This window comes from Mesorhizobium sp. W067, from assembly GCF_054719525.1.
Genome location: NZ_JBTTII010000001.1, coordinates 676,271 through 731,504 on the forward strand (window position 1 = coordinate 676,271; position 55,234 = coordinate 731,504).

A 55,234-nucleotide genomic window follows, 5' to 3' on the forward strand; every position below is an offset into this window, starting at 1 on the left:
GAGACCAGCCGCCATGTCTCGCGCGTACGCAGCGCCGGCGACACCAGCGCCAGGTCAGGCAGCCAACTGCGCCGGGCCAGTTCGCGCCCCATCAGCGGCGCCGTCTTCAGCCCGCGCGGCCCGAGCGGCCGGTCGAAATCAGCAACCGCCGGGTCGTCCCAGCTCGACTTGGCGTGGCGAAGAAGAAGCAGCTGTTTCATCTGTTAGATCTCAGGACCAGGGAATTTCGCGCTGGAAGTCCATGCCGTATCCGCCACCGTATTTAGCGCCAGTAGCGGCATCAAAGGCTGCCGACAAAGTGCCGAAGACGAAAAGGCCGACGCGCCTCTCATCATTGTCCCATTGGACGGCAATATCCGCTTCGGTGATCGCCCAGGCACCCGATCGAATATGAATTGCGCCGATGATCCGCCCAACTACCTCGTCATGCGCTTCGTATAGGTAAAAATAAGCCGTGGCGTTTGCTGGCCCTTCAGTGTCGTCATGTTCAAAGACGCCGGCGAGATCGCCTTTTCTCCGGATCGCGCTGTCAAAAATATCCAAGGGCTTTCAGGTCCTGAAGCGCCTACGGCGTGATCCGCGCCAGATGTTCGAGATCGCGCTCTTCGCGCAGCGGGTCGGGGGCCATCACCACCGAAGTTCCGTTTTCGGCATCGTCAGCGAAATGCGCCAGCACAGTGCGGCCGCCTTCCATGCGCGCCTTGCCGTCGGCGACGAGGCCGAGCGCCAGCGCGTAGAGCCGGTGCTCGGCTTTCAGAACGCGGGCGGCCAGTGTGTCTTCATTGTCGCCGACCATCACCGGCACCGCGGCTTGCGCGATGATCGGGCCGTCATCCATCTCAGGCGTAACGAAATGCACCGTGCAGCCATGGATACGCATGCCGGCGCACAATGCGCGTGCATGGGTATCCAGGCCCTTGAAGGCCGGCAGCAGGGCAGGGTGGATGTTGATCATGCGCCCCTGCCACTTCTCGACCAGGCCGCGGGACAGGATGCGCAGATAGCCGGCCAGCGCCACGATCTCGGCGTTGAATGCAATCAGCGCGGCGTCGATCGCCGCATCATGGGCTTCCTTGCTGGCATGGTCGGCGCGCACGATGACCTTGGTCGGGATACCGCGCGCGGCCGCGATGCCGAGGCCGGCGGCGTTGGCCCGGTCGGAAATGACGCCAACGATCTCGGCCGGATAGGCCGGGTCGCTGGCCGCCGCGATCAGCGCCGTCATGTTGGAGCCGCGTCCCGAGATCAAAACAACCGTGCGTTTCCTGCTCATAGGCCGATCGAGCCCCGATAAATGACGCCGGCGTCGCGGCGCGGCACGATGCGGCCGATCGGCGTCACCGTCTCGCCGGCCTCCTGCAGCACGGCTGCGACCTGTGCGGCCTGGCCGGAGGCGACGACGAGGATCATGCCGATACCGCAGTTGAAGGTGCGCATCATCTCCTCCGGCGCCACGCCGCCAGTCTTCGCCAGCCAGGAAAACACCGCCGGCACATCGATGGCATTGAGATCGAGCTCTGCGGAAAAGTCCTTGGGCAGGACGCGCGGAATGTTTTCGGGAAAGCCGCCGCCGGTGATATGGGCCAGTGCCTTGATCCCATGCGTGTTGCGGATGGCCTTGAGGACCGACTTCACATAGATGCGGGTCGGCTCGAGCAGCGCCTCGGCCAGCGTCGCTTCGTCGTTGAACGGCGCCGGATCGCTCCAGGCAAGCCCGCTGACGGCAACGATACGGCGCACCAGTGAAAAGCCATTCGAATGCAGGCCCGAGGAAGCCAGCCCAAGCAGCACGTCGCCTTCGACAATATCGTCGGTCGGCAGCAACTGGCCGCGTTCGGCCGCACCGACGGCGAAGCCGGCAAGGTCGTAATCCTTGTCGTTATACATGCCGGGCATTTCAGCGGTCTCGCCGCCGATCAGCGCGCAGCCGGCCTGTCGGCAGCCGATTGCTATGCCGCCGACGATTGCCGTCCCCTGGTCGGGGTCGAGCTTGCCGGTGGCGAAATAGTCGAGGAAGAACAGTGGCTCGGCGCCCTGCACGACGATGTCGTTGACGCACATGGCGACGAGGTCGATGCCGATCGTGTCGTGCTTGCCGGCATCGATGGCGATCTTCAGCTTGGTGCCGACGCCGTCATTGGCGGCAACCAGCACCGGATCCGTGAAACCCGCCGCCTTGAGGTCGAACAGGCCGCCAAAACCGCCGATCTCGCCATCGGCGCCCGGCCGGCGCGTCGCGCGCACCAGCGGCTTGATCTTCTCGACCATGAGGTTGCCGGCATCGATGTCGACGCCCGCCTCGGCATAGGTGAGCCCGTTCTTGCGCTTGGCCCGGTCGCCCTTGCTCATCGTCGGCGCATCCCTGTTTCCCTCGGCGGCTCTTCGCATGAATGGTTTCGGGGGGCAAGGATGACGACAGGATACCGGGCTTTTGCCCAAGATAAATACGTGGACAGTCGCCCCTTCACCGCTGGTCCTTGCAGCCACAATCCATCTCCATCATCTATCTGCAGAACAAGCATGGCGGGACATGCCTTTGACCATTCCCAACCTCATCACCATCCTGCGCTTCGTGCTGGTTCCGGCCGTCGTACTGGCGATGCTGAATATGCGCTGGGACTGGGCCTTTGCCGGCTTTCTCGTCGCCGGCATTTCCGACGGCGTTGACGGCTTCATCGCCCGCCGTTTCAACCAGCATTCGAAATTCGGCGCCTATCTCGATCCAATGGCCGACAAGGTGCTTCTGGTCTCGGTGTTCGTGGTCATGGGCTTCATCGGGCAATTGCCGCTGTGGCTGGTGGTGACCATGGTGTCACGCGATGCGCTGATCATCTGCGCCGTGCTTTTGTCCACGGTCATGGCGCATCCGGTCGAGATGAAGCCGCTCTATGTGTCGAAAGGCCAACACCGCCGCCCAGATCGTGCTGGCGCCGTGGTGCTGGGCGAACTTGCCCTTGGCCTCCACCTCGACCCGCTGAGGCCTGCGCTCATATTGCTGTCCGGGGTCTTGACCGTGGCTTCGGCCGCGGCCTATCTCGTGGCTTGGCTGAGGCATATGAGCGGCTATGGCGAAGGCTCCACCCCGGGTAGTTGACAAGGATGCCGCGACTGCAGCGCTGGCAGAGGCGGCTGCGTCCCTGGCGTTTCGCCGCCAGATTTTCTTCTGGCTGGGCACGGCAATCTTCCTGGCGCTGTTCCTCTACATTTTTTCCAGCATCCTGTTGCCGTTCGTTGCCGGCATGGTGCTGGCCTATTTCCTCGACCCGGTCGCCGACCGGCTGCAACGCCTCGGCCTCTCCCGGCTGATGGCGACGGTGGTCATCCTGATCGCCTTCATCGTCCTTTTGGTGCTGGCCTTCGTCATCCTGGTTCCGGTTCTGGCCACGCAGATGGCCGATTTCGCCAGCAAGCTGCCGGAATATCTGACCCGGCTGCAGTCGCTGATCACCAGCTTCGATCCGAAATGGCTGGAGCAGAAATTCGGCGTCAATGCCAATGGCCTGCGCGACGGGCTGAATTCGCTGCTCACTTCCGGTTTCGGCCTGCTGAGCACCGTCTTCACCTCGATCTGGAGTTCCGGCGTTGCTCTGGTGTCGGTGGTCAGCCTGTTCGTGGTCACTCCGGTTGTCGCTTTCTACATGCTGCTCGACTGGGATCGCATGGTGGCGGTCGTCGACAGCTGGGTGCCGCGCGATTATGTCGGGACGGTCAGGGCGATCTCCAGGGACATCAACACCGCGACCGCCGGCTTCGTGCGCGGCCAGGGCACGCTGTGCCTGGTGCTCGGCGGCATGTATGCCACCGGCCTGACGCTGACCGGGCTGAATTTCGCCATCCTCATCGGCCTCTTCGCCGGGCTGATCTCGTTCATCCCTTATGTCGGCTCGCTGACCGGACTGGTCCTGGCCGTCGGCGTCGCCTTCGTCCAGTTCTGGCCGGACTGGACCATGATCGTTGCTGTCGCCGTGGTGTTCTTCATCGGCCAGTTCATCGAAGGCAACATCCTGCAGCCCAGATTGGTCGGAAAAAGCGTCGGCCTGCACCCGGTCTGGCTGATGTTTGCGCTGTTCGCTTTCGGCGCCCTGTTCGGCTTCGTCGGCCTTTTGATCGCCGTTCCTGCTTCGGCGGCGGTTGCCGTGCTGGTGCGGTTTGCCATTGCCCGCTATCTCGAATCGCCGCTCTACAAGGGACACTCCAGCGAGCCCGTCCCGCCGCTGCCCGCCGCTCGCGGCGGCGGCCACCGGTCGCCGCGCGGCTGAACGTGACGGATCATAAGACCGAACCGCCGCGCCAACTGCCGCTCGACCTTGGCCACGGCACCGGCTACTCGCGCGACGAACTGGTGGTGTCGGCCACCAACCGCGAGGCGGCAGCCCTTGTCGATCGCTGGCCGGACTGGCCGTCGCCGGTGATCGTGCTCGCTGGCCCGGCCGGTTCCGGCAAGACACATCTGGGCTCGATCTGGCAGGCGCGGGCCAACGCTGTGGCGGTCGATGCCCAGCGCATCGGCAATGCCATCACCGGGCTTGGCGGCAGGCCCGCGCTGATCGACGATGTCGACAAGACAGCCATCGACGAGGCGGGCCTGTTCCATCTCATCAATGAAGTGCGCGGCGCCGGGGCCACCTTGCTGTTGACGGCGCGGCGCTTCCCCGCCGCCTGGAGGGTGACGTTGCCCGATCTTGCCTCGCGGCTGAAGGCGGCGGCAACCGTCGAGATCCATGAGCCGGACGATTTGCTTCTGGCCGGTGTCATCGCCAAACTCTTCGCCGACCGCCAGGTCGAGGTCGAGCCGCATGTCGTGCAATATCTGGTGCGCCGCATCGAGCGCTCGCTGGCCACCGCCATGCGCGTGGTCGAACGCCTCGACCGCACGGCGCTCGAGCGCAAGACGCCGATCACCAGGGCGCTCGCCGCCGAGATCGTCAGCGCCATGGATGAAGGGCAGGGCGAGTTCGAGGTTTAGGCAGTGGAAGGAGAAGACTCCGCTCCTGTCCCATTTCGAGAAGAAACCTCTGGCATCCATCTTGCAACACTGCGTTTGCCGGCTGACCCCGGTCCTGATCGCGTTCCTGATCGGGTTGTAGGCTCGCCGGGAGTGATGATTGGGGTTCTCGCCCGGCGAGCTTACCTTCAGATAGAATCGCCGCAAGGCCTACGATTGCACGCCAGCTGTCATTCAGACTTCACCAAGCCGCAAGATCTCATCGTCCTGCATTGAAATGGAGCATTAGATGGTCTACTTTTTGGATATGGACCAGAGCATGGTCCATAAAGGAGCGGTCAATGCAGGTATCCGTTACAGACGCCAAGGGGCAGCTCACCGAACTGGTGCGTCGTGCCGAGGCTGGGGATGAAATTATCCTGACCCGCCATGGTCATGCAGCCGTGCGCCTTGTTCCCGTGAAGGCTGCCCCTGACAGGAAAGGCCGCCGGGCATTGCTGGAGGCAATGCGAGCATCCGGCGCTGCCAAGGCAAAGGCCGGGTCGGATGCCGCGCGGAGCCAGGATTTCCTCTATGGCGCTGATGGCCTGCCCGAATGATCGTGGTCGATACCTCGGCCCTGATGGCGATCGTTCTTGCCGAACCTCAATCCAGTGCCTGCATTGCGGCGCTGGAAGCCGAAGACGATATTTTGATCTCGGCTGGCACAGTGGCCGAGGCGCTGATCGTGGCGGATAGGCGCAATGTCGGTGAGGAAATGGCCGGCCTGATCGACGGGCTCGGCTTCGAGGTCACGGCGGTGACACCAGCCTCTGGCCGACGCATAGCCGAGGCGTATGGGCGATGGGGCAAGGGTATTCATCCGGCCGGGCTCAATTTCGGCGATTGCTTTGCCTATGAAGTGGCAAAGGATCGAGCCTGCCGCTTACTCTATGTTGGCGACGATTTTTCGAAGACCGATATCGAGAGCGCTCTATAGAGCTACGTTTATGCCCACAACGCCGCCAGATACCGGACCAGCAGATAGACCACCGTATGCGCTGCCACGTAGCACGCGGCAACGACGACAAAGAACAGCACGCTGGCGGGCCACGAGCGGGGAGGGCCTTGCCTCTTGCTCGGCCGGTTGTTCCAGATCCACAGGGCCGCACAGATAATGGCCCAGACGACGACGAACGGAACCGTGATGCCGATGTAAGCGAAGTAGGCAGGGCCAATCAGCGAAAGCCATGCCTCGAGACCAAGCATCCAGAATCTCCCCTTGCCCGGAGTCTAATGCATGTCGCTCAAAAGTGGTCCCGGTTTTGAGAGAACGACATGCATCAAAACAAAAATCAAAGCGCGTCGCCTGGATACGTTTCAGCGCGACGCGCTTTTAGACCGGCGATAGAAGTGGAAGCGAGGGGATTATCCCTGCGTCGATTTTTAGCCAAACCCGCCGAAGGGATGCTGTTCGATGACACGGGCGCCTGATGCATGTCGCTCAAGTGGCCCCGGTTTTGAGAGAACCGCATGCATCAAACATGCATCAAACATGCATCAAACAAGACCTCAAGCGCGTCGCGTGAGTCCGTTCAAATGAGACGCGCTTTAGGTCAGATTGGTGCTCCGGTCGCCAAACTCGGCCGTAGCAGGTCTAAAGCGATCGGATCAGCCGCAGACCCTGACCTCTTCGACGACCCTGTGGTGATGGCGCCAGTGCCTGACCAGTTCGATATGGCAGCGGTGATGGCGATGGTGGCGCCGCCATTGGCCATCCTGGTTGTCGCTGTAGTCGTCGCCATAGTCGTCGCTATAGTCTTTGTGGCGCTGGTGATGGCGAAGAATCTGTATATCGCCATCGTCGGACGAATATTGATCGTCGTCATCGGACTGGATAGTCAGACTGGCGGCTTGCGCCGGTGCGATCAAAGCCGCCGTTCCGGCGAACGCGATCATGGAGGCGACGAGAAGGGTTTTCATTGTTTGCTCCTTGGGTTGAACATACACAACTCTCGGAGCGAACTGGTGTTCCAATGTAGGGTCCGATCGGCGAGCGGCTGCTGCTGGGCAATGTGTGCCGCCAGGCGCAACCGGCGAGGCAGCCATTGGCGACCTTGGGGGTGACCTGGGCAAGGATGGGCTTTGTGGGAAAAAATGGTCGGAGTGGAGAGATTCGAACTCCCGACCCTCTGGTCCCAAACCAGATGCGCTACCAGGCTGCGCTACACTCCGAGGCCCTGCGGCGTATACGGTTCCGGACCCTGTCGCGCAACCCCTAAAACATCAAACGGGGCTTGGCGGTCTGCGCTCCCGCGCAATCCTGGCTGCGATCGCCTTGGCCTGGATGCGAGCATTGGCGAAGCAGCCGCGGATGCTTGGCCGCATGCCGGTGAACCACAGGCCCGGCAGTTTCGGGTCGCTGTCGGCGCCGTTGAACAGCGGCACGCCCTTTTGGTCGAGCACGCCGAGCTTGCCCAGCATGGCCTCGAGCCCGGTGCGGTAGCCGGTCGCGGCGATGACGATATCGGGCTGGATCGTCGCGCCATCGTCGAAAACGACCGTGTCGCCGGTAAATTTCCGCACGGTTGGCAGCACGATGATCCTGCCGTCCTTGATGGCATCGACGGCGCCGTCATCGGTGGCGATGGCGGTATAATCCGACGCCAGCCGGCTTGCGCCGCCCGAAGGCGTCGGCGGCACGCCGTAGGCCGTGAGGTCGCCGAAGGCCCATCGCTGCGTCGCCGCCATCACCGCATCGGCGAGCTTGAACGGCAGCCGCGCCAGGATTGGCGAAAATCGGTGGACGGCGATCTGGCCGAGGCGCTTGGGTAGCAGTGCCGGACCGTTGCGCGCCGACAGCCAGATCTGTCCCGCGTCGGCTGCCACCAGGTGATTGAGCACGTCGAAGCCGGAATTGCCGGCGCCGACGACCAGCACTTTCTTGCCCGCATAGGCCTTGGCGTCGCCGAATGCGGCCGAATGGATGATGCGTCCGGCAAAGGCCTTCATGCCTTTCCAGGCCGGAATGAAGGGCTGCCGGTCGCGCCCGGTGGCGATGACGACATGGCGCGCCAGCCGCGGCCCGGCACTGGTCCGCACAAGCCAGTGGTCGCCCTCGAAGCCAATCTCCTCGACCGCGATGCCGAACTCGACCGGCAGCCGGTGCATGGCGTGGAATTCGTTCAAATGGCCGATGATGGTGTTTCGGTGCGGAAAGGCAGGGGTGCCGGCAGGAAAGGAAACGCCCGGCAGCGCCGAAAGGTCGCGATGCGTGTTGAGATGCAGTCGCTCGTGCCGCCCGTGCCATGGCTCGGCCAGCCGGGCTTCCTTTTCCAACACCATCACAGGCACGCCGGTCTTGAGCAGCGCATGGGCTGCGGTCAAGCCGGCTGCCCCGGCGCCGATCACGATCGCGCCGTCGAAAATCGCTTGGCTGTCGGCCTCGGCGTGCAAAATCCCTGCGTCCATGCCTCTTTGTGTCGCCATCATGACCATGACTTTTGATGCTACGCCAGTGTATCCAGCCTATGCCGCTGCCGAAGCGACCTGGTTGCAGGCCGCTTCGGCCTTGCCGTCGGCAGTGTTGCACAGTATTGACTGAAATAAGGCGGCGCTACCGCCAACGCAGCTACGAGGTGCCCATGTCCGCGCGAATTTTCAGCCCAGCCAAAACCGCGATGCAGTCCGGCAAGGCCAAGACCGGCCATTGGGTGCTGGAATTCGATCCCGCCCAACGCAAGAAGATCGACCCGCTGATGGGCTACACCACATCGGGCGACATGCTGAGCCAGATCAGGCTGACCTTCGACACCAGGGAAGAAGCGGTGACCTATGCCGAAAAGCAGGGGCTGGCCTTCCGTGTCGAGGAGCCGAAAGAGACCAAGCGCCGGCAGATTTCCTATGCGGAAAATTTCCGCTATGACCGCAGGATACCCTGGACGCATTGACCGGCGGTCAGCGCCTGGCACATAGACACCAGCCGGCCAAGATATCAAATGCCGGCCAGCGGTCCCGTAGCTCAGCTGGATAGAGCACCGGCCTTCTAAGCCGATGGTCACAGGTTCGAATCCTGTCGGGATCGCCAACAACTTCAAAGAGATAGTGTGGAGGCCTGAGTGGGAATTGAACCCACTACGTCGGTTTTGCAGACCGATGCGTCACCGTCCCGCCCTCAGACCATGGCTCCTTGTGCATTGACCGCGACAGCTAGTCAACTTGGCCGGCCTCTGCTCGCAGGTTCGGACCGCGATCCGGCTGCCACCAGTCGAGATGTTCGGAACGCGGCTCGCGTTCAGGCGTTTGTCGCAGATGGCACCGAAAACCCCGACCATTGCGCGCATCTGGCGCGGCAGGACCTCGCCCGACAGGGCCGACGCCTATGAGCGCTACAATTACGAGGCTGGTATCAAGCCGCTGATCGAGAAAGCGCTTGGCGTGCAGACTTTTCGCGAGGACACGCCGACGCATTCGGAATTCATCACCATCTCCTATTGGGAGAGCGTCGAGGCGATGGCCGCCTTTACCGGCGGCGATCCGCAAAGCATCCACCATCTCGACCGCGACAAGGAGTTCCTGATCGAATTGCCGAAGGGTGTCCAGGTGCTGCGAATCCGTTCCAGCCACGGAATGGTTGGCGGCAGCTGATGTTTGCGGGCTTTGACGCCAGGACCGTTCAAATGGAGGAGACATCGATCTTCGTCAGGGCCGGTGGCTCAGGGCCGCCGCTGCTGCTCGTGCATGGCTTTCCCGAAACGCATGTTATGTGGCGGGACATCGCCGTGGCATTGGCGCCGCACTTCAGCGTGGTTGCCGCCGATCTGAGAGGCTACGGACAAAGCGGCTGTCCGGCTTCCGGAGCCAATCATGCCGCCTATTCCAAACGAGCGATGGCGCGCGACATGGTGCAGGTTATGGACGTTCTCGGCTTCGACCGCTTCACGGTTGCCGGCCATGACCGTGGCGGCCGCGTCGCCTACCGGCTGGCGCTCGACCATCCCGAAACCGTGTCGAAAGTCGCCGTTCTCGACATCGTCCCCACGGCCTCCGCCTGGGATCGGGCCGATGCCAGGTTGGCGCTGGCCTTCTGGCCGTGGAGCCTGCTCGCCCAGCCGGAACCGCTGCCTGAGCGCCTGTTGTCCGCAGCACCCGACGCAGTTGTCGACAATGCGATCGCCGGCTGGGGCTCGGCTCCAGATGCTTTTCCCGCTGAGGTCAGGGCCGCCTATATCGAGGCGCTGCGTGATCCCGCCCATGCCCACGCCATCTGCGAGGAATATCGCGCCGCCGCAGGCATCGACCGCGAGCACGACGCGCAGGACCAGGCTGATGGCTGTCGCATCAGATGCCCGCTGCTTGCGCTCTGGAGCGGCGAGGGCGGGTTGGAGAACTGGTATGCGGAGGAGGGCGGCCCGTTGGCGATCTGGCGGCAATGGGCTGATAACGTCGGAGGCGGCTCGGTCAAGGGTGGGCATTTCTTCCCGGAAGAGCACCCCGAAGACACGGCTGCAAGGCTGTCGAGATTCTTCGCAAGCTGACTACGGGCCGATTGCTAAATCCGGCCCTGTGTAGTCCTGTGTCGACTATCTCAGATGCCCGAGGGATTGCAGGATCAAAGTGCTCGAAAGACCAAGCAGGGCGATACCGTACAACCGGTCGATCCACACGGCGTTTGGCCCAGCCAGAAGCCTTGCAGCCCGCGCGCCAAGGGCTGCGTAAAACGTCAGCACAAACACATCGGCAAGCGCGGCGATAATGGCCAGGATGCCATACTGGATCGCGATCGGCTCATCCACGCGGACAAAATGCGGCAGGATCGCGGGGAAAAGCAGCCAGGCCGCCGGATTTGTGACCGCCACCAGGAAGCAGCGCCCAATGAGTGCCTTGGCTGAATGGCGTGTTTCGGGAAGGTTAGGGTTGAACGAAGGTCGGGACGCGGTGCGCAGGGTACCGATGGCGACGAAAAGCAGATAGCCCGCGCCGAACATCCTGAGAGCCGAGAGATAGAATTCCGAAGCCAGCAGAAGAGCGCCGAAGCCCAGCGCGACGATGCTGATAAGAACGAAATCAGACAGTACGACGCCGGCCATGCCGAGAAACGCGCGTCGAAAACCGTAGCGGGAGCCGTTGGTAATGGCGAGCACGACGTCCGGTCCCGGAACCGCCATTCCGAGCACCGACACGAAGGCAAATGTCACCAGCGGCAGGTTTCCCATGACGCCGCGTAATGTACCCGGCGCTTACCGTCCGTAACGCCCTTCACACAGCGGCTGGGCTATCGCCGTTGTTGGCCACCTTGGCTCAGTGCCCGCCGCGCATCTTCACCACCACCGTCCGCACCGCCAGCACCAGCACAGTGATGATGATCAGGATCACCGAGAGCGCGGCGATCGCCGGGTCGATGTTGTCGCGCAGGCCCATCCACATCAGCCGCGGCAGCGTGATGGCGTTGACCGAGGTGATGAACAGCGTGACGCCGATCTCTTCCCAGGACAGCACGAAGGACAGCAGCGCGGCGGTGACGATGCCGAACTTGATGTTGGGCATGATGATGCGCGTGGCGCGCTCCCACACACCGGCGCCAAGGCCGCGCGCGGCAAGGTCGATGCGGCGGTCGAGCTGGCTGAGCGAGACCAGGATCAGCACCGTGGCGAAAGGCACCGTCATCACCGAATGCGCCATGGCGACGCCAAGCCAGGTGTCGTAGCCGAAGAACGAGCTCATGCCCGAGATCGACGTCAGCAGGAAGTAGAGCGTGATCGCCGAGACCACCGGCGGCACCACCATCGGCAACAGCACGAAGCCGACAAGGGTGGCCGTGAAGCGCGGCTGGAACATCCAGACGCCAAGGCTGAAGCACAGCGCCAGCACGGTGGAGATGACGCTGCTGACGATGCCGATGCGGATCGACAGCAGGATGGCGTCGAGCCAGCGCGGATCCTCGATCAGCGCGCGGTAGTGGCGCAGCGACAGCTCGCCCGTCGGCATCGCCAGCATGCGGCTTGGCGTCAGCGACACCGGGATGACCGCCAACAGCGGCAGCAGCAGGAACAGCGCCACCAGCACGGCGAGGATCAGCGAGACGGGACCGGGGCGATAGGTCGGCATCAGATCAGTTGCTTCGGTCTGACATAGCGGAACAGCAGCGCCATGAGCGCGCCGACGAACAGCACCAGCACGACGCTGATCGCCGCACCCAGTCCCCAGTCGGGACTCTGGAAGATGCGGAGATAGATCAGCTCGGCGATCATCACGCTGCGGCCGCCGCCGAGGATCGCCGGCGTGACGAAGAAGCCGAGCGAGAAGACGAACACGATCATCGCCGAACCGATGATGCCGGAGCGCGTCATCGGCACGAACACGGTCCAGAAGGTGCGCATGCGGCTGGAGCCGAGCCCGCGCGCCGCGAGCAGCACGCGCTCGTCGAGGCTGCGCATGGCGGAGGCCAGCGGGAACACCGCGAAGGGAATGAGGAAATGCGTCATGCCGACGATGACGCCGAACTCGTTGCGCACCAGCGCCAGCGGCTCGGAGATGAAGCCGATCGATTGCAGCCAGGTGTTGATCAGGCCGCGGTTGGACAAAAGCGCCACCCAGCCGAAGGCGCGGGTCAGCACCGAGATCCAGAAGGGGACGAGAATGCAGAATTCAGCGATTATGCGCTGTGCCGGGCTGCCGCGCACCCAAACCATGGTGATGGCGTATGCCGCCGCCACGGAAACCACGGTGACGATCAGCGCGATGCGCAGCGTGCGGATGAACACAGACTGCACCAGGGCATCGGTGGCGAGCGCGCCATACTGGCCGAGCCCCGGTGTCGGCAAGGTTACGCTCCACTTGACGACGCCGAGGAACGGCCAGGCGTAGGCCAGCACAAGGAACAGGAGCAGCGGCGCCATCAGCACCGCCGCGCCCATCCTGTCGGAGAGGGTGCCTCTCATCGAAGCTCGTGCCCGGCCTGGTCAGGCCGAGATGATCTTGGTGTATTCGTCGAGTGCTGCCCCGTAATTCTTGGCGTACCAGTCCATGTCGAGCGCGATCTGCTTCTTCATGTTTTCGGGATCGACCGGGTTGATGCGCTTCTTGTCGGCGGGGATCAGCGCATCGGCGGCCGGATTGGCCGGACCCTGTCCGAGCTTGTCGAACATCACCAGTTGCTTTTGCGGATCCTGGGCGCTGGCGATGAACTTCATCGCTGCGTCCTTGCCGCCGGGGTTGCCCTTGAGCACGGCCAGCGCGCCGGGCGAAATCAGGCCCTGATCCCAGATGAACTTGATCTTGCCGCCCGAGTCCTGCTCGATCAGCGAGGCGCGGGTCGACCACACGATCGCCATCGAGGCTTCGCCGTTGAGCAGCACGCTCTGGCTCTCGGCGCCGCCGCCCCAGTAAGCCACGACGTTTTCCTTGAAGGCGGCGATCTTGTCATGCGCGCGCTTCAGGTCGAGCGGGTAGAGCGAGGCCGGCGCGATGCCGTCTGCGAGAAGTGCGGCTTCCCAACTCGACACGCCCCATTTGTAGAGCGAGCGCTTGCCCGGAAACTTCTTCACGTCGAAGAAGTCGGCCATGCCGGTCGGCGCGTCCTTGCCGTATTTCTCGGAATCATAGGCGATGACATAGGAGAAGAAATAGGTCGACGCCGCGTATTCCCAGCCGAACCCCTCGCGCATCTTCTTCTTGTCGACGATGGCGTAGTCGATCGGCTCGAGCGCACCCTGCGCGCCGAGCGTGATGGCCGAGAACGGGTCGACGTCGACGAGATCCCAGGTCGGCGCGCCGCTCTTGAACTGTGCGGCAATCGCGCCTTCGGTCGGGCCCGAACCGTCCATCTTGACGGTGATGCCGGTTTCCTTGGTGAAGGCCTGGCCGTAGGCGGCGTCATAAGCGGTAAGGGCATCGCCACCCCAGTTGACCAGCACCAGCTCCTTGGCCTGCGCAAAGGCACCGGTCGAGCGCAGCAGCATCGGTGTGCCGGCCAGCACGAGGGCTGCAAGCTGGGTGAATTGCCGGCGCGAAATCTCGCCGCGCACAGCCCGGGCGGTCAGCCCGTCCATGGCTTGTTTTTTGCTTTGGTTTGTCATTTTAGTTCCCCTTTTTCGTTTTGGTTCCGGTGGTTATGGCGCGCTCCAGATTCTTTGCTGGAAGACTTCGCCGTTCTCGTCGTCATCCTCCGTCCGGAAGGAGGAAACCCTTTTCCGCCGGCCATGTCAGCCAGACGGAATTGCCTTTGCTGAGTGCAGCCGCCGCGACCTCGTTCGGCACCGAGACGGTCACCTTGGCGCCCTGGCGTGTCGTCAGATCGAGTTTGGTCGCCGCACCCAGATAGGTCGAGCCGATGGCGGTGGCGGCGATGCCATTCTCGCCGGCGGCGGCTTCGCGCGCGATCGACATATGTTCGGGCCGGATCGCCAATATGGCGTTGCCGTTCACCGCCTCGGCATTGCCGCGCAGCGTGATCGCGCGGTCTTCGCAGAGCGCGGTGGCGCCATTGTCGGCGCGCTTCACGCCCTTGAGCGGCAGCATGTTGATCTCGCCCAGGAACTCAGCGACGAAACGATTGGCCGGCCGGTCATACACCTCGTCCGGTGCACCGACCTGCAGCAATTTGCCATGGTTGAAGATGGCGACGCGCGACGACAGCGCCAGCGCCTCGCTCTGGTCGTGGGTAACGAAGACGAAGGTGGTGCCGGTCTCCTGATGCAGCCGCTTCATCTCGGCCTGCATCTGGCCGCGCAGGCTCTTGTCGAGCGCCGAGAACGGCTCGTCGAGGAGCAGCACGCCGGGTTCGAACACCAAAGCGCGGGCCAACGCCACGCGCTGCTGCTGGCCGCCGGAAAGCTGCGCCGGCAGTTTCGCCTCATGGCCCTTGAGGCCGACGCGCTCGATCATCTCGGCAACGCGGCGCTTGATCTCGAAAGCCGATTTCTTGCGTACCTTGAGCGGGAAAGCGATGTTGGCCTCGACCGACATATGGGGGAACAGCGCATAGCCCTGGAAGACCATGCCGGCGGCACGCTGTTCGGCCGGCCGCTCGGTGATGTCGATGCCGTCGCTGAAAAGCTTGCCGGCGGTCGGTTGCACGAAGCCGGCCAGAATCATCAGGAAGGTGGTCTTGCCGGAACCCGAGGGGCCGAGCAGCGTCAAAAACTCGCCGCGGCCGATATTGAGCGTCAGATCGTCCAGCGCCCGGAACGAGCCGAAGCTCTTGCCGATCCCGATTGCCTTGATCTCTGCGGCCCGGCCGGGTTGCTGCATCCTGCCTCTTCCTTGATCGTGGCTTGAGCGTAGGGCAGGGCGCCGGCTCACCGCAACCGAATAGTTTTCGCCTGACCGGCAAATTTGATTCACGGATGGGAGGCTAGTACGGGCTGATCCGGTTCTCCGAGAGCTTCGACCTCAACCACCCATTGAACGCTTCCAGCACCGGGTGGCTGGCCTTGGCATGTTCCGACACCAGGAAATACGAGCGCGGCGAGGGGATCGCGATGTCGAAGGGGCGCACCAGACGGCCTTCGCTCAGCGCCCGGCGGCTGGTCAGCTCGTCGCCCATGGCGATGCCCTGGCCGGCGATCGCCGCGGAAAAAACGAGGTTCATGTCCGAGAAGAAGATGCCGCCTTCGGTGTCGGGGTTTTCCACCTTGGACAGCGCCAGCCAGCGCGCCCAGTCCTCGGTGTCGCCGAGATGCAGGAGATTGGCGCGCAGCACGTCGGCCGGTTTTGAAAAGCCGCCGACCTTGTTGAGCAGTGTCGGGCTGCAAAGTGGCGTGAACGAGATTTCGCACAGCAACTCCACCGAGCGGTTCGGCCAGTTGCCGACGCCAAAGGCAATGAAGGCATCGGCGTCCGGATTGCTGACATCGTCCAGCCGCCTGGGCGTCAGGATCGACAGCGCCACGTCCGGATACATCTGCCGGAACTCGCCGATGTGGGTGCATAAAAACAGAGAGGCGAAGCCCGGCGTGCAGGAAACGGCGAACGAACCGCCGACGCCGGTGCCGGCCTGGCGCGTTACCGCATCGCCAAGCACGGTCAGCGCCTTCCTCACATCGGCGGCATAGCGCTGGCCGCGCGGTGTCAGCGCCACGCCCTTGCCGATGCGCTCCAGCAGGTCGAAGCCGAGGTCGCGTTCGAGGAGCCGCAACTGATGGCTGACGGCGCTGCGGGTGAGGTGCAGTTCGTCGGCGGCGCGCCAGACGCTGCCGTGACGGGCAAAACTGTCGAGGGCGCGCAGCGCCTGTGTGGAAGGTATTCGCAAGAGGCCTCAGGTGAACCGAATTTGCATGAACCGGAAAAACATATCACTTTTTGCAATGCCGCTTCACTGCTTTCTTGGGCCGCATGGAGAAACCGGTGACGACCTCGGCGCAAGCCACCGCGCTTGCCTGTCTCGATAGCATCCAGCCGTCGCTGTCGGCGTGGACGCGCACCATTTTCGATTTCGGCGAAACAGCCTGGCGCGAATACCAGTCGGCGGCCTGGTATGTCGCGCGGCTGAAGCATGAGGGCTTTTCGGTCGAGGAAGGGTCGGCCGGCATGCCGACCGCCTTTTGTGCCCACTGGACGAATGGCCCGGGGCCGACCATCGGCATGTACGGCGAATACGACGCGGTGCCCGGCAACTGCCAGGACGCGGCAACGGTGAAGCGATCGCGGCCGGGCCTCGGCAGCGAGGCCGGCGGCCACACCGATCCGCATTCCGGGCTTGGCATTGCCGGCCTCGGCGGACTTCTCGCCACCAAGGCGGCAATGCAACGCCACGGCATCGAGGGGACGTTGCGCTTCACCGGCGAGCCGGCCGAGAAGGTCAGGGGCTCGAAGCCGATCCATGCGGCCAAGGGCTACTATGACGGCCTTGCCGGCATGATCTCCTTCCACCCCTTCTATATGCTGCCGCTCTGCAACACGGCGCGCTGGGACACGCATTGCGGCGCCGCCTATGCGATGATCTACCGTTTTGTCTGCGACGAACCCGAAAACTGGGTTCGCGCAAGCGATGGCGCGCCGATCCCGCAGGCGCATTCGGCGGTGCGGGCGCCCGGCGCCAACGACGCACTGATGACGATGTACATGGCCTCCAAGGCGCTGCGCGATTCCATGCTACCCCACCAGGGCGGCTGGTCGATCAGCGAGGCGATCCTCACCGCCGGGCAGGCGACCGCCGACAATCTGCCGGCGGGGCTGGCCGAGATCCAGTACATGATCCGCGTGCCGACCATTGCCATGGCAGAGCAGGTCACCGCGGTGCTCGACCGTAATGCGGCCGCGGCCGCGGCGATCAGCGGCTGTCGCTACGAGCGCCATTGGGTGACGAAGTCGCGGCCGGGCCTCGCCAATCACGTCATGGCGGGGATTGCCTATGAGGCGCTGTCCACCGTCGGCGCGCCGAGCTGGGACGAGGCGGCGAAAGCGATCGGTCGCGAGGTCCAGGTCAATGCCGGCGGCACCGCGACCGACAACCCTTTCATCGACGAGATGGAGCGGCTGGTTGCGCCGCAAGAGGCCGAGGCAATCCTGCGCCGCGATTTGCCTCCGTCGCAGATCAACTCGACATCCGACGACTACACCGACATGTCGTGGCACACGCCGACCGCACGCTTCTATGTCGCTCGCCCGGCGCTGCGCTCGGCGAATGGCCATGCCTATCCATCCTGGGCGATGAACGCGCTGGGCGGTATCTCGGCCACCATTGACCCGATGGTCATTTGCGCCGCCAAGACGGTTGCGCTTGCAGCCCTCCGCCTGCTCGAGGACAAGTCCGCGCGTGATGCAGCCATGGACGAATTCGTCACCCGCACCGGCGGCGGCATTGGTGGCTCCAACTGGATCGCGCCGCTTTGCGACTATGACCCGCCGATCAATTTCCGCTGGCCGGAATATGTCACAACCGCGCGCGGACGCGATTGGTGGATTCCGAGTAGCCAATCCAATCAAGCTGCATAGTCAAATCGAGGAGAACCTTATGACCGTCCATGATCGCATCATCGCCGAACCGTTCTCGCTGCAGCGCCGCAATCCCGCCGGCGGCACCAAGCCGCTGACATCATGGGGCTTTGCCAACGAGACCGACGTGCTGACAGACGTGTTGCTCGGCTCGCCAAACTTCCTGCGCCACCTCTCGACCAGCTCGCTCTCGCGCAAGCATTTGCGCGAAGCGCCCTGCAACGTTCAGATCGCCCAGGCGCAGCACAAGGACCTCGTCGCCGCCTATGAGCATTTCGGCGTCAACATCCACTGGCACGAGCCGACGCCGGAACTGCCGATGCAGGTCTATTCCAGAGACTCCAGCGTCATGACGCCCTACGGCGCCTTCATCACCGCCATGGCCAATTGGTGGCGGCGCGGCGAGAACTATGCCGCCATCCGCACCTATGAAAAGCTCGGCATACCCATCTACGACATGGTCACGGCTGGCACCTTCGAAGGCGGCGACTTCAACGTCATCGAGGAGGGCGTGGTGCTGATCGGCTGCGGCGGCGCCCGCACGCAGGAAGAGGGCGCCCGCCAGGTGCAGGACTGGTTCGAAAAGGAAGGCTGGGAAACGCGCCTCGCCTTCATCGACGAATATTACGTCCATATCGACCTGATGGTGGTGCCGGTCGCCGAGAAGCTCACCGCGGTGTGCCTCGCCTGCACCGAGCCCGGCATCGTCGACTGGCTGAAGGGCAAGGGCCACGAGATCATCGACGTGCCCTTCCAGGACACGATGGCGCTCGGCTGCAACTTCATGTCGCTCGGCAAGGACAGGGTGATCGCGCCGACGTCGAGCCAGTCGCTGATCGGCCAACTCAAAGCGCGCGGCTTCGAGGTTGCTGCCGTCGACATGAGCGAGATTTCCAAGACCGGCGGCGGCATTCACTGCATGGCGCAGGCGCTGAAGCGCGAGCCGGCGTAACGGCACGAATTGCCGCCGGGACCTGTGACGGACTGCTGCCAGATTTGACAAAACAGGCCTGGCAGAGGAAATTGATGCCATTAGAGGAGGGATTCTGTGAAGAAAACTTACGAAAAGCCGAGTCTGGCCAAAGCCGGCAAACTCGGATCGCTGGTCGCTTCAAACCCGTCGAAGCCCGCCCCCTGAGCGCAACCAGCCGCTGAAGGCCGAAATTCGGTCGTCCTGGTTACCGACGACCGGATCGCGCTGTATGATTGAAGGCAGCCCGCCGGCTTTGAACGGCGGGCTTTTTGCTTTGCGCCAGGGCGCTGCCGCGTCTGCCGGCTAGGGTCCAATCTGCCCGAACCTGAATTGAACTTGCTCCGGGCGTTTTCCAGATGCGCCCGCATCGCTTGGCCGGCCGCTTCCGGGTCGCGGCGCTCGATCGCCTCGAACACCGCCTGGTGGCCGGCAAAACTCGTGCGGTTTTCCACCTCGGTGTTGGCCACGTGGATGCGCGATTGATCAGCCATTCGAGCTAGCCGATGGCTTTAAACCAAGCCAGATTTCGCGAAAGATCATGCCCAAACAAAGCCATAGCTCGAAGACCACATGCGCGCCGTTCCCGCCCGCCCGGCGATCAGGGAGTGGCTGGCGTGAGATGGCCGCGCTGACGACGGAACGAGATCGCCTCGTCTGGCCGGCCGGACTCGCGACGGCGTGGTCCGGCCGGAGTTCCATCTGCTATGCGGGTATCAATACGGCGATGCGATGCACGCCGACCTCCTTGCTTGTATTCGTCGCTTCATCGGTCTTGCCCTTGGAGCAGGTGTACATATCACCCGTCTTGAGCTTGAATTCCTTGTCCGCTTTCTTGATCGTGAATGCACCTGAGGTAATGGTGCACACCATGTCGTTGTCCATCACGGTTTGAGGAGCATGTGCTCCGGGCTGAAACACAACGTCGATAATTGCGATGCTCTTGTAGGCGGGAATGTCTGCATTGCCGGTGCCGACCTCCACCACCCTGACACCGGGCGCAATCTCCTTGCCCTCTTTCGGGCCGTATTTCTTGATTTTTGCCGATGCCGCCAAGGTGAACAAAGGCGCTACCGCGGCGGTCGTCAGACCGAGGGCAATTGCAGACCTGCGATTCATGGTTTTCATTGCATCCTCCCGATGCTCGTCATGCATGGATATGCATGACTTTGATATATTAGCACGAGCGAATTTACTTGTATGCAAGCGGCTGGGGCGCAGGCCAGCAAAGGGTATCGCTCCGGCGGGTAAGTCTATTTCACTGCAGCTTCCGCCGGAACTTCGAATGACAGCTCGAGCAATCCTGCAGGATCAGGTGCAGGAGATGCTCCGCCGGCACTTTGGTAGGATCGACTTCCACGGTGCTCGGCCGCTTGCCGAGCAGGCTGCCGCCGCCCATTGCCGGGCCGGTGCCCATGCGCATGTCATCAGTGATGACGGCCGGCGCGCTTTGGGCCTTGGCGGCCAGCGCGCGCGCCAGCGCCCCGATATGATTTGCCAGCGCCTCGAATTCCGCCCGTGACTGATCGATCTCCAGCCTGGCCTGCGAAGGCGGTCCAAGCGAGCCGCTCGGAAATTCGGCAATCAGGGCAGGGCCGGTGCGAGCGCGCAGCGTGTCCGCTGCCGCCTTGAAGGCTGCGGCGTCATAGGGTTGCCTGCGGTCGAACATGCCGGCAATGGTTTTCGCAGCCGCCGCCATCTCCTTCATCGACGCCTGGCGGGCCGCGACCATCGGTCCGCCGCCGACGGAGGCGGCCATCGTAAGGGCACAGACCAGCCACAGCAGCGCCGCTTTCACAGTCCATCTCACGGCGCCATGTCCTTGCCCCATCCATCTGTGATCAGCCAGCCGCAGCAGGGGTTCGACCTGCAGTCGGATTCTTCGGTCGTGATGCCGGTTCTCATCGGTAAATTTCCGTCGCCGGAAGTCTCCGTCTCTGAGCGGATAGACCTCCCAGCCACCGGAAGGTCAACTGATTGAGAAGGCCGATCAGCGGGCAATCAGCACAGGCTTGCAAGCAAGCTGACGCAGCGTTTCCTTGACTTGGATCGCAAAAACGGGCAGCAAGGCGGGGGTGAGGGAGAGCATTCTACCGTGGCGCAGACCATGGAGTGCTCTTTTTTTCGTATCAGGCGCCGCATAATCGGTGGCTGATGGAGGGATTGGTTAACCAACTTTGTCCATCTTTTGATTCAATCGGCAACAGACGCGAAAGGTGCAGGGGGCACCAGCGAACTGTGGATGTCACGGATGCGAGGGTCGCAAGCCTGCATGCCGATTGAGAGTGGTTGTATGGCGTTTTTGCGTTTGAAGGACCGGGGCGACACTCCTGAACGGGGTTTGACTTCGAAGAGATCCGGCCAGCGCTGGGTGGTGGTGCCGGTTGTCGGCGCGGCCTTGGCGCTGTGGTCGGTGGCAACCATGGCCGGCCTCTATTCGCTCGGTACCTCGCTCACCGCAGCCTCCAACAGCCTTCCGCACAGTCTGCTTCTGCCGAACGCAGCACTTGCCGATTCGCGCCGCAGCCTCGCCAATTCGAGGGCGCCGCGGCTTTCGGCGCAAAAATCACAGGCCTCGCTGCTCAGCCAATGCGACGCCGGCTGCGCGCATGCCGCCGCGAACTTCGCGCATGACGGCAAGATGGCGCGGCTGAAGCCGGCCACGCACGCTGTGGCCCCGAGCAGTGTCGCCTCAAACATTGCGCCAAACACCAGCGTCGCTCTCGCCACTTCGCGCGGCATGCGCTTCGACGGCGTGGTGGCCAAGGCAGAGCTGTCGCCGCAAAAGCTGGCTGCCGCCTTTGCCAAGGCCTCGAATGCGCCCTTCATGCTTGCCAGCCTTCCGGTCGCTGCCCGTTTCGCCGAAGTCCGGCTGCCCGATCAGCATGGCCCCGCCTCGGAACGCTTTGGGCCGGAAGTGGCTGAGATCGAACGCTCGTCGCGCCTGGCGCTGGCGCTGGCCAACAGCTTGCCGGAAGACGCTGACATGCTGGCCCCGCCGGCGGCCGTTGCAGCAATCGCCGGTGCGCAGGATCCTGGGCAGGCCGAGGTTCAGGTCGCTTCGCTGCCGCCGCAGGACGATCTGCCCGACAACATTGCGTTGCCGGGTTGGCGTCCACGCGCCGAAACCGCTCAGCCTGCCGAGGCGCAGCAAGCCAGCAAGCCCAGGGCAGCCAAGCCACAGACCGACAGGACGCCCGAGAGCCCCGCACCCCAGTTGCCGGGCAATTCGTCGCCGCGGTCGCCACGCAGTACTTCGGAGGTTGCCGCACTGCCTGGCGTGCCAGACAGCCAGAGCATCCGATCAAGCCGGATCAAGCCTGGCAAACGGTCGAAGACACAGGCCGGCGAGATGCTGGCCTATGCCAAGCCGGACGTCCCGGCGGGCGGTGTCGGTCGCGCCTTCAAGGATCTGTTCGCCACGCCCGGAATGGGCGGCGGCGTCGCCGTCTACGATATCTCGGCCAAGACCGTCTACATGCCGGACGGCTCGCGGCTGGAGGCCCATTCGGGGCTGGGCTCGATGGTCGACCAGCCGCGCTTCGTGCACAAGAAGAATGTCGGCCCGACGCCGCCCAACACCTATGATCTGCGGCTGCGCGAATCCCGCTTCCATGGCGTCGAGGCGCTCCGTCTCACTCCCGTCAGCGGCGGCAACAAATACGGCCGCGACGGCCTGCTCGCCCACACCTACATGCTGCGCGGCGGCCGTGCGGAATCCAATGGCTGCGTCGTCTTCAAGGACTATGCCCGCTTCCTTGCTGCCTACAAGAAGGGCAAGATCAAACGCCTCGTCGTCGTGCCGCGCCTGACCAAGCCGCTGACGCGGGTCGCTCAGGAAGGCCGGGGAGCGTAAGGCATTAGGCAGTAGGCATAGGGCCCATGAGCGTCCATCGCCTGTTCCTTGTTTTTCTGCCCCTATTGCCTATTCCCCACTGCCTATTCCCTTTTGACCCCCAGGCAGACTATGAGTGACCCCTGCGGGTCGGCTTCACCACGAGGACATCCATGACAATACGCGCTGTCGTTTGGGGCGAGAACATCCATGAGCGGACCAATGAGGTGGTCGCAGCCCTCTATCCCGAGGGCATGCACACGACCATCGCCAAGGCGCTGAATGCCGACAAGGCGATCTCCGCCTCGACCGCCACGCTCGAGCAGCCGGAGCACGGCCTGCCGGCCGACCGTCTGGCCGAGACCGACGTGCTGGTCTGGTGGGGCCACAAGGATCATGGCGCGGTGGCCGACGAGATCGTCGAGCGCGTCGCCCGCCGCGTTTGGGAGGGGATGGGGCTGATCGTTCTCCATTCCGGCCATTTCTCGAAAATCTTCAAGCGGCTGATGGGCGCGCCCTGCACGCTGAAATGGCGCGAGGCGGGCGAGCGCGAGCGGCTTTGGGTGACCAGTCCCAGCCATCCGATCGCCGAGGGCGTCGGCGAATATTTCGAGCTCGAGAATGAAGAAATGTATGGCGAGCAGTTCGCCGTGCCCGAACCTCTGGAGACCGTCTTCATCTCCTGGTTCCAGGGCGGCGAGGTGTTCCGTTCTGGGCTGACCTATCGCCGCGGCGCCGGCAATGTCTTCTACTTCCGCCCGGGCCACGAGACCTATCCGACCTATCACGACGCCAATGTGCACAAGGTGCTGCGCAATGCGGTGAAGTGGGCGCACAATCCGCAGGGCACCAAGTCGGCGATCCTCGAGGCGCCGAACGTGCCGGTCGAGAAGGCGCTGGAGCCGATCGTCGAGCGCGGCGGCAAGCTGCACGCTTCGGGCGAGGCCGGCTTCCGCTAAAGCAAAATCCAGGAAAAAAGGCGTAGCGGTTTTCCGCATGGGTTTCCTAGACCGTATCTGCGCCATATGATTGAATCGAACCAATTCGCTCGGAGTGCAGAGAATGCGGCTTTTGATACTGGGTACCGGCTGGATGGCGCAGGAGCATGCCCGCCGCTTCGGCGGTATCGACGGCGTCGAGATCGTCGGTGCTGTCGACGTCGATGAAAAGCGCGTTGGCGAATTTGCCGACGGGTTCAAGATACCGAAGCGATTCACATCCCTGGAAGACGCGCTGGCGTGGGGCGAGTTCGATGCGGTCGCCAACGTCACGCCCGACCGCATTCACCACCCGACCACCATGGCGCTGATCGCGGCCGGCAAGCCGGTGCTGTGCGAAAAGCCGCTGGCCGAAGACTTCGGCAAGGCAAGCGAGATGGCCAAAGCGGCTGAGGCCGCCGGCATCGTCAACATGGTCAATCTCACCTATCGCAATGTCGCTGCCTTGCAGAAGGCGCGGCAGATGGTGCTGGCCGGCGAGATCGGCACCGTCCGCCACGTCGAGTCCTCCTATCTACAGAGCTGGCTGGTCTCGAAATTCTGGGGCGACTGGCGCACCGACCCGAAATGGCTGTGGCGGCTGTCGCGCGACCACGGCTCCAACGGCGTGCTCGGCGATGTCGGCATCCACATCCTCGATTTCGCCAGCTATGGCGCCGCACTCGACGTCGACCACGTGTTTTGCCGGCTGCGCACCTTCGACAAGGCGCCAGGCAACCGTATCGGCGAATACGACCTCGACGCCAATGACAGCTTCGCCATGACGCTGGATTTCTCCAACGGCGCCTTTGGCGTCGTTCACGCCAGCCGCTGGGCGACCGGCCACATCAACGAATTGCGCCTGCGCATCTATGGCGACAAGGGCGGCATCGAAGTCGTGCACAATCTCGAGGGTTCGGAACTGAAGGCGTGTGTCGGCGAGGATATCGAGAACGCCAAATGGCAGGTGCTCGACGCCGGCACGGTGCCGACCAATTACCAGCGCTTCGTCGATGCGGTTCGCAGCGGCGTGCAGGCCGAGCCTTCATTCCACCATGCCGCCGAACTGCAGAAGGTGCTGGATCTGGCCATGGTTTCGGAACAGAAGCGGACGGAACTGAGGGCCAGCGCCGATACGCAGTGATGTGAAGGGGAGGAAGAAACAATGGTCACGCGCCGCGCGCAATGTCTCTGCGGCCAGCTTTCAGCCGTCTGTTCGGGCGAGCCGGTGCGCATCTCGGTCTGCCATTGCCTCGACTGCAAGCGCCGCACCGGCAGCGCCTTCAGCTACAATGTCCGGTTTGCGCAAGCTGATGTATCGATCGAGGGGCGGGCGAAGCAGTTCACGCGCGCCGGCGACGAGGGCGGCCGCGTCATCTACAATTTCTGTCCGGAGTGCGGCGCCGCCGTCCACTATCGCATCGACACGCAACCCGGCGTGATCGCCATTCCCGTCGGCGCCTTCGCCGACCCGTCGTTCCCGCCGCCATTTCAGTCTTTTTACCACGAAAGCCGGCGCTGTGAGTGGGTCGAGATCAATGCCGAGCCGCTGGCGACGTTCGACTGAAGGCCGCTTTTTGGATACCCGGAACCGTCCGCACGCTCCGCGCCTTCAAGAGGGCATCGCCCCTGATTGCCATTGCCGGGCCGTTAGCCATCGCGCTCGGCTGCCCCATGAATAGGCATAAGTCAAGACGAATCCGGCTTGCGGCCCGATTGCTGACATGCTTACCTGACGGCATGTGTTCAATGGGGGTATATGGATGGCTAAGGAATCTTCGAATTCCGCTTCTTCAGAAAAGAAGGCGGACGTAAATCTGATAGGTAACACAGAAGGAAACGGGCTGAACTTCATGGGAGTTCAGGCTCGCGAAAACGGAACCGCCGGCGACGCCGTCGGTGTCGACAAGATCCGTGACCTGCTGTTCGGCAACCAGATGCAGGACTATGACCGCCGTTTTTCCAAGCTTGAAGAACGGGTGTTGCAGCGCTTCAAGGATGTCGAGTCCGAGGCCAAGCGCAATCTCGAAATGTACGAGTCGAATGCAAAGAAGCAGATCGATTCGCTTGCAGGGCAATTACGGAGCGAAAAAGATTCACGAGCCGATGCCGACAAAGAGATCGACCGGAATCTTCGCGAGCAAAACCAGGCTCTTGAAAAGCAGGTGCGCACGTTGTCGGATCAGTTGAGCGCGCTCGAGCGCGACGTTTCGGACCGGATAAATCGAAACGATCATTTGCTGCGTGAGGAAATCAAGCAGAAGAATGAAGGCGTTCAGATGCTGATCGAGAAGATGTTTGCCGACCTCAGCAACGTCAAGACCGACCGAAATCTTTTGGCTGGCCTGTTTGTCGAGGTTGCAAAGTGTCTCAATCAGGATCCCGTCGGGAGCAAGAGCAACTCGGACCGTAGCTGGAAAGTGAGTTGATGGGACCTTGACGTCCACCGTCGACCCATTCAACCTTCCGCAAAGAACAGCCTCGAACGATACAGAGATTGATCGCGAGGCTCTGGCTCGTCTTTTGATCGAAATTGCCCGGAACGTTGATCCGGACTACCGTGCGCAGTTCGAGGCGGTTCCAACCGCCGATCCGCGCATGGAAACGCTGCGGCAGTTGCTGGTCAGCCGCGAAATCTCCGAGCTTTCACGCGTCACGCATCTGCTCGACGAACCCGAGCAGCTTGCGGCGGCCGTGGGCGACGTTCTTCCCAGTGCTGCCGGACGAGCGCCTTACGCGCAACTCGGCGAGGCGCTTGCGCCAGCTGTCGAACGGGCTGTGCAACGGTCGATCCAGAAGAGCCCGCGCACGCTGACGGACATATTGTACCCGGTGTTTCTGCCGGCAATTCGCAAGTCGATCGGCGAAAAGATCGACCAGACCTTTCAGTCGCTGAATGAAACTCTAAGGCACATATTCACCTGGCACGGGCTCAAGTGGAGACTTGAAGCCTGGAGAACAGGGGCAAGCTTCTCCGCAGTTGTTCTGAAGCATTCCCTTGTCTACCGTGTGGAACATGCCTTTCTCATTCATCGGAATTCCGGCCTTTTGATAGCGCATGTAACTGCCGACAATGCGACGAGCGAAGATCCTCAGCTCATTTCTTCGATGCTCAGTGCGATTCAGGATTTTGTAAAAGACTCATTTAACGAGAAAGAGCAGAGCGGCCTGGACACAATCCGTTTCGGCGAGCTTCGTCTCTGGTCGGAAGTTGGACCGTTTGCGACACTGGTTTCGGTGATCCGGGGAAATCCGCCGGAGGAATTGCATGAAATCGTTCGCGATGTGTTGCTTCGCATCCATGAGCAATCCTCAGAGGCTTTAGAGCAGTTCGACGGCGACGGTTCGCAGCTGGCCAGCGTAGAGGCGCAGTTGCAGACCTGCGTCGAGCTCAAGCAAGAGGAATCAAACGACGGATTTCCGTGGCTGGTGGCGGCCGTTGCCCTGTTGCTCTTGAGTCTGGCAGGCGGTTGGTACTTTCTTTCCTGGCAATCAGCGCAGCGCTGGCAGGCTTACGTGTCGCGCTGGCAGGCTTACGTGTCGCGAGTGGAGGCCCAGCCGGGCATCATCGTTGCCGAACAGCAGGTACGCGATGGCCAGTTCTATATTGCCGGCCTGAGGGACCCGCTTGCCGTCGACCCGCAGTCGCTGTTGTCAGGCACGGGAGTCGATCCGGCCGGGGTTCATTCGCAATGGCAATTCTATCAGAGCCTTGAGCCGGAGTTCGTGCTGAAGCGGCTGACGGCGTCGCTGGCTCCGCCGGATTCAGTGCGATTTTCGATCGTCGATGGTCGCGTCGTCGCCGAGGGTGAGGCTCCCGACACCTGGATCAGCCGGGCGCGCGCGGCGGCCCAGCAGCTTTCGGCAGGCGGGCCGGTCTTCGACATCTCGGGGGTTCGTGACGTAAGCCCCGAAGTGCACGCGGCGCAGCGCTGGCAGGCTTATGTGTCGCGACTGGAGACCCAGCCGGGCATCATCGTTGCAGACCAAAAGATACGCGACGGCCAATTCTATATCGCCGGCCTGCGAGACCCGCTTGGCGCCGATCCGCAATCGCTGTTGTCGGGAACAGAGGTCGATCCCGCCCGGGTTCATGCGCAGTGGCAATTCTATCAGAGTCTTGAGCCGGAGTTCGTGTTGAAGCGGCTGACGGCGTCGCTGTATCCGCCGGATACAGTACGACTTTCGATTGTCGATGATCGCATCGTTGCCGAGGGCGAGGCTCCCGACACCTGGATAGATCGGGCGCGCGCGGCGGCCCGGCAGCTTTCGGCAGGCGGACCCGAATTCGACATCTCCAAGGTTCGTGACGTGAGCCCCGAAGCGCGCGCGGCGGAGCACTGGCAGTATTATGTGTCGCGACTTGAGGCCCAACCGGGAATCATCGTCGCCCAACAAAGCGCGAGGGGCGGACATTTCTACATTTCCGGCTTGAGAGACCCGCTTGCCGCCGACCCGCAAGCCCTGCTGTCCGGAACGGACGTTGATCCTGCCCGCGTTCATGCACAGTGGCAATTCTATCAGAGCCTTGATCCGAAGTTTGTGGTGAAGCGGCTGACCGCGGCGCTGTCCCCGCCGAAAACCGTTCAGCTCTCGATCATCCAGGGTCGCATCGTGGCCGTGGGTGAGGCTCCTGCCGGCTGGATCAACCGGGCACGGGCCGCCGCTGAACAACTTTCGGCGGACGGCGTGGTTCTGGATGTCTCGCAGCTGCGTGAACTGAACCTTGCAGAACTTAATCATTTGAGGCAGGCCATCCAGACGACCGATATTTTCTTCTCTTCCGGCAAAGTTGTGCCGGGACCGGAGCAGACGCCGGTTCTCGACAGGTTGGCGGACCAAATAAAGGAATTCGCCCAGAGTGCCCGCAATTCCGGCGTAACGGCGCGGTTCATGTTGACCGGGCATTCGGACACCACAGGCCGTGAGACGGCCAACGCGTCGATCAGCGCCGCCCGCGCCGAGACAGTTCGTGCGCTTCTCAACAAGCGGGGCGTCGCTCCCGAATTGCTGCTGGTTCGGGGCGCGGGCACTTTTGAGCCGGCTGTACCTGAAAACAGTCTAACCGGTAGCTCCACCAATCGCCGGGTTTCGATTACGGTAAACCTGGACTAGCGGAGCCCAACATGTTGCAAAAAAAGATCTGCATGCTGGGCGGTTTCGCCGTCGGAAAGACGAGTCTGGTCCGCAGGTTTGTGCAGAGCATCTTCTCAGAAACCTACTTGACCACCGTCGGAGTGAAAATCGACAAGAAAAGCGTCGCGCTCCCGGACAAAACCGTGGATCTGATTTTGTGGGATTTGGCCGGCGAAGACGATATCGGCTCATTCCGCGTCAGCTATGTTCGCGGTGCAACCGGGCTCGTGCTTGTCGTCGATGGAACCCGCGCCGCTACTCTTGCCGTGGCACTCACGCTGCGCGAACGGGTCGAGGCCGAATTCGGCGCCATGCCGTTCGTATTGCTGTTCAACAAGTCCGATCTGGCCGATCGGTGGGCGATATCGGATGGTGAGATCAACGAGTTGAGGCAACGTGGATGGCAAATCTATCTAACAAGTGCGCTTTCGGGCGAGCAGGTCGATGACGCCTTTCGTCAACTTGCCTTGATGGTCACCAAATAGACCATGCATGAATTGCCAAAAGAAGTCAGAAATTGGTTTTTCAATTTCTTCTTCGACGGGCACGCTGTCGCTTATCTGAAAATCGACCCTGAGCTTTGCATAGCTGCCAAGGGCGGCAATGTTGAACATTACGGGCTGTCATCACTTCGCATCGGCAAGCCTGTTGCCGAGCAGCTTGAATTCATGGAGGGTTTGCTGCCTTGCCCGGAGCTTCCGTTTCGCATGGACATGGTTGAACTGCCCGGCGGGCGTGTCGCCGACCTCCATTTTTTTGCTGACAATGCGTTCGTGTGGCTGCTTTTTCTGGACGCCACTGCCGAACGAGACAACAGGCAGCGGCTTCAACAGAAGGCCTATGAAATGACGCTCCTGCAAGAGAGGGAGCGTCAACTCAACGAAAAATTGCAATCGACGAACGAGGCGTTGAGGAAGAGCCAGGAGGGATTGGCGCGTGAATATCAGCGCGCCGAAAACCTGCTCCTCAACATTCTCCCGGCCTCGATCGCGGAGCGATTGAAAGCGCAAAAGAAAATTGCCGACAACCACGCAGAGGTGAGTGTGCTTTTTGCCGACATCGTCGGTTTTACGGAACGAGCGCGCAGCGTCGGAGCGGTGACGACGCTCGCTATTTTAAACTACTTCTTCAAGGCGGCGGATCGGCTCTCTGAGCGATACGGCTGCGAAAAGATCAAAACAATTGGCGATTGTGTGATGGTGGTCGCCGGCCTGCCCACGGCGCGATCCGATCATGCAAAGGCCCTCACGCGCTATGCGATTGAGCTGCGCAAAGCGGTCAAGCGGGAACGCTTCGCAGGAGAGCCGATAAGGCTGAGAATTGGAATTCACTCAGGACCGATCGTCGCCGGCGTCATAGGCAAGAGGCGGTTCGCCTATGACCTGTGGGGTGAGACCGTTAATCTCGCCTCACGTATTCAAACGTCCGCGGAGCCCGATGAAATCCGTATTTCCGATGCAACTTGCCAACTGCTTGGACCGAAATTTGCTTGCGACCCACTCGAGGAAACGGAATTGCGCGGTGCGGGTCGCGTGCGAATGTGGCGGCTCCCGAGCTGATCCGTCGCCTGCGGTGCGACCGTGGAGCGCCGATAGCGGCGCCCGAAAGCCATTGGCGTGACCTGATCTTGCGATCGCAAAGCACCCTTTGCGCTTGCCCGGAAGGCCTCTATTCTGGAGCACAGTGGCCGCTGGTGGGATAGAATGTCGGTACTGCCTTTTCTGAGAATCTACGCACCGCTAAATGCGGTGCTCGCTGCGCCTGGGCTTCTGGCGGTGGCTGCGCTCACGATGCCGAACATGTCCGGACGAAGCAGACTGGCTCTGGCTGCCGTGCTTGCTGTCATTTGGGCCGCCTATCTTCTGCAGATGGCCGAGACCCTGCTCAAGCGCTGGGCGGGAGACCTCAGGGACAGGACGCCGGCAATCGCGATCGATGTGCTCGCGGTTTTGGTTCCAGTCGCCGCATTTCTGCTCGACGGCACGCCCGACCGGAGCCTCTACTGTGCTGTCTGGCTGCTGAAGCCGCTGCGCGACTCGACCTTCTTCCCGCTGCTTGGCAGGGTTCTGGCCAACGAAGCGCGCAACCTGGTCGGCGTCACCACGGTCTTCGGCCTGGTTCTGTTCGGTGTCGCACTCGCGGCCTATGTCATCGAGCGCGACGTCCAACCGGAAAAGTTCGGCAGCATCCCCGAGACAATGTGGTGGGCGGTGGTCACGCTGTCCACTACCGGCTATGGCGACGACATTCCGCAAAGCTTCGCCGGCCGCGTCCTTGCCGGGGCTGTCATGATGTGTGGCATCGGCATCTTCGGGCTCTGGGCCGGCATTCTTGCCTCCGGCTTTTATCAAGAAGTCCGTCGCGAGGATTTCGTCCGCAATTGGCAATTGATTGCCGGCGTTCCGTTGTTTCAGAAGCTTGGCCCGGCCACGCTGGTCGAGATCGTGCGCGCGTTAAGGCCTCGCACGGTGCCGGCGGGCGCCGTGATCTGCCGCAGTGGCGAGACCGGTGATCGGATGTTCTTCGTCGTGGAGGGCCGCGTCAGCGTCGCGACGCCCAACCCGGTGGAGCTTGGCCCTGGCGCCTTCTTCGGCGAGATGGCGCTGATCAGCGGCGAACCGCGTATGGCGACCGTCACTGCCGCGACTTCTGTCTCACTCCTGTCGCTGCACGCGGCGGATTTCCAGATGCTGTGCAGCAGTAGCCCGGAAATCGCGGAAATCATCCGCAGGACCGCGCTCGAGCGGCGCGGCGCGGCGCCGGTGGCTTGACCGTACAGCCGATGGTGGCCCGGCTGGAACTGGATGGTACGGCTCTATCGACCACGCGCTGAGGTTATGGACGGCACGTGGAAGGTCCCAGAGGCGTAGCCGGAGACCTAAACGTAGCCGATCCACTCTACCGGCGGCTCGTTGTTTGGCGCTATGCGTCGACAGTTCCTGCCCCGCGGCCTTTCGGACGACCGGCTTTGGCTAAACTCTAATGCCTTAGAATCTTGCTTAGAAAAGCCCGGCTGCGGTCGGTCTTCGGGTCGGAGAAAAACGCCTCCGGCGTGCCGCTTTCGACGATGGCGCCGGCGTCCATGAACACCACGCGCTGCGCCACCTTGCGGGCAAAGCCCATTTCGTGCGTTACCACCATCATGGTCATGCCTTCCTCGGCCACCGCGACCATGACGTCGAGCACTTCGGAAATCATCTCGGGATCGAGCGCCGAGGTCGGTTCGTCAAACAGCATGATCTTGGGGCGCATGCCGAGGCAGCGCGCGATGGCCACACGCTGCTGCTGGCCGCCGGACAGCTGTGACGGGTAGGCGTTGACCTTGTCGGCGAGGCCGACCTTGGCCAGCAAGTCGCGCCCGGCCTGCTCGGCCTCGGCGCGGGGGATCTTGCGCACATGGATCGGCGCCAGCGTGACGTTTTCCAGCGCCGTCTTGTGCGGGTAGAGGTTGAACGACTGGAAGACGAAGCCGATCTCGGTGCGCAGCTGCGTCATGTTGGTGGCGGGGTCGCCGAGGCGCTGGCCGTCGACGACGAGGTCGCCATCCTTGATCGCTTCCAGGCCGTTGATGCAGCGGATCAGCGTCGACTTGCCCGAACCACTTGGGCCGCAGACGACGACCACTTCGCGCGGCTCGACGCTGAGCGTGATGTCCTTCAGCACATTGAGCGAGCCGAACCATTTGTTGACGCCGCGAAAGTCGATCATGCCCGTTTTGGTCAGGTTTGTCTTGGTCGGGCTTGGATTGGTCATGGCGGTCAGCCCTTTGGGTTCGATGTCACAGCTGCACCTCGCCATGCGCCGCGCCCATGCGGCGCTCCAGCCGGCGGGCGAGCATGATCAGCGGATAGCAGACGACGAAATAGCCGACGCCGACCAGGAAGAAGACCAGCAGGCCGTTGGGCACACGCTGCACCACCAGCCAGCCGACGCGGGTGAGGTCGGTCAGCCCGATCGCCGAGACGACGGAAGAATCCTTGATCAACAGTACATATTGCCCGACCAGCGGCGGCAGCACGATGCGCATCGCCTGCGGCAGCACCACCTGGCGCATGCGTTGCCAGCGCGACAGGCCGGACGCCAGAGCTGCCTCAACCTGGCCGGTCGGCACCGAGCGGATGCCGGCGGCGACGATCTCGCAGATGAAGCACGCGGCGAGGTTGGTGAGCGCGATGATGCCGGCGGTGAAGGCATCGAGCTCGATGCCGAATTCCGGCAGGATGAAGAAGATCAGAAAGATCTGCACCAGGAACGGCGTGCCGCGGATCAGGTCGACCCAGGCCCCGATCACGCTCGAGATCAGCCGGTTGCCGCCGGTGCGCAATATGCCGAGGCCGAAGCCAAGCAGCGTGCCCAGCACCAGGCTGATCGCCGACAGCATCACGGTCATGCCAAGGCCGCGCAAGGCGAGGGGGTAGCTGCCGGCCAGGCTTTGCAGCTGTTGCCAGATCATGTGCTGCTCCTTGCCGGCTGCAGACCGAGCCAGCGACTGGACAGCCCCGCCAGTCCTTTGAGGCCGTAATAGAGCAGCAGATAGAAGGCGGCGATGGTGATGAAACCTTCCGCCGGCATGAAGCGGTCGGACGCCAGCAACTGGCCGGCGCGCGTCAGTTCGGAAACCGAGATCAGCGACAAAAGCGCGGAATCCTTGACCAGCACGATCGCCTGGCCGAGCAGCGGCGGGATCGTCACCTTGAAGGCTTGCGGCAGGATGACCAGGCGCATGCGCTGGACATAGGTCATCCCCGAGGCGACGCCGGCCTCGACCTGGCCGCGCGGGATCGACAGGATGCCGGCGCGGATGATTTCCGCGACATAGGCGCCGCTGTTCAGCGACAGAGCGATGATGCCGACGACCAGCTCGGGCAGGACGAAGCCGAGACGCGGCAGGCCGAAATAGAGGAAGTAGAGCTGCGCCAGCAACGGCGTGGCGCGCACGGCATCGATATAGCCCTTGGCCAGCACGCGAAACAGCTGGCCGCGCTGCAGGTTCATGGCGGCGAGCACGATGCCGACGGCCAGCGCGCCCGCAAAGGACAGCGCCGACAGCCACACGGTCGTGATCAGACCCTGCCCGAACAAAGGCAGATATTCGATGATGGTGCGGAAGCTGAAATTTTCGAGCATGGCGGTGAATGGTGAATGGTGAATGGGCAGTAGTGAGTAGTGAGTAGTGAGTAGTGAGTAGTGAGTAGTGAGTAGTGAGTAGCGTCCGGAATGGCCATTCACCATTCACCATTCACCATTCACCATTCACTACTTCCTACTCACTACTCCCTGCTTACCTCTGCTTAGTGATCCTTCTTCCAGGCGTCGGAATTGACGCAGTAGTCGAGGTTCTTCTGCAGGCGGCCGTCGATGCTGACCTGGTTGAGGAACAGGTTCATCCAGATCAACAGGTCCGGCTCGTCGTAGCGGGTGGCGAAGGCAAGCGGCTCCTTCGACAACAGGTCCGGCATGATGGTGAAGGTGCCGGCGGGATAGGCTGTCGACTGACCCTTGACCGCCGAGACGTCGTTGACGCCGCAATCGGCCTGGCCGTTGTTGACTGCGTCGAGCAGCAGCGGGCCGCCGCCCTTGTAGCTCTTGATGTCGGCATCCGGGAAGGCGTTCTTGGCTTCCTTTTCGCCGGTGGCGCCCAACAGCACGGCGATCTTGGTGCCCTTGGCCTTGCAGTCCTCGGTTGTCTTGAACTTGCTGTCGGCCTTGGTGAAGACGGTGCTGCCCGTATACATGTAAGGTGTGGTGAAGGCGACCTTCATGCCGCGCGCCAGCGTCGGCGTCATGTCGGCGACGAGCAGGTCGGCCTTGCCCGAAAGCAGCGCCGGGATCAGCCCGTCCCAATCATAGTCGAGGAAGGTGATCTTGACGCCCATTTCCTTGGCCATCAGTTCGGCGAGTTCGACCGAACTGCCGGTGCGCTCGCCGGCCGCGCCGACCAGCGAGAAGGGAGGTCCTTGCGTCTGTACCGCGACGCGCAGTTCGCCGCGCTTGGTGATCTCGTCGAGCGTTCCGGCACTGGCAGCAGCGGTCAGGCCCGCAAGCGCAAGTCCGGCGATGAAAAGCTTGGCAATCTTCATTTGGCATTCCTCCTGTTATCGTTGTTGTTCCACTTTGTTATTCCACCCTTTTGGGTGTTTTTTGAGCGGCGGCACCGTTTGCCGGCGGCAGCCACCGTTCGAAAATCCTCAGTCCCAGGCCACCGTCTCGGCAACCTTGATGCCACGCCTGGCCAGCTCGTCGAAGAACGGCCCGTCCGGCACATGCAGCAGCGGGTTCAAAAGCCCTGGTGTGGCGATCTCGCGCCGCGCCAGCATCTGCGCCACGATGCTGGCGGGATAGCCGACGCCAAGGCTCATGCCGAACAGGCCTGATGCCAGGTCGCGTTCGATGATCAGGTCCGACGTCACCGTTTTGGCGCGGCCGCCTTCGAGACCGGAAAAGACATTGCGCATCACGCAAAGGTCCTTCTCGTCGGCGCCATATTGCAGTTGCGGGCCGAGCAGACGGCCGAGAAATTCGCGTGGGCTGGCGCCGGTGCCGGGCACCTTGTCTTCGGAGAGGAAGCCGAGTTCCTTCAGCGGCGCCCAGAACGCCGACCATCCCGGCCAGCGCAGCGTATAGCGGCCCGAGCGTTGCAATCCCTTGGCGGCTGCCAGCATCTCGACATAGTGCAGAGCGTCGCCATTGGGGAAAGCTTCCAGCCGGCCGAGGCCCGCGACCTCGATCTCGTGGATGAAGGCATTGTCGTGCTGTCGGCCGGCCGGCACTTCGACGCGCTTGCCATGCTCGATCATCACGCTGTCGCGGTTCTGGCTGACCAGAACCATGTCGAAATTCCAGCTTACCTTGTAGCAAAGCGGCTTCGCCATCGCCTTCGGTTCGGGGATGCCGCCGCAATAGGAATCGATCGAGGAGATCGTAGAGAACTGCTTTGCGGCGCGCGCATAGAGCACGAGGTCGATGCCGGGATCGAGCCCACATTCGGTCATGATCGAAACGCCGGCCTGTTCAGCCTCCGGCGCCAGATCGGCAATCGCCTTGCCGTAATTGGTAGTGACCAGCGGCGTGCGCGTTGCGATCGCGGCCTGCACCGCCTCGCGCATCAATGGCTGCGGCAACAGATCGATGGCGGCGTCGACATCCGCCAGCACGGTGGCAAGCGCCGGACCGATCGCGCCCTCGGGCATGACGAAACGCACGCGGGAAAGGTCGGTCAGCCCGGCAAGCCGGGCAGGGCCGTCAGCCGACGTATCGACGCAGACGACTTCCTCGACACCGGCGCTGGCGACGAGATCGGCGATGGCCGCCCGTCCCTGCAGGCCGAGGCCGCCGAGAACAGCTATTCTCATGCCGGCTCCTTGCGTGACGGTGTTTCTTCCGACCAGCAGCCTTCGGGAAGGCTGACCCATTTGTTGCATGAAGCCATGACGACGAAGGTTTCGCTGCGCACGACTTCCCCGGGAATGCCGGCGCCCGGAATCAGCTCGCTGGTGATGCGGTAGAGGTCGGCGACATCGCCGGCGACGGTCACGTCGACGATGATGTCGAAGCGCCCGGTAACCACCGAGGCCGAGTTGACGAAAGGCAGTTCGGCAATGCGCTGCGCCAGTTCCCGGGCGCGGCCACGTCCCTGAGCGTTGATGCCGACAATGGCCGAGATCAACTCGGGGCGTTCGGTCAGATTGAGCAGCCCGACGATCTTCAAGAGGTTGCGGTCGAGCAGATTGCGCAACCTTGAGCGCACCGTCGGCACCGAGATCGCCATCGTCTCGGCGAGCCGGTTGATGCCGGGCTGGGCATCTTGCGACAACAGCTTTACCAGCCGTCGATCGGTTTGATCGAGATGCTCACGCAAAAGGCAAGGCTTTCATAAAGGGAAAGAAACGATGGGATTTTCTTTCGGATATGAAAAATACCTTATGGGAAATTTTTAACAGCAGCAAGAGCTATGTCATCCCTCTGTGCCAGTTCCCGTGTGCGTTCAGGCAAGACAGGATGCATGTCGTCCCAAAACCGCTGCACATTTTGGGGCAGTCGAGGATGTGCGCGACAGCACTAGGTGACGGAGTTCGAAGACGATCTTGCCGCGGCCGTGGTCGCTTGAACGCGACGGTAGGTCGTAGTGAGCAACGCACCCGAATGGCAGGCCGACCGAGCTGCGGCGTAGCCGCAACTCACGCCTTCACCTGATAAGCGGAGAGGCTCATTCGCGACATGGCCAAAAGCGGCCTTTCGATAAAACTATAACTCGCCAGGGACACGGCGATGCAAGCGGTGACAATAGCTATGCTTGCAAGCCATGGTGACACATTGGCGGTTGCAACGACAGGAGCGATCGCGAGCAGCACGATAGGATGGGTCAGATAGAGAGAGTAGGAAGCATCTCCCAGCCTTGCCAGCACGCGAGGAGCAAAAAGTCGGAAGTAGCTCTCCAGGCTGATGCAACCCGCGACAAGGATCAGCGCCGGGATACCTTGAGCAAGGGTTCGCGGCAAGTTGAAGCCAAGTACCATCACCAGTGTGGACACAATAGCGAACCCGACAGCCGAGGCACCCAGGAAAGCGGGCAAACGCACCAGTCTGCCGACCAGATGGCCGACAGCCATGCCGGCAAGGAACTCAAACAGGATTGGCGTGGTATAGAAAAACAGCACAGTGTCGGCGGCGGGTTTGAAGATAATGCGTGCGGCTACGGCGATTGCAAAGACAACGCCAATCGTGGCCATTTGCGTCAGCGCACCAAAACCCATAGTCGCCGCGAACAGAATGTAAAACAGGATTTCCAGATTGAGCGTCCAACCCACGCCAAGCACTGGCTGGACATAGCCTGTGGCCGTATCGAGATAGGGCACGAAAAGCAGGCTATTGGTAATCTGCTCAAAGGACACTCCACGACCGGCAAACAGCCAAAGTGCGGCGACCATGAGGAAGGTCTGACCCAATAGAACGGAACGACGCGCGTGAACCGCTGCATCAAAAAAGCACGGTGGTCGCGATGTCTGTTCTCCGTCGAGAGAACCATGACGAAACCGCTGATGACGAAAAACAGGTCGACGCCGCTGTTTAGAATGGGAATAGGCAAATCGAGCACGCCTAGTGCGGCCGGAAGATGATAGATAACAACCATTAGGGCTGCTAGCCCCCGCAGGGTCTGTATCGATGTATATTGTTGAATCCAACGCGGCGCAGCGTGATCATTATCCGGAATGACGTTCATTAAAAAATGTCCCCGATGCCGGAGAATATTAACACGGATGAGATCGTTGATGCGACGATTAACTGCCGGTTTAATAATACATAAAATTTGAATAGCTTTCACCGACTTTCGCGGCCCGGGCCTTGCGATCGCCATCGTCTCGGCGATGCCTTGGCGCGCTGCTTGTATGCGCTATCGCCCGGTCTGGAAGATCGCCACCGCTGCCGCCGTCAGCGCGGCATTGCCGGCCGCAACCGTGCCATCCGGCAGATGCTTCCCATCCTCCAGCCCGACGCGCGTCGACCAGTCGCGATCCGCGGCACGGCGCACGAACGGCCACACCGTCGCGTTCTCGCCATGCAGCAGGATGGCACGGCGAATGCCGGCGCGCTCCAGGACCTGTTCGATGCCGTCGGCGACCGCAAAATCCTCGTCTAGCGTCTGCTCGGAAATCTCGATCAGCACGCGCAGCACGCGCCCGCCATGGTCGAGGCCGACCAGCCGCTCGGCGTCGGCGACCGACGCCAGACCCGCCTCGATGCCGATGCCGCGCTGGCGCAGGCTCTCCATGACGATCGGTGCCGCCGCCTCGCTGAGATTGACCGAGGCATAGTCCGGCAATTCGCGCCAGCCGGCGATGGCGACCAGCGTGCTTGTATCGTCATTCTCGATCCAGGCGCCGGTGGAGACGCCGATCAGCGTACCAGGGCAGGCACGGCGCAGCCCTGCGATCGTCAGGTCCATCGCTGCCGGCGCAAGGCTCTCGCGGCGGTCCGCTCCGCGGGCATGGACATGCAGCTCGGCCGCACCCGCGGCGACAGAGGCCGCGCCGTCGCGCGCCATGGCCTCGGCGTCGAGCGGCAGCGTGGGGTGAAAATCGGCGGCGCGCGCGCCGTTGATGCAGGTCTGGACGATCATGGCTCTCGCGATCCTGTTGCCGATGGGCGAGCCTAGCAAAGGGCAGGGTGGAGAGGAAACGGGCGCGGTGAAGACTGCTGACAGTGTGTTGCGCCAAACCTGGGCAATGCCGAGTTCCTTCGCACCCCCCTCTGGCCTGCCGGCCATCTCCCCCTCAATGGGAGAGATCAGCTGCGTCTACGGCGTCGCAACGTTGGAGACTGGCGAAGGCAGAGGTGAGGTCCAATCTCCCCCCTTGAGGGGGAGATGCCCGGTAGGGCAGAGGGGGGTGTCTCGCGGAAACCTCAGGTGGTGTTCGGCGTCGCCGCGCCCATCATCGCTACGATCAGCACCGAAGCACCCCGGCCTCCCTTTCAATCGCTGTCCTCGCTCCAGATCAGCCGTAACAGCCGCAGCAGTGTTGCCCGATCTTTTTTCGTCAGCCGTTGCAGGAACCGGTCCTCGTGGTTGCGCACTTTGAGCCGCCATGCCGGCATGGCGGCTTTGGCTGCCTTGGTCAGAGCGAGCACCTGCATGCGCCTGTCCTGCGCATGGTCATCGCGCTCGACCAGCCCGCGCTCCTCGAGTTCGGCCAGCAGCGGCGCCATGTTGGCGCTTTTCATGCCGAGCCGGCGGCAAAGCTCGGCGGCGCTGATGCCGGGCCGTTCGTCGATCAGCGCCAGCATGCCGTAGGTGACCGGGCGCAGTGAGGCATCGGCCATCTCGGCGGTGAAATCATTGAGCGCCAGGGTCGAAGCTCGCCGCAGATTGTAGCCGATCTGTGCGTCGAGCCTGTCTTCAGGCGCCACCCCAGCCACCTTGCCGCTGCGGTCCGATGTCTCGTCCATGCTGCAACCGATCGCTGCGACCAAGGTTCTTGTCAAGCAAAAAAGACTATGCAACATAGCAATTCTAAAAGCTATGTCACATAGCGATTGATGCAGGGGAAGAGCACAACTCTTCTCCCCGCCACACAGGAACGCAAGCGGGAGGAGAGTTGCCATGACCGAAGAGACCGTTGCCTTCGACATCGAGGACGGCATCGCCTGGGTGCGCTTCAACCGGCCTGAAAAACGAAATTGCATGAACCCGGCGCTCAACCGGCGCATGATGGAGGTGCTCGGCCAGCTGGAATACCGCGATGATGTCGGCGTGCTCGTGCTGTCGGGCGAGGGCAGTGCGTGGTCGGCTGGCATGGACCTCAAGGAGTATTTTCGCGAGACCGAGGCCAAGGGGCTGGGCGCCGTCCGCAAGGCGCAAGGCGAGGCCTATGGCTGGTGGCGGCGGCTGCGCTGGTATCGCAAGCCGACCATTGCCATGGTCAATGGCTGGTGCTTTGGCGGCGGCTACGGCCCGCTGTTTGCCTGCGACCTCGCTTTCGCCGCCGACGAGGCGCAATTCGCTCTGTCGGAGATCAACTGGGGTATCCTGCCCGGCGGCGGCGCCACCAAGGTGGTGGTCGATCTCCTGTCGATGCGCGACGCCATGTATCACGCGCTGACCGGCGAGCTGATCGACGGCAGGAAGGCGGCGGCCTGGAAGCTGGTCAATGAAAGCCTGCCGCTGGCGGAGCTGAAGCCACGAGTTACCGAGGTGGCGAACATCCTGCTGAAGAAAAACCCGGTGGCGCTGAAGGCGACCAAGGATGCTATCCGCCGCGTCGGCGAGATGACCTACGACAATGCCGAGGACTATCTGGTGCGCGCGCAGGAAGCGGCCAATTCCTACGACAATGACGGCCGCAAGGAAGGCATCCGCCAGTTCATCGACGAAAAGAGCTACAAGCCCGGGCTCGGCGCCTATGACAAGCGAGGTGATCCCGGCGACCGACTGAGCCGAGAGTGAGGGCGCAATCCGGGGAGAAGATGCGAATGCCGGCCTGGACGACTTCAGACCCCGTGGCGCTGCACGCGGGCGCGCAGCCGCAGCGCGTCGCCTGCGTCGATCTCGCATCCGGGCGGCGCTGGACTTACCGTACGCTCGACGAGGCCATCCAGCGCGCCATGGCTGTGCTGGAAGACTACGGCATCGAGCCGGGACAACGCATCGCGACGCTCGCCCGCAACAGCGCCGATCTACTCATCGCGCAGCAGGCCGCCATGCGGCTCGGCGCCATCTTCGTGCCGGTCAACTGGCGCCTTTCCGTCGTCGAGCAGCAGACGGTCCTGGCCGATTGCGAGCCGGTGCTGCTGCTGCACGACGCGGCGCTGATTACGGCGCTGCCAAAAGGCTGTGTACCTGTGGAGGTCAGGGCCTTTGCCGCGGCGGTCGAAGCGCAAGCGCCCGCGCTACGACGCGCTTTGCCGGCGGGCGATGTACCGTCGATCATCCTCTACACCTCCGGCACATCGGGCCGGCCCAAGGGTGTCATCCTGACCGAGGCCAATGCGTTCGCCACCGCGGTCAATTTCGGCGTGCTGGGGCGGGTCGGCAATTCCAGCATCTTCCTCTGCGACGCGCCGATGTTCCATGTCATCGGCCTCATCACCAGCCTGCGTCCGCCCTTGCTGCAGGGCGGCACCGTGCTGATCTCGCCCGGCTTCGAGGCCGGTCTCACCAACCGCCGTCTGGCAGACCCGGACCTCGGCGTCACCCACTATTTCTGCGTCCCGCAAATGGCACGGATGCTGCGCGACGGCACCGCGTTCGCGCCGGCGAACTGGACCACGCTGACGGCCATCTTTACCGGTGGCGCGCCCAATCCCGCCGCCGACATCCTTTGGTGGCTGGAGCAGGGCGTGCGCATGGTCGACGGCTTCGGCATGACCGAAGCCGGCACCGTGCTCGGCATGCCGGTCGAGGCACGCCAGATCGCCCGCAAGGCCGGCTCCGCCGGCCTGCCGGCGCCGTCTTTGTCGCTGCGCATCGTGGACGAAGATGGCCACGACGCCGCAGCCGGCGAGCCGGGTGAGATATGGCTGTCAGGCCCCAATGTCACGCCGGGCTACTGGAACCGGCCCGATGAGACGGCGCAGGCCTTTACACCGGATGGCTGGTTCCGCACCGGCGACATTGCGCGCCGCGACGAAGATGGTTTCGTCACCCTCGTCGACCGCCGCAAGGACATGTTCATTTCGGGCGGCGAGAACGTCTATCCAGCCGAGGTCGAGATGGCGCTGCTCGATCATCCCGACATTTCGGAAGTCGCTGTCGTCGGGATCGCCGACGAGCGCTGGGGCGAGGTGGGGCGTGCCTTCGTCGTGCTGACGGCTGGCTGCGTCCTCGATCCGGCGGCGCTCGCGGCGCACTGTGCGGCTCGCATCGCCCGCTACAAGGTGCCGAAGGAATTCCTGCTCACCGACGCGTTGCCCCGCACCGCCTCCGGCAAGATTCAGAAACAGATTTTGCGCGGCTGCCGGTGACCCCACCGCCGTCCTTCACTGCGCCCGCGCTTTGGCCACGTCGGCCGGTGTGATGGCGGATTGCTTGCCGCCGAAATGCGCCAGCACATAGTTGCCGAGCGCCGCGATCTCGACATTCGAATAGGCATTGGCGAAAGCCGGCATCGCCTGCTTGCCGAGCGGCGTCGTCATATGCGCGCCCTTCAGGATGACCTGGATGAGGTTTGTGCCATCGGGGTCATTGACCGTGCGGCTGCCGCGCAGCGCCGCATAAGGTGTCTGCAGCCCTTCGCCGTTCCATCCGTGACAGCTGGCACAGGCGCCCTGGAACAGCTTCAGGCCGAGCCCGCCTTGCGCCACTGAATCGGCAGACGGAGCGTAGGCGATGGACGTCGTCAGTGTTGCCGGCGGCTCGACTTCGACGATCGCCTTGTCGCTGCTGACTTGCGGCGGAACGGTTTTTTCGTAAGTGACGATCGCCTTGATGTCTTCCGGCGTCAAATGGCGCAGGCTGTAGTCGACGGCTTCGCCCATGTTGCCGGTGGCCGCACCACGCCCTTCCGCATGACCCTTGGAGAGATAGTTGGACAGCTGCTCCTCGCTCCAGCTGCCGATGCCGGTCGTCTTGTCCGAACTGATGTTGTAGGCCTTCCAGCCCTGCAGTTCGGCGCCGGCGAATTTCTTGCTGTTGTCGAGCCCATAGAACAGGTTGCGGGGCGTGTGGCATTCGCCGCAATGCGCCATCGCTTCGGTGAGATAGGCGCCGCGGTTCCATTCCGCGCTCTGCTTTTCGTCTTGTGGTAACGGACCGTCGGGAACGAACAACAGGTTCCAGAACCGCAGGACATAACGCTGGTTGAACGGAAAACTCAGATCGTTCTTCGGCGCCTCGGCGTGCACCGGCGGCAGGCTGAACAGATAGGCCTTGATCGCCAGCGCATCTTCCGTGGTCATCCTGGCATAGGAGGCATAGGAAAAGGCCGGATAGAGATTGCGGCCTTGCTTGTCGATGCCCTGATGCAAGGCACGCACGAACTCCGCGTCGCTCCAGTCGCCGATGCCGGTTTCCTTGTCGGCGGTGATGTTTGGGGAATAGACGGTGCCGAACGGCAGCTTGAAGGCAACGCCGCCGGCATAGGGCTGGCCGCCTCCGGTTGTGTGGCAGGCGACGCAATCGGCGGCGCGCGTCAGATATTCGCCGCGATCGATCAGCGCCTGACCGGTCGGCAGTTTCGCCGCCGCCACGGAGACGTCCGGCAGCGACGCCGGTTTGAACAGGAAGATCGCAACGCCGGCGGCGATGACGACCACGACAGCGAGGAGGATGCGGATCAAGCTTCTCATGGCCTGGCCCTCACAGCGCTTCGGCTTCGGTTTCGATGCCGGTCTCCGGGCGCTCCCTGCTGTTCGCCAGCACCGCCAGCAAGGGTGCTGAGGGCGGCGGCACCATCGACACGCTGGTCTTGTCGGCGCCGTCGCTCTTCAGCTGGTTGCGGTCGATGGGCAGGCTGCGCAGGCGTTTTCCCGTCGCGGCAAAGATCGCGTTGGCAAGGGCAGGCCCGGCCGAAACCGTTGCCGTCTCGCCGATGCCGCCGGGCGATTCCAGGCTCTTGACGTGATAGACCTCAATCTTCGGCGCCTCATTGTTGCGGAGGATGCGGTAGTCGTGAAAATTACTCTGGTCGACGCGGCCATTGCTGAAAGTGATGCCGCTGTAGAGCGCCGCCGACAGGCCGAAGATCAACCCGCCTTCGATCTGGGCTTCGACCGTGTTTGGGTTGATGGCGATGCCGCAATCGACGGCCACCACCGCGCGCTGCAGCGTAATCTCGCCGGCCGCTGAAACCGAGATCTCCAGCACCGCGGCCATGAAGCTGCCGAAGGCATCGTGCAGGGAAATGCCGCGGCCGCTGCCGGCCGGAAGCGGCGAGCCCCATCCCGACTTTTCGGCCGCAAGCTTGAGCACGCCTGCGGCCCGCGGCTGGTTCTTTGTCAGCGCCCGGCGATACTCTACCGGATCCCTGCCCACCGAATGGGCGAGTTCGTCCATGAAACTTTCGACCACGAAGACATTGTGCGTCGGTCCGACGCCGCGCCACCAGGTGATCGGCACCGGCGGGTCCTCGCGCACCCAGTCGACCTGGATGACCGGCAGATCATAGGGCGGTTTGGCGGCGCCCTCGACGGCATCGTCGTCAAGCTTGTCCTGAGGCCAGCCGCCGGGGATGTAATTACCCAACACCGAACCGCCGGCGACATGGTCGATCCACACGGTCGGCAAGCCGTCGGCGCCGAGACCGGCTGATATCCGGTCGTAGTAGGTCGGCCGGTAGAGATCGTGCTGGATGTCTTCTTCACGCGTCCAGATAACTTTGACCGGGTAGCTCACCTGTTTGGCGATCGCCACCGCCTGGCCGACATATTCAGCGACAAGCCGGCGGCCGAAGCCGCCGCCGATCAGGTGATTGTGCACGATGATCTTGTCGAGCGGAAAGCCCGTGACCTGTGCCGCCCAGCCTTGCGCCTGGGTGGGCACCTGGGTGCCGAGCCAGATCTCGCATTCATCGGCGCGCACATGCACGACGCAGTTGACCGGCTCCATCGGCGCATGGGCCAGGAACGGCAGCTCATAGCTCGCCTCGACCGTCTTGACGGCGGCTTTCAGCGCGCCGGCGACGTCGCCTTCCTGGCGCGCCATGATCGGTGTCTTGTTTTTGGACGCAGCCTTCAGCGTGTTCATCATATCGGCGCTTGAAAGCCTGGCGTTGGCGCCTTCGTCCCAGGTGATGGTGAGGGCCTCGAGGCCTTTCTTGGCCGCCCAGAAATGATCGCCGATCACGGCGACCGCATTGTCCAGCCTGACGATATCGCGCACGCCTGGGACGGCGCGTGCCGCCGTCTCGTCCACATCGCCGAGCTTGCCGCCGATCACCGGACAGGCGGCGACCGTCGCCACCTTCATGCCGGGCACGCGCACATCGATGCCGTAGACCACTGCGCCATTGACCTTGCCCGCCGTGTCGACCCGGCGCAGCGACTTGCCGATTAGCTGGAAATCCTTGGGGTCCTTGAGCTTGACGTCGCTCGGCACCGGTTGCTTGCCGGCCGCGTCGGCGAGCGCGCCATAGGCCAGCTGCCGGCCTGTCGGCAGATGCGTGACCACGCCAAGCTTGGCGCTGCATTCCGAAATCGGAACCGCCCATTGCGCGGCTGCTGCCGCAACCAGCATCGTGCGGGCAACGGCGCCTGCCTTGCGCAGCGATTCCCAGGTTGCCCGCATCGAGGTCGAGCCGCCCGTTGCCTGGCCGCCAAGCGCAGCGGTGGCGTACAGCTTGTCGTTGGGCGGCGCGTCGACGACCTTCACCTGGTCCAGGCCGACTTCCAGTTCCTCGGCAATCAACGTCGCTTCGCCGGTGTGCGTGCCTTGGCCCATTTCGATGTTGGGCAGGATGAAAGTGATCTTGCCGTCGCTGTCGACGCGGATAAAAGCATCGGGTGAAAAGGCGGCGGTGACGTCGCCCTCGACGGGTTCGGCGGCGGCAAAACCGGGCCTGGTGCCGGCGCCCAGCATGGTGAAGCCGAGCAGAAGGCCGCTGCCCTGCAGGAAGGCACGGCGCGAGGTGAATTTTTGGGTGGGGGAGGAGGACGGCTTGCTCATGGCTGGCTATCTCCCTCAGGCCTTCGCGGCCTGTTTTATTGCCGCTCTTATTCGCGTGTAGGTGCCGCACCTGCAGATATTGCCGGACATGGCGGCGTCGATATCGCTGTCGCTCGGGTCGGGGTTGCGCTCCAGCAGCGCCGAGGCCGACATGATCTGGCCGGACTGGCAATAGCCGCACTGGATGACTTCAAGGTCGAGCCATGCCTGTTGCACTTTCTTGCCCGATGGCGTCGCATCGATCGCCTCGACGGTGGTGACATGGCGCGACCCAACCGACGCGACCGGCAACACGCAGGATCGCACCGGTTGCCCGTCAAGCTGCACCGTGCAGGCGCCGCACTGGGCGATGCCGCAACCGAACTTCGTGCCGGTCAGGCCGATGACATCGCGCAGCACCCACAGCAATGGCATATCGTCCGGCACGTCGACACTGCGATCCTCGCCGTTTACATTGAGCGCAATCATGGGCCTCTCCTCGGTTATCCGCATCCCCGTGGACAATGCAGTAGGCACCTGTTTGCCGGTAGTGTCTAATCACATGCATGTTGTTCGGCACCGCAACGCGTGTGCAAATCGCACTCGTGTGCGCGCCACAGTGCCCCTGATCTTTGCCGGGCTGCCGGCTGAAAGGTTTTTGCGATGGCTGAGTTGAAGGTCAGAACCCGCGTCACCGGCGCGACGGCGACGCTGCAGCCCGGCGGCTTGCCTTCCATCACCACTCCGACCGGCGGTGCAGTCGATGTCGTCACCGGCGTCAGCGCGCCGGGCTTCAATCCGCTCGACCTGCTCTACGCCTCGCTCGCCGCCTGCATGGTGCTGAGCGCGCGCATCGCCGCCTCCCGCCTCGGGGTTGCCGCCGCGCTTGGCGAGGTGCGCGCCGAGGTCAGCGGCGAGAAGGCCAAGGACGAGCCGTCGCGCGTCGAAAGGCTCAACATCAGGCTCGACATCTCAGGCGATCTCGACGCTGCGACCAAGCAGCGGATCGTCGAGGACGCCGAAGCGATCTGCACGGTGTCCAACACGCTGCGCGCCGCGCCGCAATTGCATACGACGCTTGGGTGAGGGCTTCGCAGAATGCCTCGCTGCCACCAACCAAGGACCGTCCCATGGCCATGATCCCGCCGATCGACTACGCCTCGGCATCGCATGACATCCGCGCCGAGCACGACAGGGAGCTTGGCCTGCGCGGACGCATGACCAACATGAAGCGCATCCTGCTGCATTCACCGGCGGCCCACCGCATCTATGCCGAATGGTTCACCCTGCGCGATCTGCTCAAGCCCGCACTCGACGACCGCGCTGTCTGGCTGTTGTCGCTGGCGATCTCCGAGAGATGCCGCGCCGAGATACCGCTTACCTTCTTCCGCCGCGCGCTGATCGACAGCGGTCTTGATCCCGAGGCGATCGAGCCCAGCGCCGACGAAGCTTTGCTGATCGAATTCGGCAAGGCAGTCGCTGCCGATCCCAACGCCGTTCCCGACGATGTCTGGGCGGCACTCAAGGCTGGCTACGACGACACACTGCTGGTCAACCTCGTCGCCTTCGCCGGCATCATGGTGGCGACCTGCGTGTTCACGAATGCGGTGAGGGTCGATCTGGACCCTGAGTTGGAGGCGTATCGCCGCAAGGGTGCCGATCCGGTCTGATGCGATCGATACGCAGTCGATCTGCAGTGGATATCGCCCAGAAGGATCAGCCGTAGTAGCCGGCTCCAAACAGCAAAAGTGTTTCCACCTGGGAGTCCGCTTCTTTTCCTATGGCTGTCCAGATGCTGATGCCGAGAGCATTCGAAATCGCGCTATCGATCTCGACCTTCACATTGGGGTCGGTTTGTCTCAAGAACCTCAGCGCAACCTCCATGGAAATCGGAAACAGCGACGCGCCACCCAGTTCCAAGATCGCAGGCGAGGTGAATTCTAGCGCTTCGAGTGCGCCATCGGCCTTGTAATAGGCGAATACTCCAAGGTCCGGCCAATAGTCGGCCGGAACGCTGGTTGGGCTCCGCCGGAAGACCTTGAGCTCTCCTGAAAAGAAGGATCTGACAGTCGCCTTAGACGATCCGAGAGGAAGCCCTTTGACGCCATTTAGCGGTTCGATCGAAAGATGCATGTACACAGTTAATCGCTGCCGGCAGCAGATGACAATGTTCGTCGCAGGAATCGGGTGGCCCAGGCGCCTCGTTCGCCCCACTTTGACCGCAAGCAAAGGAGGCATCCATGACCATCCATTCGATAAGCACCAAACGCGCAGCCCATTCGGCCGAAGCGCGCGTCGCAGCGCAGGACTGGAGTGCTCTGATCGGCGAACTGAACAGCCACGGCAGCACCGTCATGCCGGCGCTGCTTTCACCCGAGGAGTGCGCCGAGATCGCCGGTCTCTATCCGCATGAGGACCATTTCCGCAGCCATGTGGTGATGGCCCGCCATGGCTTCGGCAAGGGCGAGTACCGCTATTTCCGCTATCCGCTGCCGGATCTGGTCGGTGGCCTGCGCACCGCGCTCTATCCGAGGCTGGCCGGCGTCGCCAACGACTGGAACGAACGCATGGGCGTGGCACAGCGCTATCCCGATGACCACGCCGCCTTCCTCCAGCTTTGCCACGAAAGCGGCCAAACGCGGCCGACGCCGCTTCTCCTGCAATATGGCCCCGGCGACTTTAACTGCCTCCATCAGGACCTCTATGGCGACCTCGCTTTTCCGCTGCAGGTCGCAATCCTGTTGTCGCAGCCGGGCGAGGATTTCGCCGGCGGCGAATTCGTGCTGACCGAGCAGCGCCCGCGCATGCAAAGCCGTGCCGAAGTGGTGCCGCTGACCCGGGGCGATGCGGTGATCTTTGCTGTCCACAACCGCCCGGTGCAAGGCACGAAAGGCCATTACCGCGTCAACCTCAGGCACGGCGTCAGCCGCCTGCGCTCGGGACGGCGGCATACGGTGGGAATCATTTTCCACGACGCGAAGTGACAATTCGTCGGACACCGCCAAAGCACCTCACTACCGCTGCTTATTGACATGGCGAGTTCGGCGGAACAGTCTCCGCTTGTGTAAGAGAGGGGAATTTATGAAACGATCCTATGAGAAGCCGACACTCGTCAGACGGGGCAAGCTCGCCTCGCTCGCCGCCCAGCAGGTGCCGTCGATCGAGGTGGATACCAAAGACTAGGCTCAAAGCCAGTTTCAAAGCAGCCCGTTACGCAAAGGCGCAGTGGGCTGTTCTGCGCTCAGAAGGCGCCGTCTGCGGCGCTTCTGGTCTCTTCCCGTGGCGCTAGGGAAGCAATTCCACGGTCTGTGGCGTATTTGATACACGTAAAGCGGGCAATTCAGCCTATATTAGGCCCAGAAAACGAGTTTGCTGCCTGGGGGGCATTCGCATGAAAACTCTGCTGCTTGCGTCCTTTGCGGTGTTCGCCTTTGCCGGCTCATCCGCTTGGGCGGCCGACCCGATGATCCCGATGGCCGACGCACCGGTCGGATCTTGGACGGGCTGCTATGTCGGCGGCAATCTCGGTGGCGGCTGGTCCGACATCGATCAGAGGCAGGTTGGCAAGGTCGGCACTCCGATTTCGCTGGACAATGATTATGGATCCGGCAGTGGCAGCGGTTTCATTGGTGGTGCACAGCTTGGTTGCGACTACCAGATGGATCGTTGGGTGTTCGGCGTCCAGGGCATGTTCGACTTCGGTGACATAAAGAGCCGCCACGTTGTGACCGCTTTCCCGGCCTTTGACCTGGAAGACACGATCAATAGCCTTGGCACCATCACCGGCAGGGCAGGCTATCTCTTCGATCCGGCCGTGCTGGGTTACGTCAAGGCCGGTGGCGCCTGGGCTCGCGTGGATAGCGCGGTCCATGGCGCCACATTCCTGTCGGAAAGCGATAAATACGACCGGCTGGGCTGGACGGTCGGTGTCGGCGCTGAGTGGAAATTCGCCAGCAAATGGTCGGTGTTCGGCGAATACAATTACATGGATTTCGGCAAGCACGACGTCAGTTATACCCAAGCGCCGGGGACCGTTGGCCAGGCTGACGTCGTCTCGACGAAACTCACCGTGCAGCAGGTGCTTGTCGGCCTGAATTACAGGTTCTGAACGGTCCGTTTAAAAGAGCCGGTCCGCGAAAGCGCGGGCCGGCTTTTTGCTGTTCGTCAGGCCGCCGGCGCTCGAAGATTTAATCTTCTTCGGTATGATCGCGATGGCTTCGAACCGCTCTCCCGATCAATCCTCTGCGGCGCTGGGGGCCTCTTCCTATGGCCGCCGCCATCGCGTATGGCCCCCGGGGAAATCCTCCCAACCTCCAATTCCTTCGGAAATCGCATGATCCGTCTTGAAAGCATCAGCAAACAGAACGGCCGCCAGCTTGTCTTCATCGAGGCCTCGGCCTCGCTACAGAAGGGCGAGAAGGTCGGCCTTGTCGGCCCGAACGGCGCCGGCAAGACGACGCTGTTTCGCATGATCACCGGCCAGGAACAGCCCGACGAAGGCCAGGTGCAGGTCGATCGCGGCGTCACCATCGGCTATTTCAGCCAGGATGTCGGCGACATGGCGGGCCATAGTGCTGTGGCCGAAGTGATGAACGGCGCCGGGCCGGTCAGCGACGTGGCGGCCGAAATGGCCGAACTCGAGGCGGCCATGGCCGATCCCGAGCAGGCCGACCGGATGGACGAGATCATCGAGAAGTACGGCGAGGCGCAGCATCGTTTCGAGGAGCTCGACGGCTATGCGCTCGATGGCCGCGCCCGCGAAGTGCTCGACGGCCTCGGCTTTTCCCAGGAAATGATGGACGGCGATGTCGGCAAACTGTCCGGCGGCTGGAAGATGCGCGTGGCGCTGGCCCGCATCCTGTTGATGCGGCCCGACGTCATGCTGCTCGACGAGCCGTCCAACCATCTCGATCTCGAAAGCCTGATCTGGCTGGAGCAGTTCCTGAAGGGTTATGAGGGCGCGCTGCTGATGACCTCGCACGACCGCGAGTTCATGAACCGCATCGTCAACAAGGTGGTCGAGATCGACGCCGGTTCGCTCACCGCCTATTCCGGCAATTACGAATTCTACCAGCAGCAGCGGGCGATCGCCGACAAGCAGCAGCAGGCGCAGTTCGAGCGCCAGCAGGCCATGCTGGCCAAGGAGATCGCTTTTATCGAGCGCTTCAAGGCGCGGGCGTCACACGCCGCCCAGGTGCAGAGCCGGGTGAAGAAGCTCGACAAGATCGATCGTGTCGAGCCGCCCAAGCGCCGTCAGATCGTGAATTTCGATTTTCAGCCGGCGCCGCGCTGCGGCGAGGATGTCGTGACGCTGAAGAACGTGCACAAGGGATATGGCAGTCGCTCGATCTATGAGGGGCTGGATTTCCAGGTCCGCCGCCGCGAGCGCTGGTGCATCATGGGCGTCAACGGCGCCGGCAAGTCGACGCTGCTGAAGCTGGTTGCCGGCGCGTCTGACCCGGATGCCGGCACAGTTGCTCGGGGGCCGAGTGTGAAAATGGGCTATTTCGCCCAGCACGCCATGGAGGTGCTGGAGGGCGAGCGCACCGTGTTCCAGACGCTGGAGGACGCGTTTCCGCAAGCCGGCCAGGCGCCGCTCAGGGCACTCGCCGGCTGCTTCGGCTTTTCCGGCGACGAGATCGAGAAGAAATGCCGGGTGCTGTCGGGCGGCGAAAAGGCGCGCCTGGTAATGGCGCTGATGCTGTTCGACCCGCCCAATCTGCTGGTGCTGGACGAGCCGACCAACCATTTGGACATCGCCACCAAGGAGATGCTGATCACAGCGCTGTCGCAATACGAAGGCACGATGCTGTTCGTCTCGCACGACCGCCATTTCCTGGCCGCACTCTCCAACCGCGTGCTGGAATTGACACCCGAAGGCATCCACACCTATGGCGGTGGCTACACCGAATATGTGGAGAGGACCGGGCAGGAAGCGCCGGGCCTGCGCAGCTGACGCAGTTCCTGCGTCCGCTTCTGCATCAAACAAAGCCCCGGGTCCGTCAGCTCGCCGCCAGCCATTTGCGGGACTGAGCGAACGTCTTGAAGGCTTTTGCGTCCATCGGGTAGCCGAAAAGGAAGCCTTGCAGGATATCGCAGCCAAGCTCTTTCAGAATGCGCGCGTGCTCCATCGTCTCGACACCCTCGGCGATCACTTCGATCCCGAGCGACTTGCCGATGTCGATAATGGACGACACAAGCTGCCGCTGTGCGATTGAGCTGGAGATGGGGGTGACCAGCTGGCGGTCGATCTTGAGGCGACGCGGCCGCAACTTCAACAGCGAGACGATCGAGGCATGCCCGGTGCCGAAATCGTCGATCTCGATGTCGATGCCGAGCCCCTTGATGTGTTCGATGTTCCAGCTGACCAGCTCGTCGTTTTCGTCGAGGAAAATCGACTCCACCAGTTCGAACGACACGGTCCCTTCCTTGATGGGAAGCTTGCGCAAACCCTTGATCAGATCCCTGTCTTCCAGGCGCCTGGCGGAAACGTTGACCGAGACGCGCGGGATGTTGAGGTGGCTGCGCGACCAACGCTCGAAATTATCGAGCGCCTGCTCCAGGACGGTGCGGTCGATAAGCGACACGACATTGAGTTCTTCAGCCACCTTGATGTAGGCGTCGGGAGTCAGCATGCCGCGTTGCGGATGATCCCAACGCGACAGCGCCTCGACGCCAACGATCTCCAGCGTCTTGGCGTCGAACTGCGGCTGATAGTAGACGATGAATTCGTTCCGCTCGAGCCCGCCCAGAATCTCGTCGGCGGTCTGCTTGGTCCGCACGATCTCGCTCTGCAGCTCTTCGTTGAAAAACTCGTAGCGGTTGCGGCCGCGGCCTTTCGCCCGGTACAGCGCCAGATCGGCATTGACAAGCAACTGCCTTGCATCGACGCCGCTATTGGCCGCAATGCCGATGCTGACGCCGAACCGGCACTGGTGACCCAGATAGTCGACCGGCTGGCGCATCGCATCGATAATGTGGTCGGCCAGCGCGGCGAGTTCCTTGTCGTCGCGGCCATGGCTCAGCACGACAAACTCGTCGCCGCCGATGCGCGCAACGAAATCGGCACTGCCGACGCTGGCCTTGATGACTTTCGAAGCATGCACCAGCAATGCATCGCCCGCTGCATGGCCGAGCGTGTCGTTGATCTGCTTGAACCGGTCAAGGTCGAGATGCAGCAACGCCGCGCGGCCGTCGGCTTCGCGGTTTTCGGCAAGCATCTCGTCCAGATACCGACGGTTGGGCAGACCGGTCAGCGAATCATGCATCGCGACATGCTCGATGCGGGCTTTGGCCAGGTTCAGTTCGGCATTTTTCGATTCTGAAAGGCGACGTTCACGCACGAGATTCTCGTTGAGCAGCACGTCGCCTGTCACATCCCATTCGGCGCCGATCATTTTTGGCGTGCCGTCGATGTCCCGGAAGAAACTGGCGCGGGTGCGCACATGGCGAATGGTGCCGTCCGGCCGCAGGAGCCGATACTGCGAAGAGTAGGGGCCTTGTGTTGCAACAGCCGAATCGAAATCTGCTTTAGCCCGTTCGAAGTCTTGGGGATGGATCGCCAGCGCCCAGTCGTCATAGCTACGGGTCTTGCCGCCGCCGGGTTTGCCATAGATCTCGTTGATGCGGTCGTCCCATACGAGTTCGTTGCTGACGGTATCGTGCTCCCACACGCCTATAGCAGAGGCTTCCAACGCCAGCTCCAGCCGCCGGGACAGGCGCCTCAACTCGGCGTCACTTTTCTGCCGCTCACCGAAAAGACGTCCTGCCACGAGGATCGGCAGCACCACCAGCGCGCCGGCAAGCGCCATGAGCAGACGCAACAGCCACTCATTTTTCGGAGCGGTCGGCCAGCCGCCCTTCGGTATGGCTGAAATTTGCCAGGAGCCTGAAGGCAATTGCACCTCTGCCATCACCGGATTGCCGGACACGACATTATCGCCGCCGAAGAACAGTTCCCCGCCGCCGCCGAGCGCATCCTTGCCGATAAGCGCCACATCGATATCCAGATCAGGGTCGGTCAGTCCGCTGGCAGCGTAGAGCCGATCGACATCGATCACGGCCGAGACGATACCCCAGAAACGGTCGCCGCCGCCCGCCGTCGGCACGAAGACCGGGATACGGCCGATGAAGCCACGTCCGCCTTGCGCCAGTTTGACCGGCCCGGCGAGCACCAGCGCGCGCTGGTCACGGGCGCGAAGCGCGGCCATGCGTTGCGTATCGCTCTTGCGGTAGTCCAGCCCGATGGCTTTTTCATTGCCTTCCAGCGGATATATCAGCGCGATGACGAGGTCGGGCGCACCGGCAATATCGCGCAACTGCGATTTTTGCTCGAACAGATTGCGGGCGAGTGCCGCAAATCTTTGCTGGCCCATATAGGGCTCGGTAACGATTGTCGAAACGAGACCCTGAACCAGCTGGAGATTGCCGCCTATGTTGCCTTCGAGCTTGGCACGTATGATGTTGACCTTGGCCAGGACGTCGGCGCGCGCCAGCTGATCGGAGACCTCTCTGTTCCTCTGGTCGGCAACCAGGGCGCAGACGAGAAGCACGACAAAGGCAATCGCCGCCGGCAAGTTGGCGGAAGAAAAAACGGCCCGTTTAAACCGGCCGGAATTGAGCATTGCGCCTGCCAACTCGATCCGAAGACCTTTCCAGGACAGTAGTCCTTCGGTCGACCATAGTAGCTAAAGCTTAAATTTGAGCTTCGAGACGAATCCGAGAACAAACGGTAAGCTTTTGGTTGCCAGGGTCCAGCCGAAATCTGAATGACTGTCCGAAAGTAGGACGCCAGGTTGCAGAGTTCTGCAACCCAGCGGCGAAGTCATATTCGCCTCAGATTGCAACAAGCCGCCTGATCTTGCCGCGCGGGCCCTTGCGGGAGGCTTACTTCCCAGCCATTTGATCGGCCAGCGCCTGCGCCTGGGCGAGCAGCGCCGGGAAAGCCGGGTCAGCCGGCAGGCGCTGCGCCATGCAGGCCCGGTAGTCGCTGTCGCCCTTGTCCCAGGCGGCGTTGGAGGACTCGAACGCTTTTTCGTCCTTCAGGTCCGATGCCTGGTAGGCCTCCTGGAATTTCTGCGCGGCGGCGTCCGCAGCAGCCCACACGGCGTCGCAGGCGGCGAACTTCGGAACGGCAGGGGCTGCCGGCGCTGCGACAATTCTCACGCTGTTGCCTTTGACGAGCGTAACGATGACTTCCTGCTCGTAGATCGGCCCGACGTCCTGCGTCCAGCCGCCGAGCCGTGCGAAGGCGATGTCGGCGCCTTCGGGCTTCTTCAATGGAAAGTCGAGTGTTCCCTCGAAGGCGGCGTCGCTGTTGATCGCCTGGGTGTAGAAGGCATCGAGCTTAAGCGCCTCATCGATGCCGGCGGGCAGTTTGAAA

Annotated in this window: 56 protein-coding genes, 3 tRNA genes and 2 pseudogenes (2 of these 61 cut by a window edge); 27 read left to right on the plus strand and 34 right to left on the minus strand. The window is 62.6% G+C overall.

The annotated features are described in order from the left end of the window. The 4 genes in view from ACYG97_RS03245 to purM are tightly spaced (at most 22 nt apart) and all read right to left on the minus strand, a layout consistent with a single transcriptional unit that may run on beyond the window. Positions 1–200 carry the beginning of a SixA phosphatase family protein gene (locus ACYG97_RS03245; protein ID WP_023733901.1) on the minus strand. It extends 316 nt beyond the left edge of the window, so only the first 200 of its 516 coding nucleotides appear in the window; it begins with the start codon at positions 198–200; the stop codon falls past the left edge of the window. A gap of 10 nt (positions 201–210) precedes the next feature. Then, on the minus strand, positions 211–543 hold the full coding sequence (locus tag ACYG97_RS03250; RefSeq protein ID WP_023711894.1) for a hypothetical protein: 333 nt from the start codon (positions 541–543) through the stop codon (positions 211–213). Positions 544–565: 22 nt separating this feature from the next. Next, on the minus strand, positions 566–1,273 hold the full coding sequence (gene purN, locus ACYG97_RS03255; protein WP_023733902.1) for a phosphoribosylglycinamide formyltransferase: 708 nt from the start codon (positions 1,271–1,273) through the stop codon (positions 566–568). Beyond that, positions 1,270–2,349: a phosphoribosylformylglycinamidine cyclo-ligase gene (gene purM / locus ACYG97_RS03260; protein ID WP_023733903.1), complete on the minus strand. Its 1,080-nt coding sequence runs from the start codon at positions 2,347–2,349 to the stop codon at positions 1,270–1,272. Before purM ends, purN begins: the two co-directional genes overlap by 4 nt. A 187-nt stretch (positions 2,350–2,536) precedes the next feature. On the opposite strand from purM, the pseudogene ACYG97_RS03265 reads away from it, so the two are divergent. From ACYG97_RS03265 to ACYG97_RS03285, 5 genes and pseudogenes are all read left to right on the plus strand, one after another. After that, a pseudogene (locus ACYG97_RS03265) lies at positions 2,537–3,094 on the plus strand (CDP-alcohol phosphatidyltransferase family protein). Then, the gene (locus tag ACYG97_RS03270; RefSeq protein ID WP_023733904.1) at positions 3,066–4,259 is read left to right on the plus strand and encodes an AI-2E family transporter; all 1,194 of its coding nucleotides are present in this window, start codon (positions 3,066–3,068) and stop codon (positions 4,257–4,259) included. Before ACYG97_RS03265 ends, ACYG97_RS03270 begins: the two are co-directional and overlap by 29 nt. A gap of 2 nt (positions 4,260–4,261) precedes the next feature. Then, positions 4,262–4,966 carry a DnaA regulatory inactivator HdaA gene (gene hdaA, locus ACYG97_RS03275; RefSeq protein WP_023711890.1) on the plus strand — a complete coding sequence of 235 codons (705 nt, stop codon included), beginning with the start codon at positions 4,262–4,264 and terminating at the stop codon, positions 4,964–4,966. 320 nt (positions 4,967–5,286) lie between these two features. After that, positions 5,287–5,544: a type II toxin-antitoxin system Phd/YefM family antitoxin gene (locus ACYG97_RS03280; RefSeq protein ID WP_023711889.1), complete on the plus strand. Its 258-nt coding sequence runs from the start codon at positions 5,287–5,289 to the stop codon at positions 5,542–5,544. After that, positions 5,541–5,924 (plus strand): type II toxin-antitoxin system VapC family toxin, encoded by a 384-nt coding sequence (locus ACYG97_RS03285; protein WP_023819147.1) that lies wholly within the window; start codon positions 5,541–5,543, stop codon positions 5,922–5,924. The genes ACYG97_RS03280 and ACYG97_RS03285 overlap by 4 nt, the downstream gene beginning before the upstream one ends. Positions 5,925–5,932: 8 nt before the next feature. Here the strand turns inward: ACYG97_RS03285 and ACYG97_RS03290 are convergent, their stop codons facing one another. The 4 genes from ACYG97_RS03290 to ACYG97_RS03305 form a co-directional block, all read right to left on the minus strand. Further along, positions 5,933–6,193 (minus strand): hypothetical protein, encoded by a 261-nt coding sequence (locus ACYG97_RS03290; RefSeq protein WP_023701878.1) that lies wholly within the window; start codon positions 6,191–6,193, stop codon positions 5,933–5,935. A 402-nt stretch (positions 6,194–6,595) separates the two neighbouring features. Next, positions 6,596–6,907, minus strand: coding sequence for a hypothetical protein (locus tag ACYG97_RS03295; RefSeq protein WP_023670292.1), 312 nt, complete (start codon positions 6,905–6,907; stop codon positions 6,596–6,598). A 175-nt stretch (positions 6,908–7,082) separates the two neighbouring features. Next, positions 7,083–7,159: transfer RNA gene (locus ACYG97_RS03300), tRNA-Pro, on the minus strand. Positions 7,160–7,210: 51 nt separating this feature from the next. Continuing rightward, a complete protein-coding gene (locus ACYG97_RS03305; RefSeq protein WP_023733906.1) occupies positions 7,211–8,395 on the minus strand; it encodes a flavin-containing monooxygenase in 1,185 nt (394 codons plus the stop codon). Positions 8,396–8,568: 173 nt separating this feature from the next. Between ACYG97_RS03305 and ACYG97_RS03310 the strand changes: the two genes are divergently transcribed. After that, the gene (locus tag ACYG97_RS03310) at positions 8,569–8,874 is read left to right on the plus strand and encodes an ETC complex I subunit (RefSeq protein ID WP_023733907.1); all 306 of its coding nucleotides are present in this window, start codon (positions 8,569–8,571) and stop codon (positions 8,872–8,874) included. Positions 8,875–8,934: 60 nt separating this feature from the next. Beyond that, positions 8,935–9,011: transfer RNA gene (locus ACYG97_RS03315), tRNA-Arg, on the plus strand. A 20-nt stretch (positions 9,012–9,031) separates the two neighbouring features. On the opposite strand, the gene ACYG97_RS03320 is transcribed toward ACYG97_RS03315, so the two are convergent. Further along, positions 9,032–9,105, minus strand: a tRNA-Cys gene (locus ACYG97_RS03320). Positions 9,106–9,235: 130 nt separating this feature from the next. Between ACYG97_RS03320 and ACYG97_RS03325 the strand changes: the two genes are divergently transcribed. Together ACYG97_RS03325 and ACYG97_RS03330 are read left to right on the plus strand one after the other, a co-directional pair. Beyond that, positions 9,236–9,571 carry an antibiotic biosynthesis monooxygenase family protein gene (locus ACYG97_RS03325; RefSeq protein WP_031193516.1) on the plus strand — a complete coding sequence of 112 codons (336 nt, stop codon included), beginning with the start codon at positions 9,236–9,238 and terminating at the stop codon, positions 9,569–9,571. Next, positions 9,571–10,461 carry an alpha/beta fold hydrolase gene (locus ACYG97_RS03330; RefSeq protein WP_023733909.1) on the plus strand — a complete coding sequence of 297 codons (891 nt, stop codon included), beginning with the start codon at positions 9,571–9,573 and terminating at the stop codon, positions 10,459–10,461. The genes ACYG97_RS03325 and ACYG97_RS03330 overlap by 1 nt, the downstream gene beginning before the upstream one ends. A gap of 45 nt (positions 10,462–10,506) precedes the next feature. On the opposite strand, the gene ACYG97_RS03335 is transcribed toward ACYG97_RS03330, so the two are convergent. The 6 genes from ACYG97_RS03335 to ACYG97_RS03360 form a co-directional block, all read right to left on the minus strand. Further along, a complete protein-coding gene (locus tag ACYG97_RS03335; protein WP_023705218.1) occupies positions 10,507–11,139 on the minus strand; it encodes a LysE family translocator in 633 nt (210 codons plus the stop codon). Between the two features lie 85 nt (positions 11,140–11,224). Beyond that, positions 11,225–12,031 carry an ABC transporter permease gene (locus ACYG97_RS03340; protein ID WP_023689053.1) on the minus strand — a complete coding sequence of 269 codons (807 nt, stop codon included), beginning with the start codon at positions 12,029–12,031 and terminating at the stop codon, positions 11,225–11,227. Next, positions 12,031–12,864 carry an ABC transporter permease gene (locus ACYG97_RS03345; RefSeq protein ID WP_023670301.1) on the minus strand — a complete coding sequence of 278 codons (834 nt, stop codon included), beginning with the start codon at positions 12,862–12,864 and terminating at the stop codon, positions 12,031–12,033. The genes ACYG97_RS03340 and ACYG97_RS03345 overlap by 1 nt, the downstream gene beginning before the upstream one ends. A 21-nt stretch (positions 12,865–12,885) precedes the next feature. After that, positions 12,886–14,001 carry an ABC transporter substrate-binding protein gene (locus ACYG97_RS03350; protein ID WP_023689052.1) on the minus strand — a complete coding sequence of 372 codons (1,116 nt, stop codon included), beginning with the start codon at positions 13,999–14,001 and terminating at the stop codon, positions 12,886–12,888. An 82-nt stretch (positions 14,002–14,083) separates the two neighbouring features. Further along, a complete protein-coding gene (locus tag ACYG97_RS03355) occupies positions 14,084–15,175 on the minus strand; it encodes an ABC transporter ATP-binding protein (RefSeq protein ID WP_023733910.1) in 1,092 nt (363 codons plus the stop codon). Between the two features lie 103 nt (positions 15,176–15,278). Next, positions 15,279–16,175 carry a LysR substrate-binding domain-containing protein gene (locus ACYG97_RS03360; protein ID WP_023684774.1) on the minus strand — a complete coding sequence of 299 codons (897 nt, stop codon included), beginning with the start codon at positions 16,173–16,175 and terminating at the stop codon, positions 15,279–15,281. Between the two features lie 83 nt (positions 16,176–16,258). On the opposite strand from ACYG97_RS03360, the gene ACYG97_RS03365 reads away from it, so the two are divergent. After that, positions 16,259–17,860 carry a zinc-binding metallopeptidase family protein gene (locus tag ACYG97_RS03365; protein ID WP_031262229.1) on the plus strand — a complete coding sequence of 534 codons (1,602 nt, stop codon included), beginning with the start codon at positions 16,259–16,261 and terminating at the stop codon, positions 17,858–17,860. 19 nt (positions 17,861–17,879) lie between these two features. Further along, positions 17,880–18,812: a dimethylarginine dimethylaminohydrolase family protein gene (locus ACYG97_RS03370; protein WP_023695542.1), complete on the plus strand. Its 933-nt coding sequence runs from the start codon at positions 17,880–17,882 to the stop codon at positions 18,810–18,812. A gap of 107 nt (positions 18,813–18,919) precedes the next feature. On the opposite strand, the gene ACYG97_RS03375 is transcribed toward ACYG97_RS03370, so the two are convergent. The 3 genes from ACYG97_RS03375 to ACYG97_RS03385 all read right to left on the minus strand — a co-directional run bounded on the left by ACYG97_RS03375 (position 18,920) and on the right by ACYG97_RS03385 (position 20,640). Continuing rightward, positions 18,920–19,324 carry an FCD domain-containing protein gene (locus ACYG97_RS03375; protein WP_023733912.1) on the minus strand — a complete coding sequence of 135 codons (405 nt, stop codon included), beginning with the start codon at positions 19,322–19,324 and terminating at the stop codon, positions 18,920–18,922. A gap of 211 nt (positions 19,325–19,535) precedes the next feature. Further along, on the minus strand, positions 19,536–19,958 hold the full coding sequence (locus tag ACYG97_RS03380) for a hypothetical protein (RefSeq protein ID WP_023684778.1): 423 nt from the start codon (positions 19,956–19,958) through the stop codon (positions 19,536–19,538). Between the two features lie 130 nt (positions 19,959–20,088). Next, complete coding sequence (locus ACYG97_RS03385) at positions 20,089–20,640, minus strand: cytochrome c (protein WP_031201257.1); 552 nt, start codon at positions 20,638–20,640, stop codon at positions 20,089–20,091. Positions 20,641–21,123: 483 nt separating this feature from the next. On the opposite strand from ACYG97_RS03385, the gene ACYG97_RS03390 reads away from it, so the two are divergent. The 9 genes from ACYG97_RS03390 (at position 21,124) to ACYG97_RS03430 (ending at position 31,549) form a co-directional block, all read left to right on the plus strand. Next, entirely contained in the window at positions 21,124–22,686 is a 1,563-nt protein-coding gene (locus ACYG97_RS03390; RefSeq protein ID WP_084023746.1) for a DUF2778 domain-containing protein, read from the plus strand. Positions 22,687–22,838: 152 nt separating this feature from the next. After that, positions 22,839–23,624, plus strand: coding sequence for a ThuA domain-containing protein (locus ACYG97_RS03395; protein ID WP_023733914.1), 786 nt, complete (start codon positions 22,839–22,841; stop codon positions 23,622–23,624). Between the two features lie 103 nt (positions 23,625–23,727). Further along, positions 23,728–24,786: a Gfo/Idh/MocA family protein gene (locus ACYG97_RS03400; protein ID WP_023684783.1), complete on the plus strand. Its 1,059-nt coding sequence runs from the start codon at positions 23,728–23,730 to the stop codon at positions 24,784–24,786. 21 nt (positions 24,787–24,807) lie between these two features. Continuing rightward, positions 24,808–25,209, plus strand: coding sequence for a GFA family protein (locus ACYG97_RS03405; RefSeq protein WP_023715108.1), 402 nt, complete (start codon positions 24,808–24,810; stop codon positions 25,207–25,209). A 196-nt stretch (positions 25,210–25,405) separates the two neighbouring features. Continuing rightward, positions 25,406–26,071 (plus strand): hypothetical protein, encoded by a 666-nt coding sequence (locus ACYG97_RS03410; RefSeq protein WP_023670314.1) that lies wholly within the window; start codon positions 25,406–25,408, stop codon positions 26,069–26,071. Between the two features lie 7 nt (positions 26,072–26,078). Continuing rightward, positions 26,079–28,757, plus strand: a complete 2,679-nt coding sequence (locus ACYG97_RS03415) for an OmpA family protein (RefSeq protein WP_031204504.1) — start codon at positions 26,079–26,081, stop codon at positions 28,755–28,757. 11 nt (positions 28,758–28,768) lie between these two features. After that, positions 28,769–29,263 carry a Rab family GTPase gene (locus ACYG97_RS03420; RefSeq protein ID WP_023670316.1) on the plus strand — a complete coding sequence of 165 codons (495 nt, stop codon included), beginning with the start codon at positions 28,769–28,771 and terminating at the stop codon, positions 29,261–29,263. Between the two features lie 3 nt (positions 29,264–29,266). Beyond that, complete coding sequence (locus tag ACYG97_RS03425; protein ID WP_023693905.1) at positions 29,267–30,337, plus strand: adenylate/guanylate cyclase domain-containing protein; 1,071 nt, start codon at positions 29,267–29,269, stop codon at positions 30,335–30,337. A gap of 144 nt (positions 30,338–30,481) precedes the next feature. After that, a complete protein-coding gene (locus ACYG97_RS03430; protein WP_023684786.1) occupies positions 30,482–31,549 on the plus strand; it encodes a cyclic nucleotide-gated potassium channel in 1,068 nt (355 codons plus the stop codon). Between the two features lie 208 nt (positions 31,550–31,757). Here the strand turns inward: ACYG97_RS03430 and ACYG97_RS03435 are convergent, their stop codons facing one another. The 10 genes and pseudogenes from ACYG97_RS03435 to ACYG97_RS03480 all read right to left on the minus strand — a co-directional run bounded on the left by ACYG97_RS03435 (position 31,758) and on the right by ACYG97_RS03480 (position 39,722). Beyond that, positions 31,758–32,486, minus strand: a complete 729-nt coding sequence (locus ACYG97_RS03435) for an amino acid ABC transporter ATP-binding protein (RefSeq protein ID WP_023670319.1) — start codon at positions 32,484–32,486, stop codon at positions 31,758–31,760. 70 nt (positions 32,487–32,556) lie between these two features. Next, positions 32,557–33,231 (minus strand): amino acid ABC transporter permease, encoded by a 675-nt coding sequence (locus tag ACYG97_RS03440; protein ID WP_023684787.1) that lies wholly within the window; start codon positions 33,229–33,231, stop codon positions 32,557–32,559. Further along, a complete protein-coding gene (locus ACYG97_RS03445; RefSeq protein WP_023693902.1) occupies positions 33,228–33,905 on the minus strand; it encodes an amino acid ABC transporter permease in 678 nt (225 codons plus the stop codon). Before ACYG97_RS03445 ends, ACYG97_RS03440 begins: the two co-directional genes overlap by 4 nt. Before the next feature lie 164 nt (positions 33,906–34,069). Next, positions 34,070–34,858, minus strand: a complete 789-nt coding sequence (locus ACYG97_RS03450; protein ID WP_023733916.1) for an ABC transporter substrate-binding protein — start codon at positions 34,856–34,858, stop codon at positions 34,070–34,072. A gap of 108 nt (positions 34,859–34,966) precedes the next feature. Next, complete coding sequence (locus ACYG97_RS03455; protein ID WP_023733917.1) at positions 34,967–36,130, minus strand: saccharopine dehydrogenase family protein; 1,164 nt, start codon at positions 36,128–36,130, stop codon at positions 34,967–34,969. Beyond that, the gene (locus ACYG97_RS03460) at positions 36,127–36,636 is read right to left on the minus strand and encodes an Lrp/AsnC family transcriptional regulator (RefSeq protein WP_023670324.1); all 510 of its coding nucleotides are present in this window, start codon (positions 36,634–36,636) and stop codon (positions 36,127–36,129) included. Before ACYG97_RS03460 ends, ACYG97_RS03455 begins: the two co-directional genes overlap by 4 nt. Before the next feature lie 319 nt (positions 36,637–36,955). Next, positions 36,956–37,705: an acyltransferase family protein gene (locus ACYG97_RS03465; protein WP_023834740.1), complete on the minus strand. Its 750-nt coding sequence runs from the start codon at positions 37,703–37,705 to the stop codon at positions 36,956–36,958. Between the two features lie 23 nt (positions 37,706–37,728). Then, positions 37,729–38,133, minus strand: a pseudogene (locus tag ACYG97_RS03470) (acyltransferase family protein); the annotation flags it as partial. 36 nt (positions 38,134–38,169) lie between these two features. Next, positions 38,170–38,895, minus strand: coding sequence for a 3-keto-5-aminohexanoate cleavage protein (locus ACYG97_RS03475; protein WP_023733919.1), 726 nt, complete (start codon positions 38,893–38,895; stop codon positions 38,170–38,172). 353 nt (positions 38,896–39,248) lie between these two features. Further along, on the minus strand, positions 39,249–39,722 hold the full coding sequence (locus tag ACYG97_RS03480; protein WP_031262233.1) for a MarR family winged helix-turn-helix transcriptional regulator: 474 nt from the start codon (positions 39,720–39,722) through the stop codon (positions 39,249–39,251). Positions 39,723–39,876: 154 nt separating this feature from the next. On the opposite strand from ACYG97_RS03480, the gene ACYG97_RS03485 reads away from it, so the two are divergent. Beyond that, a complete protein-coding gene (locus ACYG97_RS03485) occupies positions 39,877–40,719 on the plus strand; it encodes a p-hydroxycinnamoyl CoA hydratase/lyase (RefSeq protein WP_023733921.1) in 843 nt (280 codons plus the stop codon). Positions 40,720–40,739: 20 nt separating this feature from the next. Then, positions 40,740–42,236, plus strand: coding sequence for an AMP-binding protein (locus ACYG97_RS03490; protein WP_084023747.1), 1,497 nt, complete (start codon positions 40,740–40,742; stop codon positions 42,234–42,236). A gap of 15 nt (positions 42,237–42,251) precedes the next feature. Here the strand turns inward: ACYG97_RS03490 and ACYG97_RS03495 are convergent, their stop codons facing one another. The 3 genes from ACYG97_RS03495 to ACYG97_RS03505 are packed head-to-tail and all read right to left on the minus strand — an operon-like array spanning position 42,252 to position 46,341. Next, positions 42,252–43,559 (minus strand): cytochrome c, encoded by a 1,308-nt coding sequence (locus tag ACYG97_RS03495; RefSeq protein ID WP_023733923.1) that lies wholly within the window; start codon positions 43,557–43,559, stop codon positions 42,252–42,254. Positions 43,560–43,569: 10 nt separating this feature from the next. Then, positions 43,570–45,873 (minus strand): xanthine dehydrogenase family protein molybdopterin-binding subunit, encoded by a 2,304-nt coding sequence (locus ACYG97_RS03500; RefSeq protein ID WP_023733924.1) that lies wholly within the window; start codon positions 45,871–45,873, stop codon positions 43,570–43,572. A gap of 15 nt (positions 45,874–45,888) precedes the next feature. Beyond that, on the minus strand, positions 45,889–46,341 hold the full coding sequence (locus ACYG97_RS03505) for a (2Fe-2S)-binding protein (protein ID WP_031197152.1): 453 nt from the start codon (positions 46,339–46,341) through the stop codon (positions 45,889–45,891). Positions 46,342–46,515: 174 nt separating this feature from the next. On the opposite strand from ACYG97_RS03505, the gene ACYG97_RS03510 reads away from it, so the two are divergent. Beyond that, entirely contained in the window at positions 46,516–46,938 is a 423-nt protein-coding gene (locus ACYG97_RS03510; protein ID WP_023670326.1) for an OsmC family protein, read from the plus strand. Between the two features lie 44 nt (positions 46,939–46,982). Further along, complete coding sequence (locus ACYG97_RS03515; RefSeq protein ID WP_023733925.1) at positions 46,983–47,522, plus strand: carboxymuconolactone decarboxylase family protein; 540 nt, start codon at positions 46,983–46,985, stop codon at positions 47,520–47,522. 46 nt (positions 47,523–47,568) lie between these two features. On the opposite strand, the gene ACYG97_RS03520 is transcribed toward ACYG97_RS03515, so the two are convergent. Continuing rightward, on the minus strand, positions 47,569–48,081 hold the full coding sequence (locus ACYG97_RS03520) for a hypothetical protein (RefSeq protein ID WP_156937197.1): 513 nt from the start codon (positions 48,079–48,081) through the stop codon (positions 47,569–47,571). 11 nt (positions 48,082–48,092) lie between these two features. Between ACYG97_RS03520 and ACYG97_RS03525 the strand changes: the two genes are divergently transcribed. The 3 genes from ACYG97_RS03525 to ACYG97_RS03535 all read left to right on the plus strand — a co-directional run bounded on the left by ACYG97_RS03525 (position 48,093) and on the right by ACYG97_RS03535 (position 51,808). Then, on the plus strand, positions 48,093–48,836 hold the full coding sequence (locus ACYG97_RS03525) for a 2OG-Fe(II) oxygenase (RefSeq protein ID WP_023733926.1): 744 nt from the start codon (positions 48,093–48,095) through the stop codon (positions 48,834–48,836). Between the two features lie 407 nt (positions 48,837–49,243). Further along, positions 49,244–49,960 carry an outer membrane protein gene (locus ACYG97_RS03530; protein ID WP_023733928.1) on the plus strand — a complete coding sequence of 239 codons (717 nt, stop codon included), beginning with the start codon at positions 49,244–49,246 and terminating at the stop codon, positions 49,958–49,960. A gap of 225 nt (positions 49,961–50,185) precedes the next feature. Further along, positions 50,186–51,808: an ABC-F family ATP-binding cassette domain-containing protein gene (locus tag ACYG97_RS03535; protein ID WP_023733929.1), complete on the plus strand. Its 1,623-nt coding sequence runs from the start codon at positions 50,186–50,188 to the stop codon at positions 51,806–51,808. 46 nt (positions 51,809–51,854) lie between these two features. Here the strand turns inward: ACYG97_RS03535 and ACYG97_RS03540 are convergent, their stop codons facing one another. Then, positions 51,855–54,476: a bifunctional diguanylate cyclase/phosphodiesterase gene (locus ACYG97_RS03540; protein ID WP_023733930.1), complete on the minus strand. Its 2,622-nt coding sequence runs from the start codon at positions 54,474–54,476 to the stop codon at positions 51,855–51,857. Positions 54,477–54,738: 262 nt separating this feature from the next. Then, on the minus strand, positions 54,739–55,234 hold the 3' portion of the coding sequence (locus tag ACYG97_RS03545; RefSeq protein WP_023733931.1) for a hypothetical protein. 398 nt of this gene lie beyond the right edge of the window; the window shows 496 of its 894 coding nt (coding positions 399–894); its start codon lies off the right edge, out of view; it ends in the stop codon at positions 54,739–54,741.

Bases quoted from the DNA above. Each gene is read 5' to 3' on its own strand.
- purN (WP_023733902.1), bottom strand. From the start codon at position 1,273: ATGAGCAGGAAACGCACGGTTGTTTTGATCTCGGGACGCGGCTCCAAC.
- purM (WP_023733903.1), bottom strand. From the start codon at position 2,349: ATGAGCAAGGGCGACCGGGCCAAGCGCAAGAACGGGCTCACCTATGCC.
- ACYG97_RS03270 (WP_023733904.1), top strand. From the start codon at position 3,066: ATGGCGAAGGCTCCACCCCGGGTAGTTGACAAGGATGCCGCGACTGCA.
- ACYG97_RS03280 (WP_023711889.1), top strand. From the start codon at position 5,287: ATGCAGGTATCCGTTACAGACGCCAAGGGGCAGCTCACCGAACTGGTG.
- ACYG97_RS03285 (WP_023819147.1), top strand. From the start codon at position 5,541: ATGATCGTGGTCGATACCTCGGCCCTGATGGCGATCGTTCTTGCCGAA.
- ACYG97_RS03290 (WP_023701878.1), bottom strand. From the start codon at position 6,193: ATGCTTGGTCTCGAGGCATGGCTTTCGCTGATTGGCCCTGCCTACTTC.
- ACYG97_RS03295 (WP_023670292.1), bottom strand. From the start codon at position 6,907: ATGAAAACCCTTCTCGTCGCCTCCATGATCGCGTTCGCCGGAACGGCG.
- ACYG97_RS03305 (WP_023733906.1), bottom strand. From the start codon at position 8,395: ATGGACGCAGGGATTTTGCACGCCGAGGCCGACAGCCAAGCGATTTTC.
- ACYG97_RS03310 (WP_023733907.1), top strand. From the start codon at position 8,569: ATGTCCGCGCGAATTTTCAGCCCAGCCAAAACCGCGATGCAGTCCGGC.
- ACYG97_RS03325 (WP_031193516.1), top strand. From the start codon at position 9,236: ATGGCACCGAAAACCCCGACCATTGCGCGCATCTGGCGCGGCAGGACC.
- ACYG97_RS03330 (WP_023733909.1), top strand. From the start codon at position 9,571: ATGTTTGCGGGCTTTGACGCCAGGACCGTTCAAATGGAGGAGACATCG.
- ACYG97_RS03335 (WP_023705218.1), bottom strand. From the start codon at position 11,139: ATGGGAAACCTGCCGCTGGTGACATTTGCCTTCGTGTCGGTGCTCGGA.
- ACYG97_RS03340 (WP_023689053.1), bottom strand. From the start codon at position 12,031: ATGCCGACCTATCGCCCCGGTCCCGTCTCGCTGATCCTCGCCGTGCTG.
- ACYG97_RS03345 (WP_023670301.1), bottom strand. From the start codon at position 12,864: ATGAGAGGCACCCTCTCCGACAGGATGGGCGCGGCGGTGCTGATGGCG.
- ACYG97_RS03350 (WP_023689052.1), bottom strand. From the start codon at position 14,001: ATGACAAACCAAAGCAAAAAACAAGCCATGGACGGGCTGACCGCCCGG.
- ACYG97_RS03355 (WP_023733910.1), bottom strand. From the start codon at position 15,175: ATGCAGCAACCCGGCCGGGCCGCAGAGATCAAGGCAATCGGGATCGGC.
- ACYG97_RS03365 (WP_031262229.1), top strand. From the start codon at position 16,259: ATGGAGAAACCGGTGACGACCTCGGCGCAAGCCACCGCGCTTGCCTGT.
- ACYG97_RS03370 (WP_023695542.1), top strand. From the start codon at position 17,880: ATGACCGTCCATGATCGCATCATCGCCGAACCGTTCTCGCTGCAGCGC.
- ACYG97_RS03375 (WP_023733912.1), bottom strand. From the start codon at position 19,324: ATGGCTGATCAATCGCGCATCCACGTGGCCAACACCGAGGTGGAAAAC.
- ACYG97_RS03380 (WP_023684778.1), bottom strand. From the start codon at position 19,958: ATGAAAACCATGAATCGCAGGTCTGCAATTGCCCTCGGTCTGACGACC.
- ACYG97_RS03390 (WP_084023746.1), top strand. From the start codon at position 21,124: ATGGCGTTTTTGCGTTTGAAGGACCGGGGCGACACTCCTGAACGGGGT.
- ACYG97_RS03395 (WP_023733914.1), top strand. From the start codon at position 22,839: ATGACAATACGCGCTGTCGTTTGGGGCGAGAACATCCATGAGCGGACC.
- ACYG97_RS03400 (WP_023684783.1), top strand. From the start codon at position 23,728: ATGCGGCTTTTGATACTGGGTACCGGCTGGATGGCGCAGGAGCATGCC.
- ACYG97_RS03405 (WP_023715108.1), top strand. From the start codon at position 24,808: ATGGTCACGCGCCGCGCGCAATGTCTCTGCGGCCAGCTTTCAGCCGTC.
- ACYG97_RS03410 (WP_023670314.1), top strand. From the start codon at position 25,406: ATGGCTAAGGAATCTTCGAATTCCGCTTCTTCAGAAAAGAAGGCGGAC.
- ACYG97_RS03420 (WP_023670316.1), top strand. From the start codon at position 28,769: ATGTTGCAAAAAAAGATCTGCATGCTGGGCGGTTTCGCCGTCGGAAAG.
- ACYG97_RS03425 (WP_023693905.1), top strand. From the start codon at position 29,267: ATGCATGAATTGCCAAAAGAAGTCAGAAATTGGTTTTTCAATTTCTTC.
- ACYG97_RS03430 (WP_023684786.1), top strand. From the start codon at position 30,482: ATGTCGGTACTGCCTTTTCTGAGAATCTACGCACCGCTAAATGCGGTG.
- ACYG97_RS03435 (WP_023670319.1), bottom strand. From the start codon at position 32,486: ATGATCGACTTTCGCGGCGTCAACAAATGGTTCGGCTCGCTCAATGTG.
- ACYG97_RS03440 (WP_023684787.1), bottom strand. From the start codon at position 33,231: ATGATCTGGCAACAGCTGCAAAGCCTGGCCGGCAGCTACCCCCTCGCC.
- ACYG97_RS03445 (WP_023693902.1), bottom strand. From the start codon at position 33,905: ATGCTCGAAAATTTCAGCTTCCGCACCATCATCGAATATCTGCCTTTG.
- ACYG97_RS03450 (WP_023733916.1), bottom strand. From the start codon at position 34,858: ATGAAGATTGCCAAGCTTTTCATCGCCGGACTTGCGCTTGCGGGCCTG.
- ACYG97_RS03455 (WP_023733917.1), bottom strand. From the start codon at position 36,130: ATGAGAATAGCTGTTCTCGGCGGCCTCGGCCTGCAGGGACGGGCGGCC.
- ACYG97_RS03465 (WP_023834740.1), bottom strand. From the start codon at position 37,705: ATGGTCGCCGCACTTTGGCTGTTTGCCGGTCGTGGAGTGTCCTTTGAG.
- ACYG97_RS03475 (WP_023733919.1), bottom strand. From the start codon at position 38,895: ATGATCGTCCAGACCTGCATCAACGGCGCGCGCGCCGCCGATTTTCAC.
- ACYG97_RS03480 (WP_031262233.1), bottom strand. From the start codon at position 39,722: ATGGACGAGACATCGGACCGCAGCGGCAAGGTGGCTGGGGTGGCGCCT.
- ACYG97_RS03485 (WP_023733921.1), top strand. From the start codon at position 39,877: ATGACCGAAGAGACCGTTGCCTTCGACATCGAGGACGGCATCGCCTGG.
- ACYG97_RS03490 (WP_084023747.1), top strand. From the start codon at position 40,740: ATGCGAATGCCGGCCTGGACGACTTCAGACCCCGTGGCGCTGCACGCG.
- ACYG97_RS03495 (WP_023733923.1), bottom strand. From the start codon at position 43,559: ATGAGAAGCTTGATCCGCATCCTCCTCGCTGTCGTGGTCGTCATCGCC.
- ACYG97_RS03500 (WP_023733924.1), bottom strand. From the start codon at position 45,873: ATGAGCAAGCCGTCCTCCTCCCCCACCCAAAAATTCACCTCGCGCCGT.
- ACYG97_RS03505 (WP_031197152.1), bottom strand. From the start codon at position 46,341: ATGATTGCGCTCAATGTAAACGGCGAGGATCGCAGTGTCGACGTGCCG.
- ACYG97_RS03510 (WP_023670326.1), top strand. From the start codon at position 46,516: ATGGCTGAGTTGAAGGTCAGAACCCGCGTCACCGGCGCGACGGCGACG.
- ACYG97_RS03515 (WP_023733925.1), top strand. From the start codon at position 46,983: ATGGCCATGATCCCGCCGATCGACTACGCCTCGGCATCGCATGACATC.
- ACYG97_RS03525 (WP_023733926.1), top strand. From the start codon at position 48,093: ATGACCATCCATTCGATAAGCACCAAACGCGCAGCCCATTCGGCCGAA.
- ACYG97_RS03530 (WP_023733928.1), top strand. From the start codon at position 49,244: ATGAAAACTCTGCTGCTTGCGTCCTTTGCGGTGTTCGCCTTTGCCGGC.
- ACYG97_RS03535 (WP_023733929.1), top strand. From the start codon at position 50,186: ATGATCCGTCTTGAAAGCATCAGCAAACAGAACGGCCGCCAGCTTGTC.
- ACYG97_RS03540 (WP_023733930.1), bottom strand. From the start codon at position 54,476: ATGCTCAATTCCGGCCGGTTTAAACGGGCCGTTTTTTCTTCCGCCAAC.